The organism is Pseudoalteromonas luteoviolacea NCIMB 1942 (assembly GCF_001625595.1).
Lineage (GTDB): Bacteria > Pseudomonadota > Gammaproteobacteria > Enterobacterales > Alteromonadaceae > Pseudoalteromonas > Pseudoalteromonas luteoviolacea_A.
This window is the reverse complement of sequence record NZ_AUXT01000217.1, coordinates 1-57,671: the sequence shown is the minus strand read 5'-3', so window position 1 is coordinate 57,671 and position 57,671 is coordinate 1. Positions and strand designations below refer to the sequence as shown.

Sequence of the window (57,671 nt, the reverse complement as noted above, 5' to 3'; positions counted from 1 at the left end):
TCCCGACGGTGTTAATCGGTTTAATACTTGGAGGGTATTTTACTATAAATCGCTACGTAGAGCTTGAACAAATCCTGAAGCAACAAGGCACCAGTATCGCTAATGCACTGGCGATGACCGTAGAGCAGCCACTTACCACGAAAGATAAAGCCAAGCTCCACGGCATCATCACTAAGGCTCACAATCAGCATGCCTCTTTAGTTAATAGCATTGCCGTTTTCGATAAGCATAATCAACTCGTCATGACTAGCAATTATCACAGTGAGTTTAATAACCTTCACTATCGGGGCAATGTCGTTGCCTTGCATGCGACTGAAGTGCAAAAGCTACGCAATAACTACGTGATTTTTGCCCCTGTAAAACATTATGGGACAGGCTCTGAATGGCAGGAAGCCCATGCACAAACAACCGCTGTATTGATGGTTGAAATCAGTCAAGATCAAGCCATTATAGGTCAACAAAAAGCATTATTATTCAGTAGTGCAATTATCCTTGTGGCACTCTTTTTAAGCGCTTTATTGTCAACGCGACTTAGTCGGATGTTTTCTACACCGCTCTCACAGCTACAACTTGCAACAGACAAATTAATTGAGGGGAAAACCGATATTGGTGTTTACAACCCCATGCAGGGTGAGTTTGATATGATGCGTCAGGGCCTGATCACCATCAGTGAAAAAATGGTGGGTCAACGTGATGAAATGCAAAAGCATATCGATCAAGCAACCAGTGATTATAGAGAAACGCTTGAGCAGTACGAAACTCAAAATATTCAGCTTAATATTGCTAAAAAAGAAGCGCAGGTTGCAAACCGCGTTAAGTCAGACTTCCTAGCAAAAATGAGTCACGAACTCCGTACACCGTTAAATGGCGTTATCGGCTTCACCCGACAGCTATATAAAACACCGCTCAATAAACATCAAAAAGACTATTTAGATACCATAGAGCTTTCAGCAAACAGTCTACTCACCATTATTAGCGATATATTAGACTTTTCGAAGCTTGAAGCTGGCGCGATGGAGCTAGAGAACATTCAGTTTCAATTGCGTGACGCGGTGAACGAAATAATGACTCTGCTTGCTCCAAGTGCCTATGAAAAGCAATTAGAGCTTTCAATTGCAGTTAACCGTCAAGTGCCAGATAACTTGGTTGGTGACCCTACACGATTTAAGCAAGTGCTAATTAACCTTATTAGCAACGCGATAAAGTTTACAGAAAAAGGCTCAGTAAAAGTAGATATAAGCCACCGCCTAAAAGGCGATACACAGACTTCCTTATTAGTCTCTGTGAGTGATACAGGTCTGGGTATTGCACAAGAAAAACAAGATACTTTATTTACCCCGTTTGCACAGGCTGATACCAGTATTACACGTAAGTTTGGTGGAACTGGGCTTGGCCTGATTATCACCAAGCACATTGTAGAAGTGATGCAAGGGCGTATTACATTGAATTCTGCACTCGGTAGTGGCTCATGCTTTACGTTCAATGCCATTTTCACTTTACCCAATCGTCTATTCAACGATGACCTGCCTTGTAAACCGCTTGAAAATAAACGCGTGCTATATTTCGAGCCGCAAGAACATACTCGCAATGCTGTATGTGCGCAAATTGAAAGTTGGCACATGCAAGTAACTGTGTGTGTGAGCGATGAAGCTTTTCAAAATGCCTTGTCACAAGAATTTAGTTATGACATCTGCTTAGTTGGCAATATGGCAACAGTAGACGACATGCAAACAGTGAAAGGGTACATCAATCAAGCCCGTAACAAAGCTGATTACCTGTACTTGATGGTAAACACGATTTCTCACAATATGCGAGAGTCTTTAATAGGCAGCGGCGCGGATGCGTGTATCAGTAAACCTTTACACCATAGAAAACTGTGCGAAATGCTAGCAGCGCCTTATCGATTGGACCACCCAGATCTTTCTATTGAAACGGACAACTCGACTCACCTGCCACTGAAAGTGCTTATTGCAGATGATAATGATGCCAACCTCAAATTGCTCTATACCCTTCTTGAAGAGCAAGTAGAAACTATTGAGACGGCACACAATGGTGCTCAAGCGGTCGGTTTGTGTAAAACTCACAAATACGACTTAATTTTTATGGATATTCAAATGCCGATCATGGACGGTATCACCGCATGCAAGAGCATTAAAGAATCTTCCATGAACGATGATTCTCCGATTATAGCGGTAACCGCGCACGCGCTAGCAGGAGAGAAGGAGCAGCTGGTTAAAGATGGTTTTAGTGGGTATATGACCAAACCTATCGATGAAGATATGTTAAAGCAAATTATTTGTGACCACAGTGCAGCTTCCCCAGTTGAAAGAGCACAAAAGGAAGAGCAACTTGTTAGCAGTGTCGCCCCATTTGAAAGTCATTTACTAGACTGGAACCTCGCTTTGCAGCGCGCTGGTCATAAACCGCATCTAGCACTCGAAATGCTTAATATGCTACTTCAAAGCGTACCCGAAACTATCGAGTTTTTGAATGCAGCAAGTGAACAAGAAGACCCTGAACAACTGTTAAAAATAGTGCATAAGTTCCACGGTGCTTGTTGCTATACGGGTGTGCCAAAACTCAAACAATTAGCTGAAACAATAGAAACCGCTTTGAAACAAGATAAAGGGTTTAATTATGTTGAGCCGGAAGTGTTAGATTTAATAGATGAACTTACCAACTTGAATCAAGACGCCGAAATCACAACAGTATCAAGCTTATAAGTATGTGTTTATTAGTTGAATAAAAAAGGCGCCCTAGAGGCGCCTTTAACATTCCGATTTTTCAATTACAATGCCGCGAACACTTCGTCCGTTTTAGCAGCACAGATGAAATCGTTCTTGTGAAGACCTTTAATAGAATGGCTCCACCAAGTTACAGTCACTTTGCCCCACTCTGTCAGAAGACCTGGATGGTGGCCTTCTACTTCAGCCATATCGCCTACTTTGTTTGTAAACTCTAGCGCTAGTTTAAAGTTTTTGAACTTGTAAACTCTTTCTAATTGCATGATCCCGTCACGTACTTCAGGTACCCAGTCAGGGATCTGCTTAATCAATACTGCTAACTCTTCGTCTGACACTTTAGGCGCATCCGCACGACACGCTTCACATTTTTGTGCACTTAAAGACATGGATGGTTCCTTAACTTGCTAATTTGTTTTTAGGTGGAAATTTAGGTTCAAACAGACCCAGTTCTTTCGCTCTTTGTACTAAAGACATGATGTCCATTTGAGAAATATCAAATAGGTCATCAATCGAGTTAATGGTGTAGTACAGAGGCTGCATTATATCAATTCGATATGGAGTACGAAGTACATCTAATACTTCTAATTTGTTGATCTCTGGTTTATCAGAGTAAACGTATTGCGTTTCGCCGGGGCTAGATAAAATACCGCCGCCGTATATACGTAAACCATTCTCAGTTTGCATCAGGCCAAACTCAACAGTAAACCAATACAGACGAGCTAAATAAACGCGATCTTTTTTCTCAGCCGCATATCCAAGCTGACCGTACTTGTGTGTAAATTCAGCAAATGCGGAATTTGTCAGCATTGCACAGTGACCAAATATTTCATGAAAAATATCTGGCTCTTGTAAATAATCAAACTCTTCACGGGAGCGAATAAAGGTTGCTACTGGAAATTGTTTGTTCGCCAACAAACGAAAGAATTCATCGAAATCAATTAATGCGGGCACTGGTGCGACCTGCCAACCAGTTTCGTTTTCGAGTACTGCATTAATTTCGTGCAACTGTGGAATACGATCGTGAGGTAAGCCTATTTTCTTTAGACCTTCCATATATTCGTCACATGCCTTTCCTTCAATGCACTTCAGTTGTCTAGCAACTAATTCAGACCAAATTTTATTCTCTTCGTCGCTCCACTCGATGATGCCTTGCTCATTCGGCTGCTTGGAGGTGTATTTACTAGATTTAGCCATAGTAACCTTCTTAAATTTTGATCCCCACTTCTGCTGGTGGAGCGTTCAAACCTGTTATCTGGATACTATGTAAAAGTGAGCAAAATATTAATAGTAGGGACGTAAATGCCCCTACTAAAAACCCGGTTTTTTGTACAGTTTAAATTACGCCTTTGAACACAAAACAGTACACACCTTATTTAAATAGACTTAAAGAGAGGTTAAGTGTAAATAATTATATACACAAAAATGAATTCTCAAGGTCTTCGATAATATCTTCAGCAGCTTCTAACCCAACCGAAATTCGGATCAACCCATCTGATATACCCGCAGCCAATCGTTCTTCTGGTGTATAAGGAGAATGAGTCATTGAGGCGGGGTGCTGGATCAGCGTCTCAGGGTCACCTAAGCTCACAGCCAAAGTACATAGTTTAGTTGCATTGATAAATTGCTCACCATCGGCCAACGTCCCCTTAATTTCAAAAGCAATAACGCCACCTGCCGCTTTCATTTGATTACCGATAAAGCGATGGCCCGGATGACACTCAAGACCGGGATAATACACCCGTTCTACTTTATGGTGAGACTCCAAGTACTCTGCGACTTTTTGTGCACTTTCACAGTGTCTTTCCATGCGAATATGGAGGGTTTTTAGGCCGCGATTGATAAGCCAAGCATCGTGAGGGCTGATAGTTGCACCGATGTCTTTTAGTACCGTAAGTTTAACGGTTTCGATGTGCTCTTTGCTCCCACATACTACGCCAGCGACCACATCACCGTGGCCATTCAAGTACTTAGTCGCACTGTGAATAACAATGTCGATACCAAAATGTTTGGGTTTTTGCAGTAATGGCGTCATAAAGGTGTTATCGATAATACTGATAAGTCCATTTTTCTGAGCAAACTCGCCTAGCATCGCTAAATCCAATACAGTCATATTAGGGTTAATGGGCGTTTCAGCAAATAGCATTTTACTATTCGGTTTAAGTGCAGCTTTAATCGCTTCGAGATCGGTCATATCCACGAAACTGACTTCGATACCAAATTTAGGTAGCATGTGGGCGAATAATGCAAAACTACAGCCATACAGCGCACTGGATGCAATAAGATGATCACCCTGCTGTAAAAAACTCAGTACCGATGCTGACACAGCGCCCATACCTGTTGCTGTCGCCGCTGCGTCTTCCATTTCTTCCAGTTGAGCCAGTTTCTCTTCTAGCTCTCGTGTCGTCGGGTTACCTAATCTAGTGTAAATATACCCGGCTTCTTCACCAGCAAAGCGGGCAGCGCCTTGAGCAGCATTTTTGAACTTGAAAGTAGAACTCTGATACAAGGGCGCAGTCAACGCACCATGCGGATCTTCAAAATGATTAGGACCGTGGATACAATTCGTTTGATCATGTAACTTCTTCATTGCTTGCCTGTTGTTATTATTCAAAAGTTTAATACCTGTATGTAATTAGATATTCTATGAACGATAAATGCACAAGCATGCCGGAAGTTCAGATGGCTATGTGAGAAAGATTAATATTATGAGGCTGTACACATATCTTGTCACTCCTGCAAGTTTAAGACATGTGCAATTTGCGCATTAGTTTTGCTTAAGCAGTCGATTCGCTAATTTTTTAGCAAATGTAGTGAGAAAGTTTGCTTTATTTTCTAAGCGCGGGATCGGCCGACATAACTCCATTGCTTTATACCCAAGCCTTGCAGTGAATACACCGGCACTTAGACCCTGAGCAGAGCGCGCTGAAAGCTTACCTAGTAATTCTGCACCTAAGCTAGTCGCAGCCAAATCACTCAGTAATTCTGTCGCACCGACAAACACAATCTGCTTTGCCAGCAACTTATACAGTTTTATACGACTGCGATAACCAAGCTCTACGCCATAATGTTTACTCAGTTGCTCCACCAAACTCACCCCTCGCCAAAGTACAGCCAGCATATCTGTGATAGCCATTGGGCTCAACGCCACCATTAAAGCAGAAGTGGTCGCATATTGAGATATTATGTCCTTTGCCGCATCGTCTTGGTTTTTTAGTACACTTTGCTCGTACAGCTGAATGACTTCTTTATCGGTATAGTGGCTTTTCAGGCTCGCTTGAAATTCATCAACCGTATCTTTGGGTAGCTTTTTAAATATGGGTGCAAGCCAGTTTTGAGCTTCACCTATTTGGTTACTATTGAGTAGTCTTGAGGCATGCTCACGCCTTACCTCTAAGTTTTTCAGCGTGCGTAATGCAACCACCTCATTAATTAAAAATTTGCCAGCCCAACCCAAAGCCGACACTACACACAAAGCATAAATACCAGCGAGTACAATACTTTGTTGAAATGCAGTGTAAATAATCCACCCCATTTCAATAGGAATAAGCACCATCAGGCTTAACAAAAAGCCATGTCGCCATCCAAAGCGATTATTTGAGAATCCAAAGCTAGTTTCCATTTGCTCATCGCTTGTTTGGCGACTAAGCACTTTTACGTCATCAGAAGAAAACGACGATTGCGCTTCAAATCTTGCGCTTTGGCCGTTAGATTTGTGTGTTTGTAGAGTCTCTTCTGAGGTTTCTTTGGTATCAATCCTACGGCCAGCTTGCCACTGTTTTGATTTTGTCATCTCAGCTTATCTCCTATCAAAAACTGTAACGTGTGGTCTAAGCGGATATGTTCAAGCTGACCTTGAAAAGCGGGCATCGGGTAAAAAGACAAAAATTCGAACCCCTGCTCTGGCCAACTAGAAGGCAGTAACACATGATCTGGTGGTTCGGGTGGCAAGAATGTAATGAATTGAGATTCGTTCAGTGGTTTGCCATATACACAGTTTAATGCCTTGCCTTGATCTTGTACTTGCTTATGTTGACAGCTTTTTACCGACGAGATTGTCATAGTATCCACTTCAACCCCAGCAAACTTAAGTTCATTTTCATGTTCACATAATAGCTCATATAACAACCGAGTTAAGTTGTCTTGCTCCGTAATGGCAACTGCATCGCACTTGTTTGCAGCAAATAAAACCTTGTCTATTTTAGGTTTGAATAAGCGCTGTAAAACACCACTTTTACCATGATTGAACATACCCATGGTCTCTCTCAACGCTTGTTGGGTTTGTACTAAGGTTGCCGGGCCATCATTCAGTGCACCAAGTAAATCAACCAAAACCAATTGCCTGTCAAATGCGCAAAAATGCTCTTTATAAAAAGGCTCAATGACTTGTTTTTTGTACGCTTCAAACCGCTTCACAAGCTCTTCGTATTGTGTTCCCTCGATAATTTCACCATGACTTGGTAACGGAAAAAACTGAATAATTGGTGCACCAGCCAAATCACCGGGTATGAGCATTCGTCCAGGTTGTAACTTTGCCAACCGAGTCTCATATTTGAGGGTTTTCAAAAGCGCACAATACTGCTTTGAAAGCGCATCCAACGCAGCTGAATCTACTGGCGCTTGTGTATTAAACTGATTGAGCTGAGACAGCAATGGCTGGCAGTACTTTGAAAACGCAGGCTCAGATAGAGCTTTTAGCTGTGAAAGACTCCATTGCTCAAAGCTCATGTTTAGCATTGGCAAGTCCATAAGCCACTCGCCTGGATAGTCGATTAGCTCTAGATAAACTGTGTGGTCATCTGAAAAATGCTGTCGTACACCACTATTGCTTCTAAACTTAAGCGCCAAAGTAAGCGTATTAATACGCTCTGTTGAAGGAGGCCATGTAGGGTCTTCAGCCAATAGACAAGCAGCTGCACTGAGATAATCAAACGTGGGAATATCTAGTACTTTTTGTGGCACCAACTTACAAGCGATGAGCCGGTGATCTCTTACAACATCGAAAAATGGCAGGTTTTGGCTATTTGCTTGCGTTGTTAAGTGCTTAACAAGTGCCGTTATGAAAGCCGTTTTACCACTGCCACTAAACCCTGTGACAGCCAGTTTGATATGCTGATCGAGTGATCGCTGTATTGTTTTTTGCGCTTTTTGTTGAAGCTTTTCAAGTGTTTTTTGGGTTGTGAACTTTAACCTCATTGAATGGTAATTCCTTAACATTGGCGGCGTGGCGAGTCCTCGCCACTGACCGTTAAAGCTTATTTATTTCCCTTTTTACCGTAAACTCCGTGGAGGTAACATAACGCTCCATATTTTGGATGCGGCTATCTAACTTGCCAAGTCTATCTTTTAAGTCAAACAAAGCTTGACGGGGCGGCTCTCCCTTTTGCCATACCTTAAATTTTACTGAAACCGGATCACTGTCATGGTTGTTACCAACATGATCTAGTTCTAGCTCCTTTTTATCTAAAATAAACCAGCAAGCAATATAAATAACAACAAATAAAGGGCCACCAGATAACAAGACGGCAGTAACGAATAAGATACGTACCAACCACAGCTCCATATTGAAGTAATCACTCAATCCGGCACAGACCCCGGCTAATTTGCCTCGTTTTGGGTCACGATATAACTCTCTTCGTCTCTGGCTCATACTTTGCGTCTCCACTCTGGTGACTCTTGATCTAACAGCGCCTCTAATGTCTCTACGCGTTCAGCCATCTTTTCTGTTTTATGTGCAAGCTCAAGCAATTGACGGTGCTCGTGCTCGCTCAGACCCTGACTCAGCTGTTTTTTGCTTTTGTAATGAAGAATGAGCCACAGCGGCGCTACCACAATTAAAAATAAGACAACTGGGGCAACTAATATTTCTGCGTCAAACATAATCTTCTCCTGTTTATTTTGGTCTTGGCAGCGTAATTATTGTTTTATTGCACCTACTTTAACAGTAGGTGCAATTAGGTTCACTTATTTGCCAGCTTTTTCTTTAAAGCTTCTAACTCGTCATCTACTTTTTCATTCTTTTGTAGGTCGGCTATTTCATCGGCCAATGATTTTTTACCAAGATCGTACGCTTCCACTTGCGATTCAAGGCCATCTATTTTGTTTTCATAACGCTCAAAGCGATTTAATGCATCTTCAACTTTTGAACTGTCTAATGCCTTTTTAACGTCGAGTCTAGACTCAGCTGAGCGCTGTCTCAATACAATTGCTTGCTGGCGAGCTTTAGCATCTGCGAGCTTTTCTTGCAGCGTAGTCACTTCTTGTTGCAATTTTTCAATGTGAGACTCAACATGGCTCAACTCTGCTGCAACGCTTTGTGCCGCATCTGAAGCTTTTTGCTTTTCAAGCAGTGCTGCACGCGCTAGGTCTTCGCGCTCTTTTGTTAAAGCAAGCTCTGCTTTTTCTTGCCAATCATTAGCTTGCGAGTTTAATTGTGCACCCCGTCTCTCCAACTCTTTTTTCTCAGCTAATGTTTTAGCTGAAGTAGAACGTACTTCAACCAATGTATCTTCCATTTCTTGGATGATAAGACGAACCATTTTTTCTGGATCTTCAGCTTTATCTAAGATGGCATTAATATTAGAATTAACGATGTCAGTAAAACGTGAAAAAATTCCCATAATCTTTTACCTCGTTGGTTATGATTTATATTACTGGGTTTTATGTATCAAATAGCTTGCCAACTTTAAAATAAAAATTAACCCTTACATTTCAATGACTTATAAATATAACAAAAAGCTTTCCATCGCTATTTTTTTCAAATAAACTATAACTTAGTCAAAAAAACTAAGAGTTAGGCAAATATGAGTCAGTTCCGCCAACAAGATAACCTTTTGGGTCAATCCGATAGCTTTTTAGCCGTGTTAGATCAGGTTTCCCAACTCGCGCCGCTCGAAAAACCTGTTCTTATTATCGGTGAACGTGGCACGGGTAAAGAGCTTATTGCTGCCCGCCTTCACTTTCTTTCAGAAAGATGGGATCAAAACTACGTCAAACTCAACTGCGCAGCGCTAAACGAAAACTTGCTAGAGAGTGAGTTATTTGGTCATGAGTCTGGCGCTTTCACAGGTGCGAGCAAGCGACACGAAGGCAGATTCGAGCGAGCAAATGGCGGCACTTTGTTCCTAGATGAACTGGCAAATACATCCGCCATGGTGCAAGAAAAACTTTTACGCGTTATCGAGTACGGTGAGTTTGAACGAGTTGGTGGTAAACAAACCGTTAAAGTAGACACCAGACTAGTCTGTGCAACAAACGAAGACTTACCAAGCTTGGCCGAAAATGGAGAGTTTAGACATGACCTGCTAGACCGCCTAGCATTTGATGTAATAACGCTGCCACCACTTAAAGCTCGTAAGGAAGACACCTTGTTGTTAGCTGAGCATTTCGCAATCAACATGGCGCGAGATCTCGGCTGGTCATTATTTAGCGGATTTACCCGTAAGGCCACAGACACCCTGCTTGAGTACGAATGGCCAGGAAATATTCGAGAGCTTAAAAATGTTGTTGAACGCAGCCTGTATCGCCACGGCAACGAACACCTCCCTGTACATCAAATAAATTTTGACCCATTTGATAGTCCATTTCGACCTCAGCAAAGAATAAAGGCAGCGAAAAATACAGACACATTGCGTTGTGGATCGGCACAAACAAATTCACAAGAGCCTGAAAATCAGAATGAGCCGATAGCTTCTACCTGTATATCATTCAACTTTCCTTGTGATCTAAAATCCCTCTCCAGCGACTATGAGATAGAGTTACTTAAAAAAGCACTTGAATTTAGTCAATTTAACCAAAAGAAAACTGCACAAAACTTGGGATTAACGTATCATCAGCTGAGAGGCTATTTGAAAAAATACAATTTGTTAGACTCACAACAAGAGGCTTAACTGTGGTCACTGCGATGACTGACTTACTGACTAACTCCCAACGCTATATTAAGCATTTATGGCTGCCTGCTATTACCCTGTTTATAACAGCATGTAGTGATGTAAAGCAGGTTGGAAATGCTAGTAAAACACAAGGCATAGTATATTGCGCTGAGGCAAACCCTGTATCGTTCAACCCTCAGGTCACGACGATAGGGTCAACAATAGACATTATTGCCAATCAACTTTACAACTCACTGATTAGCATAGATCCAATAACCGCTGAGTTTAAGCCAGAGTTGGCGACAGAGTGGCATATAAGTGAAGATGGTAAAAAAATCACTTTTAAACTCCGTGAAGGGGTCGAGTTTCATTCTACTGATTATTTTATACCGACTAGAACAATGAATGCAGATGATGTGATCTTCTCTTTCAGCCGCTTGTTCGATGTTTATAACCCCTACCATTTTGTCCATGACGCTAGCTATCCATATTTTCAAAGTGTCGGAATGGATCAATTGATCAGGAAGATTGTCAAAGTTGACAACTACACAGTACGTTTCGAATTATTCAGTGCCGAAAGTAGTCTACTTTCTAATATCGCGACCGATTTTGCAGTGATTCTTTCTGAAGAATATGCGATGCATAGGGCATCACAAGACCAAAAGCACCTATTCGATAATATGCCTGTTGGTACGGGCCCCTACAAATACAAACACTTTTTACGTGATAATTTAGTACGCTTTCACAAACATGAAAATTACTGGAAGCATGACTACGCAGTAGATCAGCTCGTCTATGACATAACTACCAATAACACGACTCGCATCGCAAAAATGTTGACCAAAGAGTGTGATATCGCCTCACACCCAAGTGCTACTCAGCTTGAAGCACTTTCTGCTAGGAAAGATATCGTGGTAGACAAAGCCGTAAATCTAAATGTGGGATATTGGGCGTTCAATACTGAGAAGCCGCCATTTAACAACGTGTTAGTTAGAAAGGCACTAGCACACAGCATCGACTTTGACAAAATCATGCAAGCCGTTTTTTATGGTAACGGTATTGCAGCTAAATCTATTTTACCTCCTTCCTCTTGGGCCTTTGCCGCTCAACAAATGCCTGTATATGATCCCGCTAAAGCCAAAGCATACTTAATTGAAGCAGGCTTTCCAAATGGCTTTGAAATGACATTATGGGCCATGCCAGTTTCTAGAATTTATAACCCAAATGCCCGAAAAATGGCCGAACTCATTCAAAGTGACCTACGCCAAATAGGCATCCGTACACGCATCGTAGAATTCGAATGGAATACTTTTATAGAACGTATTGGACGGCATGAACATGACAGCGTGTTACTGGGTTGGGCTGCAGACACACCAGATCCGGACAATTTTTTTAGTCCACTACTCAGTTGTACGGCAACTTTTACGGGAAAAAACCCCGCTAATTGGTGTAACCCAGAGTTTGATTTATTACTTACGCAAGCATTAGATACCAATGAACTTTCACTGAGAAAAAAATACTACCTCCAAGCACAAGCTATGCTTATTGAAGAAATGCCACTGGTTCCAATCGCCCATGGAGTGCGATTCCAAGCTCGAGGAGCCAATATTGAAGGTGCACAGTTGAGACCTTTTGGCGGTGTGTCTCTTGCCAATGTTAGAAAGGGCGAACAGTAATGCTTGATTATCTATTACGCCGATTTAGCTTGCTAATATTTATGTTGTTCGCTTTATCAGCGTTTACGTTCGGGCTGAACTACTTGTTTCCTGGAGACTTGCTAACCAACTTTAGCGGGCAGGTTAATACCAGCTTTAGTCAATCTCAAATGCTAGAAGAAAAGTACCGTATTAACGACAATGTACTGATCCAATACGGCGCCTTTTTGGAGAGATTGATAGAGGGGGATTGGGGCGTCTCTTTATCATCAGGACAAACCGTTTTCTCACACGTCACTTTACTTTTGCCAGCCACATTAGAACTATGCTTTTACGCCTTAGTCATGGCGGTTATGATAGGTATTCCAGCAGGTATTATTACCAGCGCATATCATAAAAAGTGGCCGGATAAAGTCATCAGTACTTTGACGCTACTTGGTTTTTCTATTCCCGTTTTCTGGCTCGCCTTATTGCTCATAATGGTTTTTTGCCTTGGTTTTGGTTGGTTTCCAATGTCAGGACGAATAGGCCTACTTTATGAGATACCCGCTGTAACCAATTTTATGTTGCTAGATATTTGGCTACTCGGCTTTCCTTATGGTGGACAAGCGTTTGTCGATGCTCTGCACCATTTAGCGCTACCGACGATTGTTTTAGCTATGTATCCAACTACGGTGCTTACTCGGTTTACACGAGACTCTATGTTAAATGTACTAGAGCAAAATTACATAAAAACAGCTCGAGCAAAAGGCCTTAACCGCAGGCAGATCATTCTCGATCACGCGTTGCGAAATGCACTGTTACCAGTTATTAAACAAATTGGTCTGCAATTCAGTACATTGATTACACTTGCAATGGTGACTGAAGTCATTTTTTCTTGGCCAGGTGTTGGCCGCTGGCTTATTGATAGTATTTACCAGCGAGATTACCCTGCTATTCAAGGTGGCCTATTGGCTGTATCGATGTTCGTGATATTCGCCAATATGTTAGCGGATCTAACCCACTCAATGCTCGACCCTGTCTCAAGGAACCAGTCCCATGGCAAAGTTTAGCTTATACAGTGAAGAGTCAAACCGCTCCCCCTTATCTCGCCTGTGGCGAAATTTTAAGGCAAACCATCTAGCACTTGTTGGCCTGTGGATGTTTATCGGCTTAACGTTACTGGCAATGACAGCTCCTCTACTTGCACCTTATGGGATAGACCAACAACATAGCGACGCATTACTATTGCCTCCTTCATGGCATGATGAGGGTGACGTGCACTTTATTCTCGGAACCGATGATTTAGGTCGTGATGTGCTTTCTAGACTTATGAACGGCGCTACATACACTTTTGGCTTGTCGATCATTGCGGCATTGATGACCACCATTATAGGCGTTGTGCTAGGCACATTAGCGGGAATTAATCGAGGCTTCAAATCAAGTATTTTAAATCACTTATTAGATATCACCCTCGCTATTCCCTCATTGCTTCTGGCCATCATTATCATCGCTATTTTAGGGCCTGGGCTACTCAATACCGTTTGGGCAATTATCTTAGCACTGCTACCACAGCATATTCATTCCGTTCGTAACCTTGTTGTTGAAGAACTGAACAAAGATTATGTGGGCGCATATAGATTGGACGGAGCAAGTAGAGCGCACATTTTGTTTAGAGGTATATTCCCTAATATCTATGAGCACATAGTGGTTATATTCACTTTGGCACTGTCCACTGCAATCTTAGACATTGCAGCACTTGGCTTTCTCAAGCTAGGAGCCCAACCACCCACAACTGAATGGGGAGCTATGCTGGCAGAAAACTTAGGCTTAATCTATATCGCGCCTTGGACGGTTGGATTACCAGGAGCACTGTTGTTTTTGTCAGTATTAGCCACTAACCTAGTAGGTGACGGGCTTAGAAATGCACTACAAGCGCGAAAGGCGACCTAATGCAATTATTAGACATCAAAAACCTGACCATAGAGCTGCCCACTGAAGACGGAATAATACGTGCCGTTGATAAAGTGAATCTGAGCTTGAAAGAAGGTGAAGTACACGCGCTTGTAGGTGAATCGGGCTCAGGAAAAAGCCTCATTGCTAAAGCCATTGTTGGCGTGCTTAACGCGCGCTGGCGTGTCACTGCAGATAGAATGCACTGGCAAGGAGTTGACTTGATGCGACTCAGCCCAGAAAAGCGCCGTAAGATCGTTGGGCGAGACATGGCTATGATTTATCAGGAGCCGAGACGAAGCTTAGACCCTACGGCAAAAATCTTTGAACAGGTTGCAGAGTCTTTACCTGATGACTGCTTTAAAGCGGGCTTTTTGGGCAGAAAAAAAGAGCGCCAAAACAAAGTAAAAGCACTGCTTCATAAAGTCGGGATCCGTGAAGATGAAAAAGTATCGAGTAGTTACCCTCATGAGCTTTCGGAAGGCGTCTGCCAAAAGGTAATGATTGCCATGGCCATAGCCAGAAGCCCAAAGCTGTTAATCGCTGATGAACCGACGACAGCACTTGAGAGCACGACCCGCGCCCAAGTATTTAGACTGCTAAAAAGCTTAAATCAGCTTAAGAACATGTCTATTTTGATGATCTCTCACGAATTAGAAGAAATTACTCAATGGTCACACGCCATGCATGTGTTGTACTGCGGGCAAATGGTAGAGGCAGGGCCAACCAAAAAGGTATTTAATGGTCCTTACCACCCATACACCCAAGCGCTTGTAAAGTCATTGCCTGATTATGCCCATGGCATTGGCCATAAAGCCCCATTCTATGCCCTTAAAGGAACGATCCCTCCGCTTCAACACCTACCAATTGGTTGTCGTTTAGGTCCTCGTTGTCCACAAGCTCAAAAAGAGTGTGTCGCCACACCAACATTGGTGAAGTCTCATGGCCATTCATATGCATGCCACTTTCCATTAAATAGAGAGAAAAAGAAATGCAACCCGTGCTAAAAGTGCAGGCACTTAATAAATCATTTAAAACCAGAGCTGGTCTGTTCAGCCGTCAGCAAGTTCAAGTTTTAAAAGGGGTCTCATTTGCAGTCACGCCGGGGCAAACTTTGGCTGTTATTGGTGAAACCGGTTCAGGAAAAAGCACCTTGGCAAAAGTGCTTGCGGGAGCAGAAGAGGTAGACTCCGGGCAAATACTCTTGAATGGAAACATGATTGTTGATGACGGCATTAAAAACCGTGAATGCCGACATATTAGGTTGATTTTCCAAGACCCCACGCGCTCGCTCAACCCTGGTTTGACAATTGGTGACATGCTGGATGACTGCTTGAAGTTTAATACTAAGTTCACTGAACAACAAAGAGAAAGCAAGATTGAGCTTACTTTGTCTCGAGTCGGATTGTTGTCGGAACATTATGATTATTACCCCCACATGTTTAGTGGCGGCCAATTACAACGTGTTGCCCTCGCAAGAGCATTGATACTAGATCCGAAAGTGGTTGTGCTCGACGAAGCGCTTTCATCTTTAGACCCATCAGTGCGCGCACAGATTGTGAATCTGCTTCTAAAACTGCAAAGAGAAACGGCTTTAAGCTACGTATTAATTACTCATCACCTGAGTTTGGTAAAGCACATGAGTGATAAGCTACTGGTACTAAATAAAGGTGAGGTGGTTGAATATGGTCCGAGCGAGACGATATTTAATAACCCTCAGTCGAGGGTTACACAAAAATTGCTTGCAGTTTAACCTTAAATCACCACTTGAATTCAGACATTTAAAAAGGCGCTTAAGCGCCTTTTTTTAGTTTTCTTCAGTGACTTCAAATGAACTCGGTTTGTTCACTTCAGCTGTACTTTCAAGAGCACTCAAAAGCGCCAGATAATTTTTGTTAACCTGTGTTCTAGTAATGCTCTGTTTTTGTTGCGGCTGAACTTCGTCAGTTATCTCTGCTAGCTTAACAGCTTTCACCACCAATAACGCAGAATCACCATTATTTAGCTCTACCATTGACTTAGACACACTATCAGCAGCTGGGTGAGGCAACTTGAATGCTTCACTCACTAAAGCAGGCTGAACCGCATAGCTTTGACGCGCCAATGCTTCTTGAGTTTGTACTTCAAGAGATTGTTCCGCTGCAATATCAGCAAGCGACGTGCCTTGCTCAAGTTTTGCATACAACTCAGTCGCTTTCTCTTTAGTAAGCTCAGTCGCTTTGTCATTTTCTAAACGAGACTTAATCTGTGCGGTGACATCTTCTAGCGCTCTAACCGTTGCCGCTTTATGCTCTGCAACACGCACGACTACCATATGCTCTGGCGCAATTTCGATAACTTCTGAATTCACACCATCTTCTAAAAGCTCTGGCGTAAATACAATATTCGTCACTGCAGGTTGGTTAAGCGGGGCAGGAAGCAAGTTGCGAGCAAGTAGCTCTGTATTCTTCACTTCAAGATTTGCAGCCACTGCTGCTGCTTCCAAAGAATCTGCAATTTCAAATGCCAACTCACGAACTTCTTCCTGTTTGCCATAGAATGCATCGATCTTAGCGTTTTGCTCAAGCTCGGCACGTAATTCATCCGCTACTTCTGCATATTCTTTACTTTCTTGTGCTTGAAGATCAGTCAGTTTAATAATGTGAAAACCAAACTCAGATTCAACAACCTCTGAGAAATCGCCAATATTTGCTAGCGCAAATGCAGCAGCTTCAAATTCTGGCTCCATCATGTCACGATCAATCCAATCTAAGTCACCGCCGAGTTCACCACTGGCAATATCGTCTGACTGTGATTCCGCTAATTGAGCAAAATCCGCACCGCCTTGAAGCTGCGTGTAAAGCGCTTCAGCTTTTGCTTTTGCAGCTGATGCATCACCACCACTTTCAACTAAGATATGAGATACACGGCGTCTTTCTTCTTCTAGGTACTGTGCCTTATTTTCTTCATAGTAGGCTTTTACATCTTCTTCTGTAATAGCTTCTTCCAGTTCAATGTCAGACGCTTTTAGTTCGATGTAGCTTAACGCAACCTGCTCAGGTGACTGGAACTGTTCTTGGTTTAAATCGTAAAAGTCTTTAATCTCTTCTTCACTAACAGATACTTGATCTTTAACCGCATCTTTACTTAGTACGAGGTAGTCTACATCACGAGTTTGTTGCTGAAGTGCAAGCACATGCTTTACTTCGTTATCCAATACAAAATCAGAACCTGCTAACGCAGATACTAATTGATTACGTGTCATTTCCTGACGAAGGTACTCACGAAACTCATCGGGTTGGAAGTTCATCTGACGAATAAGTTGCAAGTAACGGTCGTTACTAAATTCACCACCAATTTGAAAATACGGCATTTCAAAAATGGCTTGTTTAATTTGGTCATCGCTTACACGAAGGCCTAACTCAAGTGCCAACTGGTTTTGTAATTCTTGCTGCACAAGTCTGTCTACAACGCCCTGACGGATCTGCGCCATGTAAGTTGGATCTGAAGCGATTTGTTCAAAGTATTCACCAAACTGTTGCTCTAATCTGCCACGCTCGTTTTCGAACGCTCTAGAAAACTCTAGTTGGGTAATTTTAACTCCATTGACTTCTGCCACTGGCTGCTCTGTGGTTTGACCTAGGTAACCACCGATCCCTGCCAGCGCAAAAGACAAGATAACTGCACCAAGAACGATCTTGGCAGCAAGGCCTTGCGAGCCCTCTCTAATCTTTTCAAGCATTTGTTCTATCTCTTATCTAAGTCAAAGCACCGAGGTACTTTGCATCAGTTAGCTCATGTAAAAAAAGCGTATCTTACCAGATACGCTTTTTATCTTGAAGCTTATCGCGTTCAATTAACTCTGTTTCGCAACAGGGTTAATTGCAAATTGTATAAGCTATATTTTAGTTAACCGCGTCTTTTAGAGCTTTACCAGCTTTAAAAGCAGGGATGTTAGCAGCAGCAATGTCAATTGCAGCACCCGTTTGAGGGTTACGGCCTGTGCGTGCAGCGCGTTCACGAACAGAAAAAGTACCAAAGCCTACTAGCGCTACTGAATCGCCGTCTTTAAGCGCAGTGGTTACTGACTCAATGAATGAATCCAGAGCACGACCAGCAGCGGCCTTAGAAATATCAGCATCAGCTGCGATTTGATCGATTAATTGAGATTTATTCACAATATCATCCTCTTACATTGTTATTATCAAGAGCGATGGTTTTTTAAAACTAACATCACTTTTGTTGTTAACTACGAGAAATCTTACGATTCTCTATTTGCTTAAATGTATTACAGCCTAGATACTACGGGGCTTCCCGCGAACTAGGCTTAAATCCAGTGCTTAACTTAGCACACCACTAGGATTTGAAAACCCTTTTTATCGACTTTTTTAAGCTTTCGCAGCAGTTTTTTGAGTTTCTACTGAAAAACTGTCCACAGGTTGAGCAAGTGCTATCGATAAAACGTCTTCAATCCATGTTACAGGGTGAATTTCTAACCCATCAAGAACATTATCAGGGATTTCTTTGAGGTCTCGCTCGTTCTTCTTCGGGATCACAACAGTCTTAATCCCGCCACGATGAGCTGCTAGCAATTTCTCTTTCAAGCCACCAATTGGCAATACTTCACCACGCAGAGTAATCTCACCAGTCATGGCTACATCGCTTTTTACAGGATTGCCCGTCAAGCTTGAAACAAGGCCAGTTACCATTGCAATACCAGCGCTTGGGCCATCTTTAGGTGTCGCACCTTCGGGCACATGCACGTGAATATCACGCTTTTCATAAAAGTCATCGCTAATACGAAGCTTATCGGCACGGTTTCTAACTACAGTCATCGCCGCTTGAATAGACTCTTGCATCACGTCGCCTAGCGAGCCCGTGTAAGACAGTTTGCCTTTACCTGGTACCGCAGCACTCTCGATAGTTAATAAATCACCACCAACTTCAGTCCATGCAAGCCCTGTAACTTGTCCAACACGATCACCATCTTCAGCTTTACCGTAGTCAAAACGTTGAACACCTAGGAAGCTTTCTAAGTTGTCTCCATTGATAACAACTTTCTTTTGGTCTTTATCGAGCAAGATAGCTTTAACAGCCTTACGGCATAACTTGGACATTTCACGCTCTAGGTTACGAACGCCCGCCTCGCGAGTGTAGTATCGAATCGTATTAATAATTGCGCTGTCTTCAATCTCAATTTCACCAGCTTTTAACCCGTTACGCTTAATTTGTTTCGGAATTAAATGCTGCTTAGAGATATTTAACTTTTCGTCTTCGGTGTAACCAGATAGGCGAATGACTTCCATACGGTCCAATAGCGGGCCTGGAATATTAAAACTATTCGACGTTGCCACAAACATTACATCTGACAGATCATATTCGACTTCAAGGTAATGATCAGCAAAGCTGCTGTTTTGCTCAGGGTCTAGTACTTCTAGTAATGCAGATGCTGGGTCGCCACGCATGTCCGAAGACATTTTATCGATTTCATCTAGCAAGAATAATGGATTTTTAACACCAACTTTACTCATGCTTTGGATAAGTTTACCTGGCATAGAGCCAATGTACGTACGACGATGACCACGGATCTCCGCTTCATCTCTCACCCCACCTAACGCCATACGCACGTATTTGCGCCCGGTAGAACGTGCGATCGATTGACCAAGACTGGTTTTACCTACACCTGGAGGACCCACTAAACACAAGATTGGCCCTTTAAGTTTATTCGTGCGTTGTTGAACTGCTAGATATTCAATTATGCGTTCTTTCACCTTATCTAGGCCATAGTGATCTGCATCTAAGATCTTTTGCGCGTTTGCTAAATCTTTTTTCACCTTAGAACGCTTTTTCCAAGGCACATTGATGAGTGTATCAATGTATGAACGAACAACCGTCGCTTCGGCCGACATAGGCGACATCATCTTCAACTTATTCAGCTCGGAAGTCGCTTTTTCTTCAGCTTCTTTTGGCATCTGTGCTTCACTGATGCGCATTTTCAGCGCTTCAAATTCATCTGGCACATCGTCTAGTTCACCAAGCTCTTTTTGAATGGCTTTCATCTGCTCATTGAGATAATACTCTCTTTGCGACTTTTCCATTTGCTTCTTGACGCGAGAGCGGATCTTCTTCTCAACCTGAAGCAGGTCGATCTCGCCCTCCATTAACGCCATGAGGTACTCTAAACGCTCAGTAACATTATATAACTCTAGCACCTTTTGTTTTTCAGGTACTTTAATTGGCATGTGCGCTGCCATGGTATCTGCCAAGCGCGCAGTTTCATCAATGCCAGATACAGAGGTCAGAACTTCAGGTGGGATTTTTTTATTGAGTTTTACATACCCTTCAAACTGACCAACCGCACTGCGAATGAAAATATCTTGCTCCTGCTCAGAGATATTTTCTGAGGCAATAAACTGAGCTTGTGCTAAGAAGTAATCATCGGTTACTAAAAATTCATCGATTCTCGCCCTTTGCGTACCTTCAACAAGCACTTTGACTGTGCCGTCAGGCAGCTTAAGTAACTGCAATACTGTTGCAACCGTACCAACTTCATAGATATCGTCAGTACTAGGATCATCGATTGAGGCCTCTTTTTGAGCCACTAAAAATATTTGCTTGTCATTTTCCATTGCTGCTTCAAGACATCTTATAGATTTCTCTCTGCCAACGAATAGCGGGATCACCATATGAGGGTAAACAACCACATCACGCAGTGCCAACACTGGAATTTCAACTCGATCCGTTCTCTCAAGCGTCATTATGTTCTCTTCGCACTTCATTTATTTTTAAGATTACAGAGGTATATGGGGATGCCCTCTATAAAGTTCAACTCTTCGACAAAAAAAGGAGCACAAGGCTCCTTTTCTAATTATCTTGCCTGACTATTCAGACGCCGCTTTGTCTTGACCACTGTTTTCATAAATTAAGATAGGAGCTGACTCCCCCTTAATTACAGTTTCATCAATAACAACTTTGCTCACATCTTCAATTGAAGGTAACTCGTACATAGTTTCAAGTAATACGGCTTCAACAATTGAGCGCAGTCCTCGGGCACCTGTTTTACGTTCCATTGCTTTATGTGCAATTGCTTTTAGAGCATCTTCGCGGAACTCAAGCTCAACACCTTCCATCTTAAATAACGCACCATACTGTTTAGTAAGTGCATTTTTAGGCTCATTTAAGATTTGTATTAATGCGTCTTCATCTAGCTCAGTTAGCGTTGCAACGACAGGTAAACGACCGATAAACTCAGGTATCAAACCATATTTCACGAGATCTTCTGGCTCAACGTCTTTAAACGTCTCACTCAGTGAACGCTCGCTATCAGCACTTTTCACTTCAGCACCAAAACCAATGCCAGTACTTGTATGACTGCGCTGCTCGATTACTTTATCTAAGCCCGCAAATGCACCGCCACAAATAAACAGAATCTTTGACGTGTCTACTTGTAAAAATTCTTGCTGAGGATGTTTACGACCACCTTGAGGTGGTACTGACGCTACAGTGCCTTCAATTAGTTTCAATAGTGCTTGCTGAACACCTTCGCCAGAAACATCTCTAGTAATAGATGGATTGTCAGACTTACGTGAAATTTTGTCTATTTCATCGATATAAACAATACCACGCTGTGCTTTTTCTACATCATAGTCACACTTTTGCAGTAGCTTCTGAATGATATTCTCTACGTCTTCACCAACATAACCCGCTTCGGTCAATGTTGTTGCATCAGCCATAGTAAATGGCACATCTAATAATCTAGCGAGCGTCTCAGCTAATAATGTTTTACCACTACCAGTTGGGCCAATCAGCAGGATATTACTTTTACCAAGTTCTACCTCAGTTTTAATACCTTGATTTTTTAGGCGCTTGTAATGATTGTAAACAGCCACTGACAACACTTTTTTCGCGTGTTCTTGTCCGATTACATAATCATCTAGATGGTTGCGGATTTCTTTAGGCACCGGCAGTTTATCAGACGAATCATGCTGCGGCGCAATATCCTTGATCTCTTCCCTAATGATGTCGTTACACAGTTCGACGCATTCATCACAAATGTATACTGATGGACCAGCAATTAACTTGCGTACTTCGTGCTGACTCTTACCACAAAATGAGCAGTACAAGAGTTTGCTATTCTTGTCGCCGTCTGTAGGAGTGTCTGACATTCAACTACCTCTTAAATTTGGTGAGTTGTCACAACGGTGACAACACAATACATGCTTTAACTATACCAAATAAAAATTCAGTTGGCATAGCTAAGCTAGCTCAAAATGAAAACTACTCGTACAAAAGTCATCATTTTGGCAATAAACTCTAGAAAACTTGGACCTCTCTAAGATATAGATCCAAGTTTTATTATTTCAAGGTGTAATTTTTCACCTGAAAACAACTTTACTTAAATTAGCGGCTAGTGTGAACCGCATCCACTAAACCGTACTCTACAGCTTCTTGTGCATTCATGAAGTTATCACGGTCTGTGTCATTGGCAACCACATCAAATGGTTGACCTGTATGGTCGGCAAGTAACCTATTTAGTTTTTCTTTAATTGTTAGGATTTCTTTTGCGTGGATCTCAAAGTCAGATGCCTGGCCTTGGAAACCACCCAACGGCTGGTGGATCATGACACGAGAGTTAGGTAGACAATAACGTTTGCCTTTAGCACCACCTGACAATAAAAATGCCCCCATGCTTGCAGCTTGGCCAACACACACAGTGCTCACATCTGGCTTGATGAAGTTCATCGTGTCATAAATCGACATACCAGCAGTGACAGAACCGCCTGGTGAGTTTATGTATAAGTAAATATCTTTATCTGGACTTTCTGACTCAAGAAACAACATTTGTGCAACAATCAGATTCGCCATGTGGTCTTCAACTTGACCTGTCAAAAATATAATTCTCTCTTTAAGCAGTCGAGAGTAAATATCGTAAGAGCGCTCACCTTTAGCTGTCTGCTCAACAACCATAGGGACTAAAGCGTTTAGAGGATCTATCATACCGTCATTCATATTATTGGTTCCTTTGTATGCGAGGCAGGTTTGCTGCGCAGTTCAAGCGTTAATTATTGAACTAGCTTTATACTTGTTCTTTATCGTAATAACGAAAAAGGCCCGCAGCACTGCGATTAACAGAGCATTACGAGCCATTTAAGCGTTAGCTTAACAGTAAGTCAATGCTTTCCTCATAGACGAGGGAAGAAACTTACTCTGCAGCTTGTTGTGGGTTCATGATGTCGTCAAAAGACTTTTCAACATCAGTAACCGTAGCGCTTGAAAGTACAGCTTCAACTGCTTGCTCTTCCATTGCTACATTACGCATTTGCTGCATTAATTGATCATTTTCTTTGTAGTAGTTAACTACTTCTGAAGGATCTTCATAAGCTGAAGCAACAGTTTCAATTAGAGCTTCAACTTTTGCATCATCAACTGCGATGTCGTTCGCTTTGATCACTTCACCAAGAAGAAGACCAGTCTTAACGCGAGTTACAGCTTGCTCGTGGAATAGCTCAGCTGGAAGTTCAGGCATGTTCTTCGCATCACCGCCGAAACGCTGTGCAGCTTGCTGACGAAGCGCATCAATTTCTTGATCGATAAGTGCTTTAGGTACTTCAACTTCGTTAGTTTCAAGTAAACCTTGGATAGCCTGCTCTTTAACCTTTGCTTTAACAGCTTGGTCAAGCTCACGCGTCATATTCCTTTTAACTTCCTCTTTAAGAGCATCAACACCGCCTTCAGCTACACCGAACTTAGTTGCAAACTCGTCGTTAAGCTCTGGAAGTTCTTGAACTTCAACTTTCTTCACTGTGATAGTGAATTGTGCAGGCTTACCTTTAAGGTTCTCTGCGTGGTACTCTTCAGGGAAAGTTACGTCAGCAACAACTTCGTCACCCGCTTTCTTACCAACAATACCGTCTTCGAAACCAGGGATCATACGACCTTGACCTAGCTCTAGAGGGAAGTCTTCAGCTTTACCGCCTTCAAACTCTTCGCCTTCAACAGTACCTAAGAAGTCGATAGTTACACGATCTTGCTCACCAGCTGCTGCTTCAACTTCAGTCCAAGTAGCGTGCTGCTTGCGAAGAGTCTCTAGCATGTTAGCTAGGTCGTCAGCAGTAACATCTACTACTGGCTTTTCAACAGCAACTTTATCTAGGTCTTTGATTTCAACTTCTGGGTAAACTTCAAAAGTTGCTTCAAACTCAAGATCTTTACCAGCTTCTAAAGACTTAGGAGCAAAGCTAGGAGCACCAGCAGGGTTGATCTTTTCTGAAACGATTGCTTCGATGTAGTTGCGCTGCATTAAGTCGCCAGCAACTTCTTGACGAACTGCTGAACCGTAGCGCTTGTTGATTACAGAAACAGGTACTTTACCAGGACGGAAACCGTCAATACGCTGGGTTTTAGACAGTTGTTGTAAGCGTTTTTTAACTTCAGTCTCAACGTTCTCTGCAGGAACGGTGATAGTCAGACGGCGCTCAAGGCCTTGAGTCGTCTCAACAGAAACTTGCATGATATACCTCAATTTTCATTTTTGGCGACAACGCGCCTTCCTTCACAAACAAGTCGACACTGAAGTGCAATTAGAATTCAAGCGAAAAGCGCTTATGACCTACCAATTACATGCCAGACTTGCTGCCTGCCCCATCAGGGCACTATGTTAAACATTAGACGCGGCATTATAACCTATAAAACTGTAGAGTCGAGCAATCCGCTGAAATAAATAAGATATAAGGTAACAATGATATAATTAAGGAAAAATAATATATTTTAGGAAAAAATAGAGAAAAATTTGAGTGAGGAGATGGTCGGCGATGCAGGATTTGAACCTGCGACCCCTTGGACCCAAACCAAGTGCGCTACCAAGCTGCGCTAATCGCCGATAATATATTTTTTGAAAGTGGTCGGCGATGCAGGATTTGAACCTGCGACCCCTTGGACCCAAACCAAGTGCGCTACCAAGCTGCGCTAATCGCCGAAACATTTTTTGAGTGTAGATGGGGCGACTGATGGGGCTCGAACCCACGACAACCGGAATCACAATCCAGGGCTCTACCAACTGAGCTACAGCCGCCACTACATGTGGACTTAATTTAAATGGCGCACCCGGAAGGATTCGAACCTTCGACCCACGGCTTAGAAGGCCGTTGCTCTATCCAGCTGAGCTACGGGCGCAACACAAACAACACTTGTGTGCTATCCACCCACATCTTCAAGGAAGAAGTGGTCGGCGATGCAGGATTTGAACCTGCGACCCCTTGGACCCAAACCAAGTGCGCTACCAAGCTGCGCTAATCGCCGATTTTGTTACTTTCTCAGAATGTTTTTATTTAACACCCCTCGTTGGCAACGGGGTGCATATTAGAGATTTGAGTTGTTGAGGTCAAACATTTTTTTTAAAAATTATTCCAACTGCTTATTTTTACCACAAAAGGGTTAAAAATCAGCTGAAACAATCAAATTTCACTCAACTTAATCTTTGTCTCTCAACTCTGTTCTATGTTTATCGTAGGATCTAGCTTGGCTAATCAGTTCAATTTTGCGAAAATACAGGCAGTACAGTTGTAATCCTTACACATATCTTATTTTTATTGTGGGGGAATACATACTGCCATATTTAAGTAGAGTGACCCCTTTTTAACTCTATAATCGTTCAAGTAACTAACCCTTATATATAAAGGTCACCCATGACGGCAAACATCATAGATGGCAAAGCAATTGCGAAACAGGTTCGCAGTGCAGTCGCAAAACGTGTAGAGCAGCGAGTAGTTGAAGGACTAAGGGCCCCAGGACTGGCTGTGGTACTTGTCGGGCAAGATCCTGCCAGTCAAGTTTATGTTGGCTCAAAGCGTAAAGCCTGTGAAGAAGTAGGCTTTGTTTCTAAGTCATACGATTTACCCAATGATACGAGTGAAGAACAGTTACTCGAACTGGTAGACAACCTTAATGTTGACCCAGAAGTTGATGGTATCCTTGTACAGCTCCCTTTACCAGAGGGTTTGGATGCCGAGAAAATTCTAGAGCGTATTCACCCAAGTAAGGACGTTGATGGATTCCATCCTTATAATGTTGGTAGACTTGCTCAGCGAATGCCGGCTTTAAGACCTTGTACACCAAAGGGCATTATCACCCTACTCGACTCCACAGGTGTTCGATATAAAGGCATGCATGCCGTCGTTGTGGGTGCCTCTAACATTGTCGGCAGACCGATGTCGTTAGAGTTACTACTTGCTGGTTGCACGACAACAGTATGTCACAAGTTCACTCAAGATTTAGAAGCCCATATTCGCCGCGCTGATTTGCTAGTTGTCGCTGTCGGTAAACCTGAGTTTATTCCAGGTGACTGGATTAAAGAAGGCGCAATCGTTATCGATGTGGGTATTAACAGATTGGAATCTGGTAAGCTTGTGGGTGATGTGCAATATGATAAAGCAGAGCAAAATGCGAGCTTCATCACACCTGTACCTGGAGGCGTTGGCCCTATGACCGTTGCCAGCTTAATTGAGAACACACTAGAAGCTTGTGAAAATAGCAAAAACTAGTAAAGTACAAGGAGCACTTTAATAGTGCTCCAATTTATTGCTCTGTTTTTCAGTTTCGTCTGCTGATTTTAACTCTTTCGCCATCATTGACTCCAACATTTCCATTTGTTTGTCAAAATCCTCTTTACTAATTTCACCATTCTCCAGCCGACTTAATAGCTCATCCATCTTGGCCTTGATCTCTTTCACTTTGTCCTCGTTTACGCCAAGACGATTAAACATCAAAGTTTGTTGTACCTGAGATAAAAAGCTCTGATTAAGGTTGGATGTTGATAAATCCTTTTGCCTTAAAGACTGCGACAATTGTGAGACAGAACTCTGGTTGTCTAATTCATTTGCAAAAGCTTCACCACTTTGAGCTTTAGCGGCGCCAGAGCGCGATAATGGGTATGCGGACTGAGGGGTAGCGCTGGTTTTATGTAATAGCATTTTACACTCCTTTTTAAATGGGCACATCATTGCCGCGCAATGACATCTTTATATGTTAAGCAATCAGTATGCCTGTACCTCCATCACGCCTTACTATATTCAATACCGCCCTCGTCCTACACAGATTTAATATAAACACCTCCTTTGAATAATGCTCACTATTCTTAGCTTACTTAGGTACAACCGCTGTACACTCGATTTCAACACGCGCACCTAACGCTAATCCATTAGTAGAAAATGCACTTCTAGCAGGGTAAGGGCGGCTAAAGTATTTGATATACACTTGGTTAAATTCCGGCCACTCCTTGATATCTGCAAGCATAATGGTGCATTTAAAGATATCTTTCATTGCAAGGCCGTGCGCTCCTAAGCTAGCTTTTATATTCTCCATGGTTTGCATACTTTCTGCAGCGATCCCACCTTTTACTAGCTTAGTTGTGCCAGGCAGAATCCCTATTTGACCAGAAAGGTAAACCTTATCGTTCACTTTGACAGCCTCTGAGAAGGGTAAATTATGGCCTGCTGGCAATACCGCATATGAATTAAGGTACTCTATTTTGGGTTGGCTTTTGGGCTCTGCAAATGAGACACCTGTAAAGAGGGGTAGCACAATAAGTGCGATTGCGCTTTTTTTCATAACGATTCCTTGATTAGAAAGCTTTCAATTTCCAAAATACCATTGTTCAATAAAAAACCAAATTACGTTCTTAAGACGGCGACTAAACATGATTAATTTTCATGTGCTTTTTGATATTTGACCTTTATTGAATCACTGTTCAGTCACAGCCTGCAGAAATCCAATCCCCCTATATTGCGCTCATTAAAGCGTTTGCTGTAAGGAGTCCAATTTAAGTTATGGTAGGGGTTTAAAAAGATGGTAGGGGTTTTAAAGAGGTGAGATAGATGCCTAAAGCGGCTTCAAATGTATAAAATAATAAAAAGAAATAGAAGAGCTAAAGTGTAAAAAGAAGCACTTGACGGCTTCTTTTTACAGTTCGAGAATAACTTAAGCTTTGCGCCAAGTTGTTTTACCAGCACTATCCTCAAGCACAACGCCCATTGCAGTAAGTGCATCGCGCGCTTCATCTGCCGCTGCCCAATCTTTGTTTGCACGGGCTGTTTTACGTTGCTCAATTAGGGCTTCAATTTTAGCCACTTCATCATCGTCCTGCTCGCCTTGCAAGAAGCTCTCTGGTGACTGTTGAGCAATACCCAGGACTTGCGCTAGCTTAACCAGAATATAAGCATGTTTACCAGCCGCTTCTGGATCTGACTCTTTTAACAAGTTAACTTCTTTCGCAAGTTCAAAAATAACAGGCAGTGCTTCTGGCGTATTGAAATCATCATTCATTGCAGCCTCAAAACGCTCAACATAAGCATTGCCTTTCAACTCAACTTCTACTTGCTCAACACCACGCAGCGCAGTATAAATACGCTCTAGTGAAGATCGAGCCTGCTCTAAGTTTTCTTGAGAGTAGTTTAGCTGGCTACGATAGTGACCATTGATTAAGAAGTAACGTACCGTCTCACGGTCAAATGCCTTAAGCACTTCGCGCACAGTAAAGAAATTGCCTAAGGACTTAGACATCTTCTCTTTATTTACCTGAACCATACCTGTATGGATCCACGTATTCACGTAGCGGCCATTGTTTGCACAACAAGACTGTGCAATTTCATTCTCATGGTGCGGGAATTGTAAGTCAGAGCCGCCACCATGAATATCGAAGAACTCACCTAAGTGTTTCGAGCTCATTGCACTACATTCAATATGCCAACCTGGTCGACCTTCACCCCAAGGAGATGTCCAAGAGGGTTCACCTGGCTTGGCTTTTTTCCATAGTACAAAGTCCAGCGGATCATCTTTACCTTCAGCCACTTCAACGCGTGCACCCGCCTGCAACATATCTAAATCCTGTTGAGAAAGCTGCCCATACTCTTTAAACGTTGATACATCAAATAAAACATCGCCGTTTTTGGCAACGTAAGCGTGTTGCTTTTCAATCAAGCGTTTGATCATTTGAATGATGTCATCCATATGTCCGGTTACAGTTGGCTCAATATCCGCAGGCAAAATATTCAATGCGTCAAAGTCCTCATGCATCGCTTTAGTCATGCGAACAGTTAGGTCGTTGATCTCTTCATTGTTTTCAGCTGCGCGTTTGATAATTTTATCATCCACATCAGTGATGTTTCGCACATAAGTTATGTCGTAACCTAAATAACGAAAATAACGGTTCATCACATCAAACGACACGTAAGTACGTGCATGACCTACATGGCAGAAATCATAGATTGTAATACCACACACGTACATGTCGACTTTACCTTCGACAAGGGGTTTAAACGGGGCCTTTTGGCGTGTAAGTGTGTCGTATATCTGCAACATGTAGTAATTTTCCTAAAGTTGTATTTAAAACCAGAGCATCATAACACTTGCACAGGCTTGTCTCTACTGTAAATACGTAATCCCCCCTATTTGAGTAACAAAGTTTACACCGTAAAGCGGTCAAAGTTATTTCAATGCTTTGTAGTTCAGCAGATGTACTATAAAATAACGCTCTAATCTTTTTATTGTAATTCAAGGACCCATTATGGTTGTTTTGCAAACAAACTTCGGCGAAATCAAAATCGCATTATTTGAAAAAGAAGCGCCAGCAACTGTCGCAAACTTTAAGAAATATGTTGAAAATGGTTTCTACACTGGCACTATTTTTCACCGCGTAATTGATGGTTTTATGATTCAAGGCGGCGGTTTTGAGCCGGGTATGGATCAAAAAGAAGTTGATGCACCAATTCAAAACGAAGCAAACAACGGTCTTGCAAACAAAGTTGGCACATTGGCTATGGCACGTACTCCAGATCCTCATTCTGCTACAGCGCAATTCTTCATTAACGTAAACGATAATGACTTCCTTAACTTCTCTAGCGAAACTTCGCAGGGTTGGGGATACTGTGTGTTTGCTGAAGTTGTTGAAGGCATGGACGTTGTTAACAAGATCAAAGGTATTGCAACAGGTTCATCTGGCTTCCACCAAGATGTACCTCTAGACGATGTAATCATCGAGAGTGCTGTTATCACAGATTAATCCAAGGATTAAGTATGAGCGCTACGGCGCTCTTTTTCCGACAAGAGACCCCATGCGCAAAACCTATTTTATTTCAGATCTGCACTTAACAGAGCATCGCCCTGACATAACCAACGCCTTTTATTTGTTTCTCGATAACTGTATCAATTCAGATGTTGACGCTTTATATATACTTGGTGACTTTTTTGAAGTTTGGATTGGGGATGATGAAGGTGACCCACTGGCATTAGACATTGCGCAAAAGCTAAAAAAAATCAGTGAGAATGGGACAGATCTATTTTTTATCCATGGCAACAGAGACTTTTTAATTGGCCAACAGTATGCAGACTTGTGTGGTATGACTCTTTTACCTGAGCAGACCGCCATTAACCTTTACGGTACACCCACCGTGATACTGCATGGTGATGAGATGTGTACACAAGATATTGAATATCAGAAGTTTCGTAAAAAAAGCAGAGGCTGGTGGTGGCCACGACTCATGCTTGCTATGCCTCTATGGTATAGACGCCGTGTCGCGAGAAACGCGCGAGAAAAAAGTAAGATTACGCAAATGGGTAAAGCGCCGAGCATTTTGGATGTAACCCCAGACGCCGTGCAAGATATGTTTGATAGATTTGATGTCAAAAATATGATCCATGGTCACACTCACAGGCCACACGTACACCAAAATGAAAACCATACACGCACTGTTTTAGGTGATTGGTATAGCCAAAGCTCTTATTTAGTGGTGACTGAACACGGCCAATCGCTCGAGCAACATGGCTACAGCGAGCACAGCCACTCTTAGCATGTGCTCTCAGTCGGGTTATTAATTAAGCCCCTTTAAGTTTGGTTATATAAGCAAGAGGAAGTGCAATAAACTTGTAGTAGCTCCAATGCACTGGTTTTTTACGCGATGCCGGATGAGTCAGCAATTGCGCGGCATATTCTAGTGAGCGATGCTGGATGTGACGTTTAGCCAAATCACATATATGTGCACCTACATATTTTAACACCATTGGCTTCATCTTTTCTGCTACTCGGTCCTCTTTGATATCCGTTAAAAGCCGCTCTGCGAAAGGACACAATTGCTGTGGTGGCGACTTGTCACACGCGCTATTTTGCGTCCCCTGATAATAAAAGCTCTCAATAACAGGTGTATATGCAATACGAGAATACATTGCGAAGTTAATGTAGAAGCTCTGATCTTCCCCCATCCACTCACCGCGAGGAAATCCACCTAATTCATGAAAAACAGGCTTACTTACGACAATACTTGACATAGTAAATGGTAAATCGCCACTGGCAGCAACAGCAAAATAGTTATCCATTTCATATCCACAGGCATCCCATTTGGTTAGAGCAATTTTGGCATCTTGAAACTCATTGTCGCCATGTACCTTTTGGTAACGCGTTGCATAAAGCCCCATATTAGGAAAACGGCCGATCAACTCAACAATTCGCGATAAAAAAAACGGGGTCCACGTATCATCGGCATCTAAAAACGCCATATATTCATTACTGCAATGCTGAGCCCCTGTATTTCTAGCAGCTGAAACACCTTGGTTTTCTTGGTGAATAAGCTTTAGATTTGGCACATTTAAAGCTTCCACTTTAGCCACGCTATCATCTGTGGAACCGTCATCTACAATGACAATTTCATCCGCTGGGTAACTCTGTTCCAACACACTTTTGATGGTGCGCTCGATACACTCACTCTTATTGTAAAGAGGGATTACGACTGAAAACTTGATGCTGTTCATATTCATTACTCCAATTCTTCATTGATAACGCGATAGCTTGCTCCACTGGTAAAGTCGGAGAAACACAATACCCAGCCACCAGCTTGTTAATGGTATTAATCACGCTTTCAGGCTCGTATTCATTTGCGTCAAATTGATAATCTTGTGCCATGCCAATTTGTTTAGACCACTGTTTGCATTTGCTGTGGTATTGCAGACTCACAAATGGGGTATTCATCATGTATGCATATATTGCAGCGTGGAGCCTCATACCCACGACGGCTTTGAACATGGCCATGCTCTGCAACATACGAAGTGGGTTGATTGTGTAACGAATACGCTTAATTGGTACGTAGCTCGGTAGCTTGCTTATGATTTGGTCATGAATGACGTTATCGCCAAGTACACCATGAGAGTTCAGCTCGATTAAATACACATCTTCACGTGTGGTCTCCCAAACTGATGTGATGAGTTTCACCGCTTTGCGTACTCGTGCTCGTTCGTTTAAAGCATCCGTTTCACCAAAAGCATTTGTTGCTTGCTGACAGAAGTTGAATGCCACGCCTCTTCTGTCAATGGTTCGAATAGAGTCTCCGAAATAGTGCAGTAATGAAGGCGCTAAATCAAACGTCATTGCCACATTTGAATTTGGTGCGATTGACTTAGCAATTTCATAGCTTTGTGCATCTCTTACACCGATGAAGTGGCATTTATTTAAAAATTTTGTGCACTGTTTTTCATCTTTAGTTGTTTTAAACGCTTCAATTCCAACACCAACTGCATAGCTAGATTCTTTACCACACAGAGATATCATGTGGCACTTCTGTGCGATGTCCTTACTGGAGTGCAACACCGAACCTCCACCAAACACGATCGTTTTCGCATCAAATGCACTTTTATAATTGGTAAAACGTTGATGCCCTCTAAACATCATAGGCCCCTGGCCTTGCAACTCTAACTGCCTAACAAGCCCATATTGGCGACTCGCATTAACCGCTACATTGTTGGAGCTAAATGCGTGCTTAGCGCCTTCGACGCTTGCCAACATCAAAGCGTCGTCTCCGCTATTGCGCATGCCGTAATATCCCACTACAAATATGTCGCTTTTGCTTTGCATGATTAGTCCTCAAATCTGAATGTCTGAGTTACTTAGTGCAGACAGCATGCCAACAAAAAATAAAATTTAACGCTTTGATTTTTAGTGATATTTGATTTTAAAAAAGTATGGGTGTGCAGATTGAAAATTGAATTTTTGCATTTCGAAAATTATTAGGTAGGAACTTTTTAAAATAAAAAAGTCGGCGCAGGCTGCACCGACTCATTGAAAACTCTACTTTTTAATATGCGCCTTTTGCACCTAGTACGCACGGTACCGTTTTAAGCAAGATTTTAACGTCACTAATGATGCTTTGTTCCTGAATATACTGTTCATCCAATTGCACTTGTTGTTCAAAAGTTGTATCTGCTCTGCCTGTTACTTGCCATAAACCCGTTAACCCCTGCTCGCTGTTCAAACGCGATAGCTGACAAGGTTCATACTGTGCAACTTCCATTTCCAAAGCAGGTCTTGGGCCTATAAGTAACATGTCTCCTTTCACTACATTCAGCAGCTGAGGCAATTCATCAATTGAATACTTACGAATAAAGCGGCCAATGCATGTGATGCGAGGGTCATGAATATACTTTTGGCAAACCCCCTCCCTAGAACTATCTTTTTGCTCAGGCGCTTTGAAACATGGATCGTCTTGCATGTACATTGAACGGAACTTGTACATGGTAAAACGACGACCATATTTACCTACTCGAACTTGCTTGAAAACGCATGAGCCTTTGCTTTCCAGCTTTATTGCCAACATTAACAGGGCCAATAAAGGGCTAATCGCGAGTAAGCCAAGTGTTGCGACTGCACGTTGTAGCCATACGGGGATACCATGGTGAACACCATCCACACTGACTTTACGTACCACTTTGATTGTTCTTACTGTGGCTGAAGTTGAAATTTTGTTTGTAATTTCCATGATTAAAGCCCTCTGATAGATTGTTTTAAAACATAAACTCTGAATAAGAAAACTGGATTACCAATAACGTATCGGTTGAATTTGGCTTTGGGTTCTTGTATCAGACGCCAAATCCACTCAAGCCCTAACTCACGCATCCACAACGGCGCTCTTGGGATAGAACCTGAAAAGAAATCTAATAAGCCACCTACAGCAAGCGCACAGCGACAATCAAGACGGTGTCTATTTTGCGCCAGCCACATCTCTTGGCGGGGAGAACCCAACGCAACGAGTAAAATGGTGGCACCGCTGTTGTTAATTTTTTCGATGATTTCACTGTCATCTTGAAAATATCCATGGTGTGTGCCACGAATATCAAGATCTGGGAATCGCGCCTCGAGCGCTTTACCTGCTTTTTCAGCAATCCCCTCTTTGCCGCCAAGTAAAAAGAAAGAACTACCAGTCTCTACGGCCTTGCTGCAAAGTACAGGCAACATGTCGGTGCCATTTATGTTGTCGGCTAAATTGATGCCCGCGTGACGAGCAGCTAGGCGCATACCTGAACCATCAGCAAAGTTTTTGTTGCTTTGAATAAGAGCTTTACGCAGTGCCACTTCATTTGCGGCAAGATTTATCGAATTTGCATTCAAAAAATAGCCAACCTGACAGTAATGCTCGTGGGTGTGAGGCGCACAAACCCAACTCACTGCATCTTCCATTTTCGTATTTTCAAATGGGATCCCAAAAACAGCAGACTGAGCCTTTTTTGCACCGCCATCCTGATAAATGCAACGACAAACCAAGATTTTCAAAACCATTGCAAAATCTTTTGCTGCACTTTGCGCATTTTGCGCCGCCAACAAGCTAGGAATGTCTCCCGCTACCAGCCCAGTTAGTCTGTGTAGCTGCAAACAGTCGAATGCGCCTGCTTTAGCACAAGGAGATTTAAATCTGCGCACATTAGGCACTGACGTCTGTCCCCAGATAATTGGTGTACCTACAAAATGAATGTCATCAAACATAATATTGATGAGTACGGCGCTGCTTTTAAAAATACCTGCTTGCCAAACATACAGTTCAACAACACCACCGCCGATATCTATCCATTTTTGCTTTTTCAAAGGTGACCGAATGAACAGAACACTCAAAATAGAGTTGAATACAAAAAGTGGGAGCAGGATGCCAATTAGTGTTACAACGCAAGCGCCCCTTATAACCTGACGAGTCAGGTTTTGCTGTGTAGCTTTACTTGCTTGATGTGTGGTTTTATCGTGTAACATAATTCGCCCTCAAATATTTTTATCTGAGGAAGAGGTAGCGAGGAATGTGCCAATCCAACAATAAATTTTAACCGCATGTTTTTTATGGCAAAAAAACAACATGGGTGTTCAAGAGTTATATTAATTTCTTATTTTGCGAACTAAATCGAAAAGCTTTTTTTAAAATAAGAAAACGGTAATAAATATAGTTAAGCTTATTTATTTTGTGCCTGTTTACTTTGAGAACTCTGGGTATAACCGCACCACACGATTGAATAGTTTAGGAAGCTTATGCTGCACCACCTGCAATTTTTTCTCCTGTTGATTCATATCGTTTAAATCGCACTTAAGTAGAATCTTACTCACTTTAAATATGACTTTATGTATTACTTTATCGGACCAACTATTTTTTAATGGACCAAAATTAAAATGCCTTATGTAATCGTTCATCTCTTTGGCATAAGTGTTGTTCCATTTGGGAGATATTAATTGGAACCCATTCCAATACTTTGCAAAATGCGCGACATGACCATTTTCACCCCACCCGATCCCTTCTGACTCCGCCACTGGCGTACAAATCGAAGCCAATACTTCATTGATCCAATTCAATGCAGCTTGAGAGCTTTGCATTAGCATAATACCTGAGTTTATCTCCCCACTGTAGCCATGGGCCATATAGAGGAATTTACCTTCCTTTATAAGTTGTTCAACTGGTGGACATGTTGGTTGAATAAGTGCATCCGCATCAACGAACAGAACCTTATTATAGCCAGCCTCTAACGCTGCTTTTAACAACAGAAGTTTTAACCAGCAACATTCCACTCCAAGCGAAGTGAATATAGGTCGAGATACCACAACATATTGGTAATTCATTTTTTTAGCATATTGCTTGTGGCTTTTAATACAATGGCTATATCGCCACTGATAGCCATTTAAGGCCACACTGAAAACTAATGTTGTCGCTGATCTATTCGTCATCACACACCCTCAAAAATATTGCTGCTATTTATTAATAAAGCAAAAGAATTGCATTTTGCCCAAAAAGTAATTTTCTCAATTTTAAAAATGAGAAATTAATTGCTTTCAATATTGCGAAAATACGCCACAAAACGCGCTTACAAAACATGTAACCACCTGTTAAATATAGCAATTCAAATTTGGCATAGTTACTGCTCTCTAAGGTGTATCATCAACTGAATACAAGGTTCTTACTATGAACTATTTAACTAAGATGTGCTTGGGAGCCGCACTTTGCGCAACAGCAACACCAGCGCTGGCGGTGCAATTAGTAGATGGGCAATATGTATGGCAATTTCAATCGGGAGAGGCTTGGCCAAGTGGCTACAACCATAACACAGGCAAGCCAGACAGCATGATTTATGCGCGTGACCAGTATGGGAGTGATTTCTTCCAACGTATAAGTAACGCGTTGCCTGAAGCTAAAGTAAACGAAGCTTTCATCACCGGTGACGAAGGCTCTACTATCCATCTAAACGAAGAAGCTGAAGTGTTTATTACCTTTATTCATGAAGGTGCAGGATACAAAAACTCGTTTGGTTATTTTACCTTTGATCCAGAAAATCCACCAACTACGCCAGAAGAAGTACAAGAAACCATCGTGTTTCCTAATTTAAGTTACCCTCACTTAACCAATGGTCATAGAGTAAGTATTGGTACTTTCCCTGCGGGGACCAGTATCGGCTTTTTCGTTGCAGCAAATGGCTTTTGGTATTATACGGGCGTTAAAAACTGGCAAATTCCCTACTATTATTCAATCTCTGCTTTAAACCCTGAACCTACAGAGGAATTGAGACAACACTGTGTACTTCTGTATGATGAGCAGGAACAAGAAGTGGTCATTGGCTTTGAAGATTTACCACGCACATGGGGCGACAATGACTTTAACGATGCAGTATTCAGCGTAACAGCCAGCCCAGGTTCCGCCATTTCCTCAACCAACTTAGTAACCATGCCAGAGGCCAATGACAGTGATGCCGATGGGATCCCAGATGAGCAAGACGAGTTTCCAAATAACTACCGTCGTTCTCACAGCCAGTACTTCCCTTCAGAAACGACAGTATCGACACTGGCATATGAAGACAACTGGCCACAACGGGGCGATTACGACATGAATGACCTTGTTGTCAAGCAACGCATTCAAACTACGTTGGATCCCGATAACCTTGTCAGTGGCTTCATTTTACACGGCTGGATAACTGCGCGCGGTGCTGCTTTTGAAAATGGATATGGTTTACGCATAATGGGCTCAACACCAGATCTTATTGAGAACGCCAGTATTACCATCGATGGGCAAAGCTTCGACAAGTCTGTAGAAGAGTTTCAGAGCAACGCGGTTCTACAATTGTGGAGCAGTACACAGGTCTTCACGCAAACAGGCCAGTCAGGTCAATGTTCGCACTTCAATACAGTTAAAACATGTAATTATTTCGAACCAGTGCCTTTTACATTGGATGTCACATTTGCAGAATCTCAAGCATCGTTGAACGTTTCAGATATGGATTTTTTCATATTCAGAACCGCCGACAGAACGATTGAAGTGCATATGGCCGATTACCCGCCAACAGATTTATTTGACCAGACCAGGTTTGGGAAGGTCGATGACACTTCTGATGCGAATAGTAACCGCTACTTCAGAACAGCTGATAACCTGCCTTGGGCATTAACAGTAAGCGAAGAGTGGAACTACCCTCGTGAATATATTGATGTACTTTGGGCCTATCCTGACTATGAAACTTGGGTAGAATCCAGCGGTGAACAAGCACAGAACTGGTACATCACCAGCGACCGCGACACACACTACTATTTGCCCGAATCTGAGTAATGTTAGGAGACCATCATGAACACACTGAAAAATTTAAAAACAGCTATTAGTATGGCCTTACTGACCGCCTTCATTACTGGATGCGGTGGCGGCGGTGGCGGTGGCGGTGACTCTGCACCATCGAATACGACAGGCCAGACGACACAGCAAGCAACATCTGCTGATACCACTGATCAAACCCAGACAACGAGTGACAGTGCCACAGCTGAAGAATCTAACACAGATGCTGCGATGCCAGAGCTGAGTTATGAACCTGAAGCGGCGCTGTTACAAACCGCGGCAACAGCTTCAACCGAGCTATACGTGGAGCCCGACTTCAAGTTTAGAACCAGCGATGATATTTCGCTTGAGCTTGATGGGCAAGATGTCTTTGGTGAATCTTTAGCTGGAAGAGCGATAAAAGTCTATTCGTTCAGTATGGAAGTGCCTTCTGTCGAGGACGAGCTAATGGGCAACAAACAATTAATTGCCACACTGCGTTTTAACTCTGCTGGGCAATTACAACACACATTGACAGTCCCTCAGACGACGCAAACTATGCTAATTAGAGTGGATGGGATGTTAGAAACCAACCAAGTATTGTTTAAGTTGGACTCAAGCACCTCAGTAACACATACCTTCAATTAAGGCTCCCACGCGGTGTGCAGTCATCAAGCACACCGCATATTCGTACTGCTGCTCTACTTTTTTTAAATAATTTCATGCACCTTCCCTCGCAACTTTGTTATCTTTAACTAAGCTTTTGGCGGGCAAATCCACAATTCTTGGAATTTCAGGAAGGGCTATTAAGTTTTAGCAAAAGTCCTTGGAGCTCTGACAGTTAGGCTGCTATATCTTAATAGAGAACAAAAATGAAAAAGGAGCGCGACAATGGAAAAGATGATGGGATTACATATCCTACTAGTAGACGACGAACCACATATTTTACGTTCTTTGAGTCGTGCTCTGCGCTCTGACCAATACACCATTCATACCGCTCAAAGTGGCCAAGATGCATTAGATGTATTAGCTAACGAACCAATTGATGTGGTTGTTACCGACAAAAACATGCCCGGAATGACGGGGAATGAACTGCTTGCCATCATCGCAGAAGACTACCCTGATACCATTCGCATAATGTTGACAGCATTTACTGAGCAGGCAGCACTTATCGATGCAATAAACCAAGGTAAAGTATGGGGTTACCTGCAAAAACCATGGGAGAACGACAATTTACGTATCACCATAGAGCAAGCGCTACAGACAAAAATGCTCATCGCTGAACGCAACATGCTGCGCGCCAGCCTTAAAAGATATAAAAGGGAACACCGCTCGCAATTTCAACGCTTTATCGGTAGTTCATTGGCCATGCAGGTCGTCTACAAGGCCATAGATAAAGCCGCCCCTAGTCGCGCGAATGTGTTTATTACCGGCCCCAGTGGTACAGGTAAAGAACTCGCTGCAGAGGCAATTCACAATTTGAGTCCACGTACTGAACAACCACTCATTTGTATAAACTGTGCAGCCATTCCATCAGAATTGATGGAGTCAGAAATATTTGGTCACGTGAAAGGCGCGTTTTCTGGTGCCACCAACAACCGAGATGGCGCTGCAACTCTCGCCGATGGCGGTACATTATTTTTAGACGAAATTGGTGAAATGGACATGGCTTTACAAGCCAAGATCCTACGATTTATTCAAACTGGTACATTTCAGCGTGTAGGTAGTGGTAAGACCGAGCGAGTAGATGTACGGTTTGTTTGTGCTACCAACCGCAACCCATTTGATGCAATTGAGCAACAATTACTGAGGGAAGATTTGTTTTATCGCCTCAATGTCATCGCCATTGATATGCCCGCATTGGCTGAAAGAGATCAAGACCCCTTGCAAATTGCCCTATTCTACCTAAATAAGTACAGTGAATTAGAAAATAAGCTCTTTGTTGGCTTTTCCAAGCGTGCCGAGCAGTTGATATTAAACTATGCTTGGCCTGGCAATGTTAGGCAGCTCGAAAACCTGATACACAGTGCGGTTGTTATGTCAGATGGCCCGATGGTGAGCGAAGAAACACTGATGCAACAGTTACACTTGAAACCAGATGAATCGTTATTTACACCCAAAGAAAAACCACAGCTGGTACCAACAATGCCACGCACCTCTGCCACCGCCTCAGAGACGACTCAACAAGGTGGTGCGCTAAATATAGTGCCGCTTTCTGAGGTAGAGCGTTTTGCCATTGAACAAGCATTACAAGTTTGTGAAGACAATGTGGTCAAAGCAGCAGGCTTGCTCGAAGTCAGCCCCTCAACTTTGTATAGAAAAATTCAAAAATGGGAACCATCTTAACTCCTTTTCTCTTTGCAATTCGATAATGCGATGCTTCGCATTCTGCAATTCAATCAAAATGAAAAATAAGGTTTTAGATAAAAGTTATAAAATACAACAATTTAAAAAAGTTACATTTTGGCCTGATTATTGATTAGTAAGGTTATTACTTAATCAGAGGCTAAAACCATGCAGGCAGGCAAATACTCTATCACTCTTCTTCTAAGAAACACCTCTTGGCTGATTGGTGCTGAAGTAGTTGCTAAGGCGTCGCGCCTTATAAGTATTATGGCAATGGCCGCATTTTTACTGCCCGTGGAATACGGAGCAGCAATGCTTGCACTGAGTATCCACGAAGTATTGCGCCTTTTACTTCGCTCTGGTACTGGCGCTCAAATAATCAGAGCGACAGATCAGGAATTGCCATCTTTACTCGCCAATGGCTTGTGCGTTCAATGGGTCATTTGTATCGGCCTGTTTCTTGTTCAACTCGCTGTGGCATACTGCACCCATTGGTTGTTCCCAGAACACGACATCTTCGCACTCGTGGCGTTAATGGCCATCACGTATCTAGTCTTTCCCGTCGTTAGCACCAAAGCATTCCTCGTACAACGTGAAAACCGCATGGCCTTGTTCAGTGTTATTAGTAGTGTGTGTATCATCATTGAAAACTTTGCGATTGCTGTCGCTTTATACTTAGATGCAGGGCTACTTGCTATCGTTTACGCGAAGTGGGCGTTTGCAATATTGTGGTTGGCCGCCTTTTTAGTAGTTAAAACGCAGCCTCACCATATCGGGTTTGATCGCATAATATTCGTGCGGCTGTTAATGACCTCAAGCCAACTCGCAGCTGCCGATGCGCTTCGCTCGCTAAGAATCAATATGGATGTATTCATTGCAGCCAGGCTGATGACACCAGAATTATTTGGTCTATACAGCTTTGCTAAAAGCGCGGGAATTGGCCTCGCAATGTCTATCAGCCAAGCTTATATCACGGCGCTTTATCCCTATATCTGTCAACAGCAAAAGGCTAACCCTAGTAACAGTCAAAGCAAGAAAATCGCCGTTGTGACCATCCTTGTATCTCTAGTATTTATATGCCAATCAGCTTTGGTTCCAGTATACGTGCCATTTTTATTCTCAGCTGAATGGCAGGCTAGCTTTACCACCACTAGCCTGCTTTGCCTTATCGCAATCACCTCTGTTTGGTCAGATACATACGGTGCGGTACTGCGCAGCAAAGGCCTTTTTCGTTTAGAGGCACAACAGTGTGCATATTGCTTACTCGTTTCACTCGCAGGGGTCTTTGCTATGACCCCACAGACGCCAGAAACATTCGCCCTCGTACTACTTTTATCAAGCGTTTTATGGCTAGTGTTCCCAGCCGTAAATATGTTTATCAAATTCAGAACCATAAAGCCCGCATAAGGAGCAGATTATGAACAGCTTAATCCACCCAACAGTTAGTGTCGTTATCCCTATGTACAATGTAGGTAAATATATTGAGCTGAGCATAAACTCAGTGCTGAAACAAACCTATCAGGACTTTGAACTGATCTGTGTAGATGATGGTTGCAGCGATGACACGTTGGCAAAGGTCGCGCAATTCGACGATGCTCGGATCAAAGTGATTTCACAACTCAATAGAGGCTTATCAGGCGCTAGAAACACTGGTATACGTGCGGCACAAGGCGACTATATCGCATTACTTGATGCCGATGATTACTGGGCACCAGAAAAGCTGGAAAAACACGTTGCGCATCTTGAGGCCAATGACCAACTAGGCATCAGCTATTGCCCATCATTGTTTATAGATGAAGACGATGCCCCACTTGGTATAGGACAGTTTCCTAAGTTAAAAAACATCACCACTAAGCATATTTTTTGTCGCAACCCAATCGGCAATGGCTCAGCGCCCATGATCCGTAAAACCGTTCTAGACAGCATTGCTTTTCAAGATGGCATGCGCAACTGGGTGCAATATTTTGATGAAGAACTTCGTCAATCGGAAGACATCGAGCTGTGGCTACGCATCGCACTAGATACTGATTTCAAGATCGAAGGTATTGATCAACCATTGACCTTCTACAGAGTCAACGCCTCAGGGTTATCTTCAAATTTACATAAACAATTTAACAGTTGGCAATATGCTGTGGACCAAAACCGTATTGGCCACGATGCCTTCTTTAGTAAATACGCTTCGCTTGCCAAAGCATATCAGCTACGTTACTTATGCCGCCGAGCAATTCAATCTCGCAACTGTACTCAAGCTATTAAACTAATGCACGAAGCATTAAAAACCAATTGGCGTATTTTAAAAGAGGAACCAAAACGTACATTGGCGACGTTGGCTTGCACTTATTTATGCGCCCTACCAAACAGTCTCTACAACGCCATCGAAAATGCGGCTATGCGTGGCGCGGCGTACCTACAAAAGTCTAATTAAGGCTCTTTTAGTATTAAAAACAAAAAAACCAGCATCTGCTGGTTTTTTTATATTGCAAAATTACCCCAATGCAAATTGCACAATAGACACGAAAAACCTGAAAGAGAAACATATAACCACATGAATATAAAGGATTTAGACAACTGGCCTAATTAATGCTTTATTTAAATCAGCAAACGTCTTATTAAGGAATAAGCCATGTCAGTCACTCACTTAAAATCCAAGCTAAGCATGTTGGCACTTGTATGCCAGCTTGCGACCATCGCTGGCTGTGCACATATTGACGGAACAGTAGAGTTAGAAGACAAAGATGACCGTTTTTACGGACACCCGAATGCGCAAGGCAATATCATTTCACCGTCTAAACCAGGTACCGTGTTCGCAGCTGGGTTAGACTGCTCAAGCGCCAATGAGTTTGCAATTACTAAACAATACCGCGTTGATAGAGCAATCAAAACTCACCCAAACAACCAAGCACCTGTGCCTGTTTTTGGCGGTAAAAACGCCAGTTCATTGCCTCTTAGCCCTGGCGACTTAATTGAAGTAAGTATGGAATTCGGTGAAGGGTTTAATGGTAACTATATTTTAGATAACTCGGGTCTACTTGAGATGCCTGCAATTGAACCCATATTCGCAGCGGGCCTTACAACTCAGCACCTGAGTGAACGTATAGAACTGGCGCTTATCAGAGCAAACATTTTTAAGGCCAGTACACTAGATGTAAACATCAAAGTGCTAAATTTAGCAGCAATAGAAGTGCCTGTTTCCGGTGCTGTCTTCGAGCCAGGCCGAGTAACAATTAACGCTTCAATTCCTGCACAAGTCCACAAAGACCGCCTAGTAGCTTCAGGCGACCAAACTAAAAAACGCTTGCTGTCTGAGGCTGTAAGAACCGCTTCTGGTATTCGTCCCGATGCAAAACTTGATCAAGTCATTTTGATCCGTTCAGGTTGGCAGGTAGAAGTCGACCTCACTGGCATCTTGACCGGCGAGCCAGTGACAGACTATGCGCTTATTGCTGGCGACCAAGTTATTGTGCCTAGCACGGGCTGTTTTCAACCACACTTGGTTCGCCCATCACAAATTACGCCTAAAGGGTTTCGCGTCTTTATGTCGAATTTAATAGACTCTGCTGAGAGTAACTCAAATGCAGCCATTGGTCGCTTTTCCAGTAACCTACCTTATGGCACCAGATTATTGCAGGCAGCTGTTTCAGCTAACTGTGTGGGTGGTAAATCCTATACAAATGCGCCTCGCCGCATCGTGTTAGTCAGTACACACCCAATTACTCAACAAACTCAAGTCATTGAGCGCTCTATAGAGCAGCTAATGCGTATGCCGTACAGGGATCAAATAAACCCATACGTAATGCCAAATGACGCCATCGCTTGTTACGACTCGGATATTACTAATTTAAGAGACGTAGCACGTACCGTTTTAGACATAGTAACACCGTTTAAAGTCTTTTAGAGGGGTGTATCATGGGTACCGCACTTCAAGTCACAACACCTTATAGCCGCTTCAGAGCAAGTGTTTACAGAGCTTTGCACAGACCTTATCTGGTAGCATGTCTAATTAGCTACGTGATAATTGTAATGCTCGTCATCGTCTACTTGCAAAAAGCGCCGACATACAAAAGCGACCTAGATATTGTACTTCCAGGAACAGGAGCAAATAGCCAGGTTTCTATTGATGAAGTAGGACAAGTGGTGTCATCTACTAGTGCACCTTTTGGCAAAGGCTACAACCCTAGAGTGAACTACAAAGAGATGCTAATGAGCCGCAATTTAATAGAAAATGCAGCTCAGTCTTTGAACATTCACATCCGCGACTTTGGCAACCCCAAAATAAGATTGACCGAGCAAACCTCAATATTAAATGTCGAAACAACCGCAAATTCAGCCAAAATGGCGCAACAAAAAGCGTGGGCCCTTTACGATGCACTACAAGCACAATTAGACCATCTGCGCGCAGATGAAGTTAAACGTCGCGATGAAAGCATCAAAGCTGTGTTAGATCAGTACCGTGAAAGATTAAACGCTACCCGTAACAATATCATCGATTTTCAACAGCGTTCATTACTTGTTTCAGGAGAACAGCTACTAAGAGAAACAGCAACACTTGCAACAATCAAAGAAAGAATGGTTATGATCCAAGCCGAAATCGGTCAAAGTGATGATTATGTTAACCAGTTAAGTGTTGATTTAGGTGTGTCACCAGCAATGGCAGGTCAAGCTTTTGTTTTACAATCTGATGGAGAGTTCCGTGGTTACTTATCTGAACTAACTTCAAGCGCATCTCAGTTGAGTGAATACCGCTCGCGTTGGGGCGATGGCCACCCAAAAGTAAAAGCAGAATTTGCTCGCTTTGAACAGTCAAAGCAGTCTCTGAGAAATCGCTCTCAAGGACTTGTAGGTCCAAACGCAGCGCATATCTTTACCTCACTTGATTTAAAAAACAACCCAAAGCGCGCGCAGCTATTCGCAGACTTAATCAATGCTTACGCTCTGAACAAAGGCAAACAAGCACAGTTTCTTGAGCTTGACCAAGCACAAGTTTTACTTAATGAAAAAATCAAAATTTACGCTAGAGAAGCCGCTGAACTAGAAAGATTAGAGCGAGAGTTTGATCTTGCAGAAGCGGTCTTCACATCCGCCGCAGCACGTCTTGAAGCGGGTAAAGCAGACGTATTTGCATCGTATCCGATAGTACAACTTATGACGCCTCCGTCAGTGGCTATGAAACCAGTTAGTCCGAAGAAGAGCCTAGCAGTTGCAGCCGCATTATTTGCAATGATTTTCACTTCTGCTGCCATTTTAATGGTGAACAAGCGTAGAGAGATTGTCGCGCTTGTCGTAGAAAAACCCAAGGCTAAGGCATAAGCTATGTTATTACTCTCAGCGCTACCAGGCGAAAAAAAAGAATTTATTAGCTCTGAAGAGTTTGTTGTTTGGGCTGGGCTGGTTTTAACTTACCCCTCGTTTTTAACAGGCACATTATACGTATTAGGCTCTGTTATCGGGTGGCTTTTATTCGCGATGGTAATTACCCGAATTTATGTTGAAGTAGATACCAAACATGCATCAGTAAGTCCTATGGTATGGCTCTGGACAATAGCCATGTTAGTGATGCTGGTGGCACTTATTATCGCCCATTTTAATTGGTCCTTGGGAATAGGAAAAACCATCAAATCGTCCATTGGTTGGATGAAGGGGTGGGCATTGCTTGCGTTGTTTCCTTTCATTGCAAATATGATCCAAGTGAGAAAAGAGGTGATCATCCGTGCGGTTTGTATCATTGCGATTCAAACGCTTATCTTTGCGGTTGTTTCTTTCATTTTTTACCTAGGCCGTTTACCTGGTGATATCTTTCTATCCCCGCTTAAAGTCATTGGCGGACCCGGAGAAAGCTTCTTTATGGTGAGCTTTTATGGTATTAACCCAGAGACAGGCGCTGGCCGCTGGCGATTTTTCACTCCTTGGGCACCTGCTGCTGGATTTATGGCATGCATTTATTTAGTTTTCTGTTTGCAGGAACAAAATGCGCGTATCCGCAGATGGGCTATCGCTGGTTGTTGGGCAATGCTGTTACTGTCTCAATCGCGCGCAGGTATTGCTATTTTTATTATGCTGTTTCCAATGGTGATGTTCAGCGATAAATTCAAAGAGCCCTGGTTTTTGCTAATGCTCGGCTTTGTTGTCCCAGCAGTCCTGCTGCTAGGTGAACCAGTATATAATTGGATAATGGACTCGTATGAAGCCATCAAACAACAGCGCCCAGGCTCTACCAGAGTCAGGCAGGCACTGGCTAATATCGCTATACAGCGTTGGGAAGCTGAGGCACCGATATGGGGGCACGGTATCGTGGAACGTGGACCAAAAATCGTTGAGCGTATGCCCATCGGTTCGCACCATAGTTGGTATGGGTTGCTGTTTGTTAAAGGGATTGTTGGCGCAATCGCACTGGCCGTGCCGATGGCCATCACCATGATATACTTTTTAGTAAAGTCACAAGGCTCGAAAACGGCACAAACAGCGCTGTGTTTAATGACCGTATTTATCTGTTATAGCTTTTTCGAAAACTTAGAAATTTTATCTTTTTTGTACTGGCCAGCGCTTCTGTGGTTTGGTCTCGTATTTAAAGGTGAAGATGAAGCCCATGAGACTAAGCGCAGAAAGCGCCGCCGTGGGAGCCGTACAAGTCGCCAGATTGAGCGATTCCCAAGTGGACGAGCATCTAATTAAAACAATACTCAGGCTGCAACAGGAGCACCACTGTGAAATTTAAAGTCTTCATCGGGCGACGCAATTAAATTAGCTTCTACTTTTCCAAAATATGCCACCCTTTCAGAAATATCACGACCTGCTATTTCTTCAGCCAATGTCAGGTAGTCTTGGTAATGGCGAGCTTCTGAGCGAAGCAAAGACACATAAAAATCGCCTAAACGCTTATCAACATGTGGCGCTAGCTTAGCGAATCGCTCGCATGAACGAGCTTCGATATACGCACCACAAATAAGTTTATCTATCAATTTTTCAGGCTCATATGTCCGAACATGTTTAAGTAAGCCACTGGCATAACGGCTTGATGCACAGTATTCATATTTAACACCACAGTCATGCATGATTTCTAAAACTTGGTAGAAGTGATGTAACTCTTCTTTAATGAGCAATACCATTTTGTCAATCAGGTCTTGGCCATAAGAGGTTTGCGCTTTTGGCACCATCGATTTATTCAATTTATTGCAATCAGCTAAATCTTGCCAGTTACCTGTTTTACGATAAGTAAAATCTTCGTATGGCTTTAACCATTCTAAAAGTGCCGTCCCACTGTCTTTATCAACCGCATACTTTCTGATTAAATACATGGCTGACTGAGCCGCTTTTAACTCACACACAAGGTGGTCTAATAGCACGGTTGGGAGGTTTTCTACTTTTACGGCTTCCTCAATCCATTCATTTGGCGTTTCACAACCCAAGAACTCTTTGATCGGCTTTAATAATTCTTCCAATTTTATATCTCTACGTAAGCAACTGTTTTTAAATACTTGCTGAAATTTTGACATTGTATTTGAGCAGTATTCTACCACATACAAGCATAACTTCTTTAACAAGAATCAATAACTGCAAGCAAAATATCCTCGTCAGTATTAACGCTGTCGAAATAAAATGGAGAGGGCCTGATGACCACATCAATACGAATATCAGAAAACTCATGTAACAAAACTATATTCACTTTCATGTATTCTATCTTGTGACAGACAAACAATATTGGGTTTAGACATTACAACACCCAGATTTTATGGAACACAATGAGCAACAATCAAAAGTGATGCCATAAACAACCCATACATGTTCAAAATTAAATGTATAACACCGCTATGCAAAAACATACAAGTAAGTAAACGCCACCATTCACCACTAAAAGTCTCGATCCTTCTATTTGCTCCCCAAGACAAAATTCGGGTTTAACGGATCAACGCCAGACAGCCAAACAATTAAGAAGGTTAAAATGTTTAAACAAAGCATCAATGGCAAGACAAACAAGGCTTTATTAGGGAGAAGAAACATTAGTGTGGCTTTAATGGGGTTACTAACGGTGAGCTTGCCTTTTGCAAATTGTCTTTCAGAATCAGAGCAAAGCGACGTGTTCTAAGCCAGTAAAACTGGACACTTCATTAAGCGATATTTAATTGTTCAAATCTTTCTGGGTTTAAGTAGCCCAAGGCACTATGCCTTCTCTTTTGTTATAATCAATTTCGATATACTCAAATATGTGCTGACGTATAGCTTCACGATTCATAGTTGGCTCATATTGAACAGCTTCAACTTTCATTGACTGGAAGAAGCTTTCAACACAGGCCTTTACAGCTCATGCTTAGGATTAAACCGCTCTTTTTCATTAAGTCACGATAAGCGTGAGAGCAATACGGGCTGCCTTTTTAGGATTTCCAACTCCTCGGGTTGCTCAGCTAATTGGCGTTTTAACTTGGCATTCTCTGTGGCCAGAGTGCTTTCTCGTTCAGACGTGGACGCTTTCTTTTGCTCCGAGCTTCGCCATGCGTAAAGTTGAGATTCATAAATACTAAGCTCGCGCGTAGCCTGTGCAACTCCAGCTTTAGTTGCTGGCTTTAGGGCTTCTTCTTTGAATTCTGCTCAATATACTTTTCTGGTTTTCTTTGTGGATTTCATTATTCGCCTCTGTGAGTTAGTCTACTCACCTAATGAGGTGTCCAAAACTATTGGATCAGATCAACCAAGCAAATACCTCCATCATCGAAAACTCAAATTATAATTACCGTTACGCCTTCTCAAAGGACTTGGGTGTTTACCTCTAGTTTCTTGACAAAATTTAACCAACATTTCATAAATAAATTGAAATTGTGCAAAAAACACTCAAAACATAACAGAGAGGCTTTTATGATCTTAAACCATTTATGGGGGCTTTATGCGCACCCAATCGAAGAATGGCAAACAATTGATAACCATCATGAAAGTGCCAAGTTTAGCCTGTCTCACATGTTTCTTATTGCGCTGATCCCTTGCATTATGGGGTATGTTTCATCAGTGCATTTAGGCTGGCGGATCGGTACAGGTGACGTTGTATTCTTGACTCATGACAGTGCTCTATTGATTGCATTTGCAATGTACTTTGCGCTCATTATCGGTGTATTTACGCTTGCCTATCTGGCGCATTGGATGGCAGTCACATTTGGTGCACAACCCACCTTTACTCAGACTATTGAATTGGCGGCTTATACAGCAACGCCAATCTTTATGTCTGCGCTTGCTGCAATGTACACAGAATTGTGGTTTGTTGTAAGTGTTGGTATCGCCTCTGTAGCATACTCAGTTTATTTGCTTTATACCGGTGTGCCCATACTAATGCGCATCCCTGAGGAGCGGGGCTTTATTTATGCCAGCTCAATGGTGACATGTGGCCTTATTCTATTGGTCATTATTCTCGCAGCAACAGCTATTTTATGGACGAATGGCATAATTACCCCTACATTTATTTAGGGAGGCGGCATTGATTGCGCTTCCTTTGCTTTTATCCTAAAAAACGAAATCAAACAAAAGGGCGATGATATTAATCATCGCCCTTTTTTAAAATCTGAAAAACGGTTGCTAGTCTAGTACTACTCGCCTTCGCCCGTTTCTTGGTTATGCAGCTCAAGGCTTGCTGACATTGCTTTTTCTCGAGTCGATTTAGCAGAGTCATTACGCTGAGCATCAATGCGATTTAAGTAATCCTGATCAACATCACCTGTGATGTATTGACCATCAAATACCGAGGTTTCGAATTGGCTGATCTCTGGGTTTTCAATACGTACAGCTGCAATTAAATCTTCGATAGACTGGTAAATCAAACCGTCAGAGCCAATGCTGCGGTTGATATCCTCTAATTCACGACCATGTGCAATTAACTCTGCTGCTGATGGCATATCGATACCATAAACATTCGGGAAACGCACTTCTGGTGCTGCTGAAGCAAAATACACATTCTTAGCGCCTGCTTCTCTGGCCATTTCGACAATCTGCGCAGACGTCGTACCGCGTACAATAGAGTCATCAACAAGTAAGACATTTTTGCCTACAAATTCTCGGTCTATCGCATTCAGTTTACGACGAACCGATTTTTTACGCTGTTCCTGACCTGGCATGATGAAGGTACGGCCAATATAGCGGTTTTTAACAAACCCTTGGCGATAAGGTAAACCAAGTACTGAAGCAATCTCTAATGCGATATCACATGAAGTCTCAGGAATAGGAATAACAACATCTATGTCTTTGTCAGCCCACTCTCGTTGAATTTTCTCGCCTAGCTTAGTACCCATGTTTACACGAGATGCATAAACAGACATGCTGTCCATTGTAGAGTCTGGACGCGCAAAGTATACAAACTCAAAAATACACGGTGCCAAAGTCGTTTTATCAGCACACATCTTTGAGAAGAACTGTCCGTCTTTAGTGACATAAATTGCTTCACCCGGTGCAACATCACGCACAAAGTCAAAGCCATCAGTTGCCAGTGCAACACTCTCTGAAGCAAACATGTATTCTGTCCCATTTTCAGTGTCTTTTTTACCAAACACTAAAGGACGAATCCCATGTGGGTCACGAAATGCAAGCATACCGTGATCGATGATCATAGCAATACTTGCATAACCACCTGAACACTGCTCATTTACCGCTGCGATGGCAGTAAACATGTCATCCGCTTCTAGCTTCATTTTGTCACTGCGACCTAGTTCGTAAGCTAGGATATTCAGTAAGATCTCTGAGTCTGAAGTCGTATTTACATGGCGTCTCGCCTTTGTAAACAAACGCTCTTTCAATTCTACTGCGTTGGTAAGATTACCGTTATGCGCAAGAGAAATGCCAAATGGAGAGTTTACATAAAAAGGCTGAGCTTCTGCTGAGCTAGAAGAACCAGCAGTTGGATAGCGCACATGGCCAATACCGATATTGCCTTGTAGGCGCTTCATGTGACGCGTATGAAATACATCTTTCACCAAGCCGTTCGCTTTGCGAAGGCTAAACGTATTGTTGTCAATGGTAATGATGCCCGCTGCATCTTGACCGCGGTGTTGCAAAACAGTTAAGCCGTCATACAAGCCCTGATTAACAGGAGATGTTCCGACTATCCCAACGATACCACACATTAAAAAATTCCTCGCCGATTAACGGTTTGCTGAATTTAAAAAGCTCGAATTATTTTCTAAGTAAGAAAAAAACCATTCAATGACAAATCCAAATTCAGGGATTACTACCGATGCCTTCCACCAACTTGTATCTGGGGCTTTGGTGAATGCATCGAGAAAAAACAACAGGGCACTAACTACCAATACACCGCGCATGGCGCCAAATAACAGGCCTACTATGCGGTCTGTACCTGATAATCCTGTACGTTGTACAAGTTCACCCAATATAAAATTAACTATTCCACCCAATACCAACGTCGATATAAACAGTATGGCTATCGCCGCAGCGTTTCTTAAAAGGGGTTCTGAAACAAAGGTAAGGAAAGTGGATAGATATTGATAAAATAGACTGGATATGAAGAATGCGCCAACCCAAACTACAAGGGACATAGCTTCTTTTACAAAGCCGCGGACCAGCCCAAAAAAGGTAGAAATACCGACAACTGTAAAAATGGCGTAGTCAACCCAAATCATAATAACCAACAAGTCGTTAATTTGGGGCGCATTTTATAAGACACGCTCTAGAAATACCAGATCAATTTGCAACCTTAAACTGAGTTAGTCGCCCGTTAAGTTTGGTTAACTTCTTTAATTCTGGTAACTTAGCTTCAAGTTTTTGTTTATTTAAGTCTGGCCCAACAAATACCTTAGTTAACGTACCATTCGGTGTTTTAACTGGACGGGTAAAGGTTTTAAAGCCATTCTTTTTCAACGTATCGGTCAACGCCAACACATTCGCCTGATGCGAAAAGCTACCTAACTGAATAACATACGCCATTTTTGTGAAATTAGAGGAATCAGGGCGATCGAGCTTTGGTTCAGTTTTTGCCGCGGTAGTTGATTTTGGTTCGGGCTTCGAGGTGCTGGTTGCGATGGCTGCATCAGTCGTTTCTTCAGCCGGCTTTTGAGTCTCAGTCTTAGTTACCTGCGCTGCTTGTTCACTTGTCTGAGGTTGCTCTGTTGATTCAGCAACATTGCTAACCTGTTCAACATTGGCATAAGAGTCGCCGTCACTCCCTGTTTGAACTTGTTCTTCATTAATATCATCTGCAACAACATCCTCTATGACGTCCTCTTTGGGGTCCAGTGCCAAAGAGGCCCTATCATCAATGCTTTCTTGAAGATCAATGGAAGTGAAGTCAGGTCGCTCAGGGATTTGCTTGAATCCTTCCTTATAGTGCACTTTCTCGCCATCCAAAATATTTGGAATAAATACGATTGCAGCAATAACAATGATGCTGGTACCGACAAGACGATTCACAAATCCTGAGTTCAAAATATTACTCTCTATTATTTCCAATATTGAATGGCATCCGCCACTGTGAAAAAAGATCCAAAGACAATCAGTGCGGTATCATTTCTCTGCTCTGGCAGCAATGTGTCTAAAGCTGACGAGATGCTATCAAAAGTACGCGTAGATGCACGCTTGTCTTGTGGTATTACAGCAAGTAAATTCTCAGCCTTTTCTGCCCTAGGCCCACTCAGTGTTGCACATGTCCAGCTATCAACTACTTCGTTAAGCTCATTAATGACACTAGCTTTGTCTTTATCAGCAAGCATAGCGATTAAGACGTTAATTTTAAAGCCCTGATTTTTTAATTCGTTTAACTTAGTGTGCAAATAGCGCGCCGATTCTGGGTTGTGTGCTACATCAGTATATACACAAGGGGATTTACTCAATTGCTGAAAACGCCCCTCTACCTGAAGGTCTTCTAGCGTTTTGCGTAGTAATGATTCATCAGGTAATAGGTCTAATCTCGCTAGTGCGGTCAATGCAGTAGCCACATTTTGAGCCGGAATAGCGGGTTTAGTGAAGCTCATATCGTATTTTTGATATTGCCACCTGAGCCCATCTTTCAGAGGAGTGTAGTGGAAATCCCGTTTTGACAAAATCATCTCGGCGTCAATTTCCTCACCATAATCTGTCACTGTATGAGGGATATTTAAATCGCCTACAATCGCTGGTGTGCTGGTACGGAAAATACCCGCTTTATCATAGCCAACTAGTTCTCGAGTATCTCCAAGATACTCTTTATGGTCGAGATCTATGGTTGTGATCACACTCGCATAGGGTGTCACAATATTCGTCGCATCGAAGCGTCCACCAAGCCCAACTTCGAGAAGTATATAGTCCACAGCGTAGCGCTTGAACAATGCCAAAGCCCCCAAAGTACCATATTCAAAGTAGGTAAGTTGGGTTTCGCCTCTGCCTTGCTCAAGCTCACAAAAAGCATCTACATGGTCTTGATCTGGCAGCTCTTGCCCATTAATACGAACACGTTCATTGTAGCGGATAAGGTGAGGTGAAGCATAAGTTCCTACAGTATGTCCTTGAGCCAAAAGCATGGCTTCCATGCAGCGTGCGGTTGTCCCCTTACCATTTGTGCCACCAATTAGGATAATCTTACTAAGGGTATTTAATAACTCTATATTATTAGCGACTTGGGCAACGCGCTCTAAGCCCATTTCTATATTGGCAGGATGCAGTTGCTCTAAATAACAAAGCCAATCATCTAAACTCGATGATTGGCTAGGTTTGATGTGTGACATAGCTAGCTCAATTTCGAAAAATTTACGCTACTCTATGCTCTTGTTCAGTAGAAGGCAAGTCCATAAACTTGGAAATTATACGTGCCAATGAGTCACGCATTTCACGGCGGTCAACAATCACATCAATCGCACCATGTTCTAATAAAAACTCACTACGCTGGAAACCTTCTGGTAGTGTTTCACGTACAGTTTGCTCAATAACACGTGGGCCTGCAAAACCAATCAAAGCCTTTGGCTCCGCTACATTGATATCGCCAAGCATTGCCAAAGAAGCTGAAACCCCCCCCATTGTTGGGTTGGTTAGCACTGAGATAAACGGTAGACCTTGCTCACTCATTTTTGCTAACGCAGCACTTGTTTTGGCCATTTGCATAAGTGAGAACAATGCTTCTTGCATACGCGCTCCCCCAGATGCTGAGAAACAAATTAGAGGCATGTTATGCTCTAGGCACTCGTTAACTGCTTCTACAAAACGCGCGCCAACAACTGATGCCATTGAACCACCCATAAACGAGAATTCAAATGCAACGGCTGCCACCGGTACGCCTTTTAGACGGCCTTTCATAGCAATCAACGCATCTTTTTCACCACTCACTTTTTGTGCAGCGGTAATACGATCTGAATACTTCTTAGAGTCTTTGAACTTTAGTACATCTTGAGGTTCAAACTGTGCACCCAGCTCAACAACTTCACCCTCGTCTAAAAAGCGCTCTAAACGCTGACGAGCTGAAATACGCATGTGGTGATCACACTTAGGGCAAACATGTAGTGATTTTTCTAACTCAGCTTTATATAAAATTGAGTCACAAGCTGAACATTTAGCCCAAACCCCTTCAGGGACCTCTTTCTTACCTGCCGATTTAGCAGCCTTAGGCAAGATTTTTTCTAACCAACTCATTGGCAACTCTCTTGTCTTTATTCTGTAATGAGTCTGTGCACACAGACAGATTTTCCCAATTAAAACATGTTTAAGGCAACAGCGATATAAAAAACTGGTCTTAGTAGTCTTAACCACTACTAGACGTAAGACAAACACAATTTTTCATGCCTACCTACTCAATTTATATCAGACGACTTATTGAGCGACCTTGAGTTAAATCGGGTTTTAAATACTATTTTGTAATTTCAACTTCGGGCAAAAACAACGGGCCAACCGCCATTTGGGGAATGCCCCACTTCTCTGGATAATCAACATCTACTAAATAAAGGCCGTTCGGCTTGGCCGTGGCGCTTGCCTGAGTACGGTCTTTTATTTTGAGCAATTCACCCATCCACTTAGGCTGCTGCTCTCCGGTTCCGATGTCTAGCAAACACCCTGTGATGTTTCTCACCATATGATGCAAAAAAGCATTTGCTTTGACATCAATAACTACGTAGTCACCGAATCTATTGACTTGCAAATGGTGGATGTTTCGAAAAGGCGTGTTTGATTGGCAATGGACTGCTCTAAATGACGTAAAGTCTTGCTCACCCAGCATAAATGGACAAGCAGCTTGCATCTTTTCAACATCTAATGGCTGGTGGAAATGCGTAACGCCGTTACGTAAAATACCAGGTCTGTAGGTATGATTATAAATAACGTAGCGATAACGTCTCGATGTTGCACTAAAACGAGCATGAAACTCTTCATCTACTTGCTGAGCAAACCTAACCGCAATATCATCAGGTAATTGAGAATTCATTCCCAGCGTAAAGGCGCTCATGTCTCGCAGTGCATCAGTATCAAAGTGAACAAGTTGACCTGTAGCATGCACACCCGCATCTGTGCGCCCAGCACATACTATTTCAACAGGATGATTACAGATCCTCGACAACGCTGTTTCAATTTCTTGTTGAACGCTACTGACATGGCTTTGACGCTGCCAGCCTGAGTAGTTTCCACCGTTATACTCTATACCTAGTACTACACGCATACACTTGCTAACTCTTCACTAAATTATGACCGGACATTTTATGCTATTGAGGCGGGGAAGAAAAGCCAAGGGCACGTTATCGCGCCCTTGGTTTCTGTTATTTGATTTGCTCTTTTAATATTCTTGCTTCTGCTTGTACCGATTCCGGCCCATTTTCCATCACTTCCTCTAGTGCAGAAACCGCAGAGTCAAAATCTTCAATTTCTAAGTAAGCACGCGCCAAGTCCAGTTTTGCTGCAAAACCATCTGCCTCCAAATCCACATCCGTCGGATTATCACCAGCTAATAACTCTTCAAAATCATCCAACCCCACATCCATATTGGGTTCTTGATAAGGCTCTTCTTGCTCTATAACATCATCACTTTGCGCGATTAAATCATCGATATTGAGGAAGTCTTCAGGGGCTTGTTCCACCTCATTTGCTTGCTCGGTGGCCACTTGCTCTTCTTCAATTTCAAATGGTTCATCAAGTTCTTCACTTAATAACGCATCGAAGTTCACTTCTAATTCAGGCTGTGGCTCAGGGTCTATTGACTGTGGTTCTGCATATTCATCTAAAAGAGACTCAAAGTCTGTCTCTTCCAAATCAGCCATAAACTCGTCTTCTATCGCGCTTTCATCAATTTCAACTGCCGCTTCTAAATCAGAATCATTTTCAGCAGCTTCTTCAAGCTGCTCTAAGAAACTATCAGGGTCTATATCTAACTCGATAGACTCTTCAGCACTTTCAGCACTTTCAGCACTTTCGGTAATTTCTCCAGAAGGTTCTCCCAATGAGGCTAACGCTTCATCGGCTTCAGCCAAAGCTGTTTCTTCATCGAATGTCGCTTCCAACTCCATTGCTAACTCATCCATCTCGTCAGCAGCTTCATTATTTTCGTTCGATTCGATTGGTGTCTCTACTCCTTCATCCATGGCAGCCATCGCGGCGGCTTCATCAAAAGGCGTATCTATGTCTATACTTAAATCATTGTTCTCATTGTCATCCCCCCCTTCTTGCTGGCTCGGGGATTCTGTGCTTTCATCCATAGCAGCCAACGCTGCCGCTTCATCAAATGGCGCATCTAAATCAAGATTTAAATCTTCAAGTGACTCTTGATCTTCAAGCGCAACATGCTGTTCACCTGAAGACGTCATGTCGTTAGTGCCATCACCAAGCCCTTGCTCACCAGCGTCTGCGTCACCAAATAAATCGTCTAAATCATCTTCAAATGGTTCTTCTAGCTCATCTTCCAACTGTAAGTGCAGATCGCTCTGACTACCCAAGCTTTCGGCCAATTGACGTTCTGTTTCACTCATACCATTTGAAACATCGACATCCTCTAATGAGATTGCCAGTTCGTCATCATTATCTAATTCAAGTTCTGGGTAACTATCTAGCTCCGCACTCGGGGTTACAAAATCTTCTTCTGGTTGTTCTTCTTCAGCCAATAAGTCAACTTCATCACCTAATGGATCATCACCCAAATCAATCTCTAATTCTTCAGAGAGAAGTTCATCATCAAGTGCAGCTAATTCCGACTCAGCCTCCAAGGTCTCTAACATATCCCCCACATTTTGAGCGGATAAATCCCCGAGTTCTGACTCTACCGCTAGCTCTGCTTCTAGTTCTGGCTCTGCTTCTAGTTCTGGCTCTGCTTCTAGTTCTGGCTCTGCTTCTAGTTCTGGCTCTGCTTCTAGTTCTGGCTCTGCTTCTAGTTCT

51 protein-coding genes, 5 tRNA genes and 2 pseudogenes (1 of these 58 running past the window's edge) are annotated in these 57,671 nt (G+C 42.6%); 19 read left to right on the top strand and 39 right to left on the bottom strand.

From position 1 onward, the window contains the following. On the top strand, positions 1–2,723 hold the 3' portion of the coding sequence (barA, locus tag N482_RS23230; protein WP_063379311.1) for a two-component sensor histidine kinase BarA. It extends 46 nt beyond the left edge of the window; the window shows 2,723 of its 2,769 coding nt (coding positions 47–2,769); its start codon lies beyond the left edge, outside the window; its stop codon occupies positions 2,721–2,723. A 65-nt stretch (positions 2,724–2,788) separates the two neighbouring features. Here barA and N482_RS23225 read toward each other — a convergent pair whose 3' ends face one another. The 8 genes from N482_RS23225 to pspA form a co-directional block, all read right to left on the bottom strand. Next, the gene (locus N482_RS23225; protein WP_063379310.1) at positions 2,789–3,130 is read right to left on the bottom strand and encodes a 4a-hydroxytetrahydrobiopterin dehydratase; all 342 of its coding nucleotides are present in this window, start codon (positions 3,128–3,130) and stop codon (positions 2,789–2,791) included. A gap of 10 nt (positions 3,131–3,140) precedes the next feature. Then, positions 3,141–3,938, bottom strand: a complete 798-nt coding sequence (gene phhA / locus N482_RS23220; RefSeq protein ID WP_063379309.1) for a phenylalanine 4-monooxygenase — start codon at positions 3,936–3,938, stop codon at positions 3,141–3,143. A 214-nt stretch (positions 3,939–4,152) separates the two neighbouring features. Beyond that, the gene (gene megL / locus N482_RS23215; RefSeq protein ID WP_063379308.1) at positions 4,153–5,331 is read right to left on the bottom strand and encodes a methionine gamma-lyase; all 1,179 of its coding nucleotides are present in this window, start codon (positions 5,329–5,331) and stop codon (positions 4,153–4,155) included. Positions 5,332–5,508: 177 nt separating this feature from the next. After that, positions 5,509–6,534, bottom strand: a complete 1,026-nt coding sequence (locus N482_RS23210; RefSeq protein ID WP_063379307.1) for a YcjF family protein — start codon at positions 6,532–6,534, stop codon at positions 5,509–5,511. Then, positions 6,531–7,937: a YcjX family protein gene (locus N482_RS23205; protein WP_063379306.1), complete on the bottom strand. Its 1,407-nt coding sequence runs from the start codon at positions 7,935–7,937 to the stop codon at positions 6,531–6,533. Before N482_RS23205 ends, N482_RS23210 begins: the two co-directional genes overlap by 4 nt. 52 nt (positions 7,938–7,989) lie before the next feature. Continuing rightward, a complete protein-coding gene (gene pspC, locus N482_RS23200) occupies positions 7,990–8,391 on the bottom strand; it encodes an envelope stress response membrane protein PspC (protein WP_063379305.1) in 402 nt (133 codons plus the stop codon). After that, positions 8,388–8,621: an envelope stress response membrane protein PspB gene (pspB, locus tag N482_RS23195; protein WP_063379304.1), complete on the bottom strand. Its 234-nt coding sequence runs from the start codon at positions 8,619–8,621 to the stop codon at positions 8,388–8,390. The genes pspC and pspB overlap by 4 nt, the downstream gene beginning before the upstream one ends. 80 nt (positions 8,622–8,701) lie before the next feature. Further along, a complete protein-coding gene (gene pspA / locus N482_RS23190) occupies positions 8,702–9,361 on the bottom strand; it encodes a phage shock protein PspA (protein WP_063379303.1) in 660 nt (219 codons plus the stop codon). 183 nt (positions 9,362–9,544) lie between these two features. Between pspA and pspF the strand changes: the two genes are divergently transcribed. Genes pspF through N482_RS23160 form a run of 6 tightly spaced genes read left to right on the top strand, consistent with a single transcriptional unit; the run spans position 9,545 to position 15,952 of the window. Next, on the top strand, positions 9,545–10,630 hold the full coding sequence (gene pspF / locus N482_RS23185; protein ID WP_063379302.1) for a phage shock protein operon transcriptional activator: 1,086 nt from the start codon (positions 9,545–9,547) through the stop codon (positions 10,628–10,630). Positions 10,631–10,677: 47 nt separating this feature from the next. Further along, complete coding sequence (locus tag N482_RS23180; RefSeq protein ID WP_419555068.1) at positions 10,678–12,288, top strand: ABC transporter substrate-binding protein; 1,611 nt, start codon at positions 10,678–10,680, stop codon at positions 12,286–12,288. After that, positions 12,288–13,319: an ABC transporter permease gene (locus tag N482_RS23175; RefSeq protein WP_063379301.1), complete on the top strand. Its 1,032-nt coding sequence runs from the start codon at positions 12,288–12,290 to the stop codon at positions 13,317–13,319. The genes N482_RS23180 and N482_RS23175 overlap by 1 nt, the downstream gene beginning before the upstream one ends. Continuing rightward, on the top strand, positions 13,306–14,199 hold the full coding sequence (locus N482_RS23170; RefSeq protein WP_063379300.1) for an ABC transporter permease subunit: 894 nt from the start codon (positions 13,306–13,308) through the stop codon (positions 14,197–14,199). The genes N482_RS23175 and N482_RS23170 overlap by 14 nt, the downstream gene beginning before the upstream one ends. Then, positions 14,199–15,206, top strand: coding sequence for an oligopeptide/dipeptide ABC transporter ATP-binding protein (locus N482_RS23165; protein ID WP_063379299.1), 1,008 nt, complete (start codon positions 14,199–14,201; stop codon positions 15,204–15,206). Before N482_RS23170 ends, N482_RS23165 begins: the two co-directional genes overlap by 1 nt. Beyond that, entirely contained in the window at positions 15,191–15,952 is a 762-nt protein-coding gene (locus N482_RS23160) for an ATP-binding cassette domain-containing protein (RefSeq protein ID WP_063379298.1), read from the top strand. The genes N482_RS23165 and N482_RS23160 overlap by 16 nt, the downstream gene beginning before the upstream one ends. Positions 15,953–16,006: 54 nt before the next feature. Here N482_RS23160 and N482_RS23155 read toward each other — a convergent pair whose 3' ends face one another. The 11 genes from N482_RS23155 to N482_RS23105 all read right to left on the bottom strand — a co-directional run bounded on the left by N482_RS23155 (position 16,007) and on the right by N482_RS23105 (position 25,476). Beyond that, the gene (locus N482_RS23155; RefSeq protein ID WP_063379297.1) at positions 16,007–17,920 is read right to left on the bottom strand and encodes a SurA N-terminal domain-containing protein; all 1,914 of its coding nucleotides are present in this window, start codon (positions 17,918–17,920) and stop codon (positions 16,007–16,009) included. 163 nt (positions 17,921–18,083) lie between these two features. Beyond that, entirely contained in the window at positions 18,084–18,356 is a 273-nt protein-coding gene (gene hupB, locus N482_RS23150) for a nucleoid-associated protein HU-beta (protein WP_063359539.1), read from the bottom strand. Between the two features lie 210 nt (positions 18,357–18,566). Continuing rightward, on the bottom strand, positions 18,567–20,936 hold the full coding sequence (gene lon / locus N482_RS23145) for an endopeptidase La (RefSeq protein ID WP_063379296.1): 2,370 nt from the start codon (positions 20,934–20,936) through the stop codon (positions 18,567–18,569). 123 nt (positions 20,937–21,059) lie between these two features. Next, a complete protein-coding gene (gene clpX, locus N482_RS23140; protein ID WP_063379295.1) occupies positions 21,060–22,343 on the bottom strand; it encodes an ATP-dependent protease ATP-binding subunit ClpX in 1,284 nt (427 codons plus the stop codon). A gap of 235 nt (positions 22,344–22,578) precedes the next feature. Continuing rightward, entirely contained in the window at positions 22,579–23,187 is a 609-nt protein-coding gene (clpP, locus tag N482_RS23135; protein WP_063372306.1) for an ATP-dependent Clp endopeptidase proteolytic subunit ClpP, read from the bottom strand. 193 nt (positions 23,188–23,380) lie between these two features. Next, positions 23,381–24,688 (bottom strand): trigger factor, encoded by a 1,308-nt coding sequence (gene tig, locus N482_RS23130; protein WP_063379294.1) that lies wholly within the window; start codon positions 24,686–24,688, stop codon positions 23,381–23,383. A gap of 292 nt (positions 24,689–24,980) precedes the next feature. Then, positions 24,981–25,057: transfer RNA gene (locus N482_RS23125), tRNA-Pro, on the bottom strand. A gap of 19 nt (positions 25,058–25,076) precedes the next feature. Next, positions 25,077–25,153, bottom strand: a tRNA-Pro gene (locus N482_RS23120). Positions 25,154–25,173: 20 nt separating this feature from the next. Next, positions 25,174–25,249 (bottom strand) — tRNA-His (locus N482_RS23115). Between the two features lie 24 nt (positions 25,250–25,273). Then, positions 25,274–25,350: transfer RNA gene (locus N482_RS23110), tRNA-Arg, on the bottom strand. A gap of 49 nt (positions 25,351–25,399) precedes the next feature. After that, positions 25,400–25,476: transfer RNA gene (locus N482_RS23105), tRNA-Pro, on the bottom strand. Between the two features lie 386 nt (positions 25,477–25,862). On the opposite strand from N482_RS23105, the gene folD reads away from it, so the two are divergent. After that, a complete protein-coding gene (folD, locus tag N482_RS23100; RefSeq protein ID WP_063379293.1) occupies positions 25,863–26,717 on the top strand; it encodes a bifunctional methylenetetrahydrofolate dehydrogenase/methenyltetrahydrofolate cyclohydrolase FolD in 855 nt (284 codons plus the stop codon). 18 nt (positions 26,718–26,735) lie between these two features. Here the strand turns inward: folD and N482_RS23095 are convergent, their stop codons facing one another. The 3 genes from N482_RS23095 to cysS form a co-directional block, all read right to left on the bottom strand. Further along, complete coding sequence (locus tag N482_RS23095) at positions 26,736–27,146, bottom strand: hypothetical protein (protein ID WP_063379292.1); 411 nt, start codon at positions 27,144–27,146, stop codon at positions 26,736–26,738. 169 nt (positions 27,147–27,315) lie between these two features. Beyond that, complete coding sequence (locus N482_RS23090) at positions 27,316–27,783, bottom strand: RidA family protein (protein ID WP_081228209.1); 468 nt, start codon at positions 27,781–27,783, stop codon at positions 27,316–27,318. Between the two features lie 369 nt (positions 27,784–28,152). Beyond that, positions 28,153–29,532: a cysteine--tRNA ligase gene (gene cysS / locus N482_RS23085; RefSeq protein ID WP_063379291.1), complete on the bottom strand. Its 1,380-nt coding sequence runs from the start codon at positions 29,530–29,532 to the stop codon at positions 28,153–28,155. Positions 29,533–29,737: 205 nt separating this feature from the next. On the opposite strand from cysS, the gene N482_RS23080 reads away from it, so the two are divergent. Beyond that, on the top strand, positions 29,738–30,232 hold the full coding sequence (locus N482_RS23080) for a peptidylprolyl isomerase (protein ID WP_063379290.1): 495 nt from the start codon (positions 29,738–29,740) through the stop codon (positions 30,230–30,232). A gap of 52 nt (positions 30,233–30,284) precedes the next feature. Next, the gene (locus N482_RS23075) at positions 30,285–31,019 is read left to right on the top strand and encodes a UDP-2,3-diacylglucosamine diphosphatase (RefSeq protein ID WP_063379289.1); all 735 of its coding nucleotides are present in this window, start codon (positions 30,285–30,287) and stop codon (positions 31,017–31,019) included. A gap of 25 nt (positions 31,020–31,044) precedes the next feature. Here N482_RS23075 and N482_RS23070 read toward each other — a convergent pair whose 3' ends face one another. The 5 genes from N482_RS23070 to N482_RS23050 all read right to left on the bottom strand — a co-directional run bounded on the left by N482_RS23070 (position 31,045) and on the right by N482_RS23050 (position 36,187). Then, entirely contained in the window at positions 31,045–31,974 is a 930-nt protein-coding gene (locus N482_RS23070; RefSeq protein ID WP_063379288.1) for a glycosyltransferase family 2 protein, read from the bottom strand. Then, the gene (locus tag N482_RS23065; protein WP_063379287.1) at positions 31,931–33,070 is read right to left on the bottom strand and encodes a polysaccharide pyruvyl transferase family protein; all 1,140 of its coding nucleotides are present in this window, start codon (positions 33,068–33,070) and stop codon (positions 31,931–31,933) included. Before N482_RS23065 ends, N482_RS23070 begins: the two co-directional genes overlap by 44 nt. A gap of 220 nt (positions 33,071–33,290) precedes the next feature. Further along, positions 33,291–33,971, bottom strand: a complete 681-nt coding sequence (locus tag N482_RS23060; protein WP_063379286.1) for a sugar transferase — start codon at positions 33,969–33,971, stop codon at positions 33,291–33,293. A gap of 2 nt (positions 33,972–33,973) precedes the next feature. Further along, positions 33,974–35,230 (bottom strand): WecB/TagA/CpsF family glycosyltransferase, encoded by a 1,257-nt coding sequence (locus N482_RS23055; RefSeq protein ID WP_063379285.1) that lies wholly within the window; start codon positions 35,228–35,230, stop codon positions 33,974–33,976. 213 nt (positions 35,231–35,443) lie between these two features. Continuing rightward, positions 35,444–36,187 (bottom strand): hypothetical protein, encoded by a 744-nt coding sequence (locus N482_RS23050; protein ID WP_063379284.1) that lies wholly within the window; start codon positions 36,185–36,187, stop codon positions 35,444–35,446. Between the two features lie 235 nt (positions 36,188–36,422). Between N482_RS23050 and N482_RS23045 the strand changes: the two genes are divergently transcribed. The 8 genes from N482_RS23045 to N482_RS23010 all read left to right on the top strand — a co-directional run bounded on the left by N482_RS23045 (position 36,423) and on the right by N482_RS23010 (position 47,045). Continuing rightward, positions 36,423–38,051 (top strand): LruC domain-containing protein, encoded by a 1,629-nt coding sequence (locus N482_RS23045; protein WP_063379283.1) that lies wholly within the window; start codon positions 36,423–36,425, stop codon positions 38,049–38,051. 15 nt (positions 38,052–38,066) lie between these two features. Continuing rightward, positions 38,067–38,678, top strand: coding sequence for a hypothetical protein (locus N482_RS23040; RefSeq protein ID WP_063379282.1), 612 nt, complete (start codon positions 38,067–38,069; stop codon positions 38,676–38,678). Positions 38,679–38,921: 243 nt separating this feature from the next. Then, positions 38,922–40,376 (top strand): sigma-54-dependent transcriptional regulator, encoded by a 1,455-nt coding sequence (locus N482_RS23035; RefSeq protein ID WP_063379281.1) that lies wholly within the window; start codon positions 38,922–38,924, stop codon positions 40,374–40,376. A gap of 168 nt (positions 40,377–40,544) precedes the next feature. Next, a complete protein-coding gene (locus N482_RS23030; protein ID WP_063379280.1) occupies positions 40,545–41,783 on the top strand; it encodes an oligosaccharide flippase family protein in 1,239 nt (412 codons plus the stop codon). 10 nt (positions 41,784–41,793) lie between these two features. Further along, the gene (locus N482_RS23025; protein WP_063379279.1) at positions 41,794–42,801 is read left to right on the top strand and encodes a glycosyltransferase family 2 protein; all 1,008 of its coding nucleotides are present in this window, start codon (positions 41,794–41,796) and stop codon (positions 42,799–42,801) included. Between the two features lie 198 nt (positions 42,802–42,999). Beyond that, positions 43,000–44,271: a polysaccharide biosynthesis/export family protein gene (locus N482_RS23020; RefSeq protein WP_231100919.1), complete on the top strand. Its 1,272-nt coding sequence runs from the start codon at positions 43,000–43,002 to the stop codon at positions 44,269–44,271. Positions 44,272–44,282: 11 nt separating this feature from the next. Continuing rightward, complete coding sequence (locus tag N482_RS23015; protein WP_063379278.1) at positions 44,283–45,683, top strand: GumC family protein; 1,401 nt, start codon at positions 44,283–44,285, stop codon at positions 45,681–45,683. A gap of 3 nt (positions 45,684–45,686) precedes the next feature. Next, positions 45,687–47,045, top strand: a complete 1,359-nt coding sequence (locus N482_RS23010; protein ID WP_231100918.1) for an O-antigen ligase family protein — start codon at positions 45,687–45,689, stop codon at positions 47,043–47,045. 8 nt (positions 47,046–47,053) lie between these two features. On the opposite strand, the gene miaE is transcribed toward N482_RS23010, so the two are convergent. The 5 genes and pseudogenes from miaE to N482_RS26175 form a co-directional block, all read right to left on the bottom strand. After that, entirely contained in the window at positions 47,054–47,866 is an 813-nt protein-coding gene (gene miaE / locus N482_RS23005) for a tRNA isopentenyl-2-thiomethyl-A-37 hydroxylase MiaE (RefSeq protein WP_063379321.1), read from the bottom strand. Between the two features lie 41 nt (positions 47,867–47,907). After that, positions 47,908–48,042, bottom strand: a complete 135-nt coding sequence (locus N482_RS25960; protein ID WP_269202121.1) for a hypothetical protein — start codon at positions 48,040–48,042, stop codon at positions 47,908–47,910. A 58-nt stretch (positions 48,043–48,100) separates the two neighbouring features. After that, a complete protein-coding gene (locus N482_RS26185; protein WP_419555065.1) occupies positions 48,101–48,259 on the bottom strand; it encodes a rhomboid family intramembrane serine protease in 159 nt (52 codons plus the stop codon). Between the two features lie 219 nt (positions 48,260–48,478). After that, positions 48,479–48,742 (bottom strand): annotated as a pseudogene (locus N482_RS26180) (IS3 family transposase); the annotation flags it as partial. Further along, positions 48,738–48,992, bottom strand: a pseudogene (locus N482_RS26175) (transposase); the annotation flags it as partial. The pseudogenes N482_RS26175 and N482_RS26180, both read right to left, overlap by 5 nt. A gap of 228 nt (positions 48,993–49,220) precedes the next feature. Between N482_RS26175 and N482_RS23000 the strand changes: the two are divergent. After that, positions 49,221–49,820: a Yip1 family protein gene (locus tag N482_RS23000; RefSeq protein ID WP_063379277.1), complete on the top strand. Its 600-nt coding sequence runs from the start codon at positions 49,221–49,223 to the stop codon at positions 49,818–49,820. Between the two features lie 119 nt (positions 49,821–49,939). Here the strand turns inward: N482_RS23000 and purF are convergent, their stop codons facing one another. The 7 genes from purF to N482_RS22965 form a co-directional block, all read right to left on the bottom strand. Further along, a complete protein-coding gene (purF, locus tag N482_RS22995) occupies positions 49,940–51,466 on the bottom strand; it encodes an amidophosphoribosyltransferase (RefSeq protein ID WP_063379276.1) in 1,527 nt (508 codons plus the stop codon). Between the two features lie 18 nt (positions 51,467–51,484). Continuing rightward, positions 51,485–51,979, bottom strand: a complete 495-nt coding sequence (locus tag N482_RS22990; protein WP_063379275.1) for a CvpA family protein — start codon at positions 51,977–51,979, stop codon at positions 51,485–51,487. A gap of 61 nt (positions 51,980–52,040) precedes the next feature. Then, entirely contained in the window at positions 52,041–52,781 is a 741-nt protein-coding gene (locus N482_RS22985; protein ID WP_063379274.1) for an SPOR domain-containing protein, read from the bottom strand. A gap of 14 nt (positions 52,782–52,795) precedes the next feature. Continuing rightward, the gene (gene folC / locus N482_RS22980; protein WP_063379273.1) at positions 52,796–54,055 is read right to left on the bottom strand and encodes a bifunctional tetrahydrofolate synthase/dihydrofolate synthase; all 1,260 of its coding nucleotides are present in this window, start codon (positions 54,053–54,055) and stop codon (positions 52,796–52,798) included. Positions 54,056–54,077: 22 nt separating this feature from the next. Then, positions 54,078–54,953 (bottom strand): acetyl-CoA carboxylase, carboxyltransferase subunit beta, encoded by an 876-nt coding sequence (gene accD, locus N482_RS22975; RefSeq protein WP_063379272.1) that lies wholly within the window; start codon positions 54,951–54,953, stop codon positions 54,078–54,080. A 214-nt stretch (positions 54,954–55,167) separates the two neighbouring features. Then, a complete protein-coding gene (gene truA / locus N482_RS22970) occupies positions 55,168–55,968 on the bottom strand; it encodes a tRNA pseudouridine(38-40) synthase TruA (protein WP_063379271.1) in 801 nt (266 codons plus the stop codon). A gap of 97 nt (positions 55,969–56,065) precedes the next feature. Continuing rightward, the coding region (locus N482_RS22965) for a FimV/HubP family polar landmark protein (protein WP_331245826.1) at positions 56,066–57,671 on the bottom strand (1,606 nt) is incomplete at its 5' end.

What these genes read in the sequence shown, in the direction of transcription:
- N482_RS23225 (WP_063379310.1), bottom strand. Translation starts at nt 3,130, where the DNA reads ATGTCTTTAAGTGCACAAAAATGTGAAGCGTGTCGTGCGGATGCGCCT.
- phhA (WP_063379309.1), bottom strand. Translation starts at nt 3,938, where the DNA reads ATGGCTAAATCTAGTAAATACACCTCCAAGCAGCCGAATGAGCAAGGC.
- megL (WP_063379308.1), bottom strand. Translation starts at nt 5,331, where the DNA reads ATGAAGAAGTTACATGATCAAACGAATTGTATCCACGGTCCTAATCAT.
- N482_RS23210 (WP_063379307.1), bottom strand. Translation starts at nt 6,534, where the DNA reads ATGACAAAATCAAAACAGTGGCAAGCTGGCCGTAGGATTGATACCAAA.
- N482_RS23205 (WP_063379306.1), bottom strand. Translation starts at nt 7,937, where the DNA reads ATGAGGTTAAAGTTCACAACCCAAAAAACACTTGAAAAGCTTCAACAA.
- pspC (WP_063379305.1), bottom strand. Translation starts at nt 8,391, where the DNA reads ATGAGCCAGAGACGAAGAGAGTTATATCGTGACCCAAAACGAGGCAAA.
- pspB (WP_063379304.1), bottom strand. Translation starts at nt 8,621, where the DNA reads ATGTTTGACGCAGAAATATTAGTTGCCCCAGTTGTCTTATTTTTAATT.
- pspA (WP_063379303.1), bottom strand. Translation starts at nt 9,361, where the DNA reads ATGGGAATTTTTTCACGTTTTACTGACATCGTTAATTCTAATATTAAT.
- pspF (WP_063379302.1), top strand. Translation starts at nt 9,545, where the DNA reads ATGAGTCAGTTCCGCCAACAAGATAACCTTTTGGGTCAATCCGATAGC.
- N482_RS23175 (WP_063379301.1), top strand. Translation starts at nt 12,288, where the DNA reads ATGCTTGATTATCTATTACGCCGATTTAGCTTGCTAATATTTATGTTG.
- N482_RS23170 (WP_063379300.1), top strand. Translation starts at nt 13,306, where the DNA reads ATGGCAAAGTTTAGCTTATACAGTGAAGAGTCAAACCGCTCCCCCTTA.
- N482_RS23165 (WP_063379299.1), top strand. Translation starts at nt 14,199, where the DNA reads ATGCAATTATTAGACATCAAAAACCTGACCATAGAGCTGCCCACTGAA.
- N482_RS23160 (WP_063379298.1), top strand. Translation starts at nt 15,191, where the DNA reads ATGCAACCCGTGCTAAAAGTGCAGGCACTTAATAAATCATTTAAAACC.
- N482_RS23155 (WP_063379297.1), bottom strand. Translation starts at nt 17,920, where the DNA reads ATGCTTGAAAAGATTAGAGAGGGCTCGCAAGGCCTTGCTGCCAAGATC.
- lon (WP_063379296.1), bottom strand. Translation starts at nt 20,936, where the DNA reads ATGACGCTTGAGAGAACGGATCGAGTTGAAATTCCAGTGTTGGCACTG.
- clpX (WP_063379295.1), bottom strand. Translation starts at nt 22,343, where the DNA reads ATGTCAGACACTCCTACAGACGGCGACAAGAATAGCAAACTCTTGTAC.
- clpP (WP_063372306.1), bottom strand. Translation starts at nt 23,187, where the DNA reads ATGAATGACGGTATGATAGATCCTCTAAACGCTTTAGTCCCTATGGTT.
- tig (WP_063379294.1), bottom strand. Translation starts at nt 24,688, where the DNA reads ATGCAAGTTTCTGTTGAGACGACTCAAGGCCTTGAGCGCCGTCTGACT.
- folD (WP_063379293.1), top strand. Translation starts at nt 25,863, where the DNA reads ATGACGGCAAACATCATAGATGGCAAAGCAATTGCGAAACAGGTTCGC.
- N482_RS23095 (WP_063379292.1), bottom strand. Translation starts at nt 27,146, where the DNA reads ATGCTATTACATAAAACCAGCGCTACCCCTCAGTCCGCATACCCATTA.
- N482_RS23090 (WP_081228209.1), bottom strand. Translation starts at nt 27,783, where the DNA reads ATGAAAAAAAGCGCAATCGCACTTATTGTGCTACCCCTCTTTACAGGT.
- cysS (WP_063379291.1), bottom strand. Translation starts at nt 29,532, where the DNA reads ATGTTGCAGATATACGACACACTTACACGCCAAAAGGCCCCGTTTAAA.
- N482_RS23080 (WP_063379290.1), top strand. Translation starts at nt 29,738, where the DNA reads ATGGTTGTTTTGCAAACAAACTTCGGCGAAATCAAAATCGCATTATTT.
- N482_RS23075 (WP_063379289.1), top strand. Translation starts at nt 30,285, where the DNA reads ATGCGCAAAACCTATTTTATTTCAGATCTGCACTTAACAGAGCATCGC.
- N482_RS23070 (WP_063379288.1), bottom strand. Translation starts at nt 31,974, where the DNA reads ATGAACAGCATCAAGTTTTCAGTCGTAATCCCTCTTTACAATAAGAGT.
- N482_RS23065 (WP_063379287.1), bottom strand. Translation starts at nt 33,070, where the DNA reads ATGCAAAGCAAAAGCGACATATTTGTAGTGGGATATTACGGCATGCGC.
- N482_RS23060 (WP_063379286.1), bottom strand. Translation starts at nt 33,971, where the DNA reads ATGGAAATTACAAACAAAATTTCAACTTCAGCCACAGTAAGAACAATC.
- N482_RS23055 (WP_063379285.1), bottom strand. Translation starts at nt 35,230, where the DNA reads ATGTTACACGATAAAACCACACATCAAGCAAGTAAAGCTACACAGCAA.
- N482_RS23050 (WP_063379284.1), bottom strand. Translation starts at nt 36,187, where the DNA reads ATGACGAATAGATCAGCGACAACATTAGTTTTCAGTGTGGCCTTAAAT.
- N482_RS23045 (WP_063379283.1), top strand. Translation starts at nt 36,423, where the DNA reads ATGAACTATTTAACTAAGATGTGCTTGGGAGCCGCACTTTGCGCAACA.
- N482_RS23040 (WP_063379282.1), top strand. Translation starts at nt 38,067, where the DNA reads ATGAACACACTGAAAAATTTAAAAACAGCTATTAGTATGGCCTTACTG.
- N482_RS23035 (WP_063379281.1), top strand. Translation starts at nt 38,922, where the DNA reads ATGGAAAAGATGATGGGATTACATATCCTACTAGTAGACGACGAACCA.
- N482_RS23030 (WP_063379280.1), top strand. Translation starts at nt 40,545, where the DNA reads ATGCAGGCAGGCAAATACTCTATCACTCTTCTTCTAAGAAACACCTCT.
- N482_RS23025 (WP_063379279.1), top strand. Translation starts at nt 41,794, where the DNA reads ATGAACAGCTTAATCCACCCAACAGTTAGTGTCGTTATCCCTATGTAC.
- N482_RS23020 (WP_231100919.1), top strand. Translation starts at nt 43,000, where the DNA reads ATGTCAGTCACTCACTTAAAATCCAAGCTAAGCATGTTGGCACTTGTA.
- N482_RS23015 (WP_063379278.1), top strand. Translation starts at nt 44,283, where the DNA reads ATGGGTACCGCACTTCAAGTCACAACACCTTATAGCCGCTTCAGAGCA.
- N482_RS23010 (WP_231100918.1), top strand. Translation starts at nt 45,687, where the DNA reads ATGTTATTACTCTCAGCGCTACCAGGCGAAAAAAAAGAATTTATTAGC.
- miaE (WP_063379321.1), bottom strand. Translation starts at nt 47,866, where the DNA reads ATGTCAAAATTTCAGCAAGTATTTAAAAACAGTTGCTTACGTAGAGAT.
- N482_RS25960 (WP_269202121.1), bottom strand. Translation starts at nt 48,042, where the DNA reads ATGAAAGTGAATATAGTTTTGTTACATGAGTTTTCTGATATTCGTATT.
- N482_RS23000 (WP_063379277.1), top strand. Translation starts at nt 49,221, where the DNA reads ATGATCTTAAACCATTTATGGGGGCTTTATGCGCACCCAATCGAAGAA.
- purF (WP_063379276.1), bottom strand. Translation starts at nt 51,466, where the DNA reads ATGTGTGGTATCGTTGGGATAGTCGGAACATCTCCTGTTAATCAGGGC.
- N482_RS22990 (WP_063379275.1), bottom strand. Translation starts at nt 51,979, where the DNA reads ATGATTTGGGTTGACTACGCCATTTTTACAGTTGTCGGTATTTCTACC.
- folC (WP_063379273.1), bottom strand. Translation starts at nt 54,055, where the DNA reads ATGTCACACATCAAACCTAGCCAATCATCGAGTTTAGATGATTGGCTT.
- accD (WP_063379272.1), bottom strand. Translation starts at nt 54,953, where the DNA reads ATGAGTTGGTTAGAAAAAATCTTGCCTAAGGCTGCTAAATCGGCAGGT.
- truA (WP_063379271.1), bottom strand. Translation starts at nt 55,968, where the DNA reads ATGCGTGTAGTACTAGGTATAGAGTATAACGGTGGAAACTACTCAGGC.